Genomic DNA, 57671 nt, shown 5'->3' with positions numbered 1-57671 from the left:
CGTGCGGAGGGTCCGGGCCGAGCCCTCCGGCACGCTCGGCCGGCGTCGAAGCCCGCCCGCGGTCCGCGGGCGGGCGGCGCCGGGCTCCGCCGGGTCAGTCCCTCAGGGCGTAGAAGCGCATCGGGGAGTTCGGCTCGAAGCCGATACGCGGGTACACGGGGGCCCCGGCGGCGGTCGCGTGCAGGGTCGCCCGGGTCGTCCCGGTGGCCCGGGCGCCCTCGTGCAGTGCCTTGCGCGTCACCGCTTCCGCGTAGCCCCGGCGCTGCCACTCGGGGGCGGTGGCGACGAGCACGACGAAGAGGCGGCCCTGCGCCTCCACCGTGGCGGCGCAGGTCACGGGGACGCCGTCCCGTACGCCGAGGTAGGCGTACACCTGGTTCTTCCACAGTGCGGAGCCGGCCAGACCGTCACGGCCGTCCTCCAGCGGGAAGCCGTAGGCACGCGAGTTGAGGTCCGCGAAGGCCCGCAGGTGGTCGTCGGTGGTCACGCGTACGAACGTCAGGTCGGGGTGGGCCGGTTCGGGGACGGGCAACAGGTCCCCTGCCATGCCCGTGCCGGGGAAGGCGTGCGCGAGGCCCGCCTGCCCGGCCGCCGCCTCGAGCGCCGCGCGCGCCTCCTCGTCGAGGAGGTCCTCGAAGAGCCACAGGAAACCCGGGTGCTTCTTCGACCGCATGATCTCCGCCGTCTCGTTCAGGCGCTCCCTCAGGAGCCCGGCGTCCATGCCGACCTCGGTCAGCGTGACGCAGTTCCAGAAGGCGAACCGGCAGTCGGCCCAACGGACGGCGATGCCGGGAAGGTCGCGGACGTCCGCGTCCGGATCCCGGTCGAGGACCATGACCCGCCAGACGGCGGCGAGTTGTTCCATCGATTCGATCGAGTCCGCGAGATCGTGCATGGGAGCCCCTCGAGTCGTCGCCTACGCGGAAGTCGTCCGAGCAGTACACGCTTCCTGCCCGTCGCGGAGCCCGCTCATCCCGTGTCCGCCCCGGCTGGACCCGAATGCGTCAGGTGTCCCGGCCTCACGGCTTCCGCGCGGCCAGGGGGACCGACGCGGTGACGGCCACGAAGCCCTCCCCGGCCCTTCCACCGGGTGGTGGTGCTCCGGCCGAGCACCACCACGCCGGTACCCGCGGCGAGCCGGGAACGGGCGAGCGCGTCACCGAGCGTCCCGTGTCCGGTTCACCCTTCGGGGGTCACCCTTCGAGGGTCTTCCTCAGCGCGGCCAGTCCCTCGGTGTAAATACCGTGGAACAGGGCGACCGCCTCCTCCTCGCTCACCCCGGCCGGGGTGAAGGTGCCGGACCACTCCACACGGCTCTGCCCGCCGGACGCCTCGTGCACGGTGAGGGTGGAGCGGTAGCCGGTGACCGGGAACGGCGCCCGGATGATGGAGTAGCTGTACGTGCGCGCCCGGTCGTCGAACGCTTCGAGGCGTTCGACGATGACGCCGCCCTCCCCGTTGGTGAGGCTGCGGACCCGGCCGCCCTCGCTGAGCGTGCTGGCGGGAATGTAGGGCAGCCAGTCGGGCAGGGAGTCGAAACCGCCGATGAGCTGCCAGACGCGCGCGGCGGGCGCGGGGATGTCGACGGTCGCGGTTGTCGTCGCCATGGTCGTCGTCTCCTGAATGGGGTGGGGCAGATGGTCAGACGGTGGGTACGGGGGCGTCCTGAGCGATCAGCCCCTCCGTGCGCAGGGCCGTCCAGAAGGCCGCCGGGACCGTCTCGCCGAGTGCGGCGACGTCCTCGGCGACGCGGCCCGGCCGCGAGGCCCCCGGGATGGCCGCGGCGACCGCGGGGTGGGCGAGGGAGAACTGCAGCGCTGCCGCCTTGATGCCGATGCCGTGCTGCTCCGCGAGTGCCTTGATGCGCTCCACCCTGGTGACGACCGGTGCGGGGGCCTTCTGGTACTCGAAGTGCTGTCCGCCGGCCAGGACACCGGAGCTGTACGGTCCGCCGACGACGATGTCGACGTGCCGGGCCGTCGCGGCCGGCAGCAGCCGCTGCAGTGCGCGCTCGTGGTCGAGCAGGGTGTAGCGGCCGGCGAGGAGGAACGCGTCCGGCTTCGGCTCGTCGAGGTCCAGCGTCAGTTCCAGGGGCTCGACCCGGTTGACCCCCAGGCCCCAGGCCCTGATGACACCTTCGTCGCGCAGCCGCTGCAGCACCCGGAACGCGCCGGTGCGGGCGCTCTCGTACGCGGCGAGCCACTCGTCGCCGTAGAAGTCCTGCGCGACGTCGTGCACCCACACGATGTCGAGGCGGTCCGTCCTCAGTCGCTCGAGGCTGTCCTCGACGGAGCGCAGCGTGGCGTCGGCCGAGTAGTCGTTGACGATCTTGTTGGGGCGTCCGTGCTCGAAGAGTCCGCCCTTCTCGCCCAGGTCGCGGGCGGAGGGGTCCTCGATCTCGTCGAGGACGACGCGGCCGACCTTCGTGCTCAGGACGAACTCGTCGCGGGGGCGGCCGGCCAGTGCCTCTCCCAGCCGGATCTCGGACAGGCCCGCGCCGTAGAAGGGCGCGGTGTCGAAGTAGCGGATGCCGTTGTCCCAGGCGGCGTCCACGGTGGCCGCGGCCTCCTCGTCGGGTATGGCCCGGAACATGTTGCCCAGCGGTGCGGTGCCGAAGCCCAGGCGGCCGGGCAGGAAGGACGTGATGGACATGCGTGCGGTTCCTTGCTGTGCGAGATGCGACGGACGTGGTTCGTGCGCCTTGTGCGCAGTCCGTCGGTCCGATGTGTTCGAGGCTAGGAAGTAGAGTTGAGACTGTCCAAGACTTACTCGGACACACTTGAGTCCTTCGAGGTCTTACATGCTTGACCTGCGGCAACTCCGCTACTTCGTCGCCGTCGCCGAGACCGAACACGTCGGCCGGGCCGCCGAGCGGCTGCACATCTCCCAGTCGCCGCTCAGCCGGCAGATCGCCCAGCTCGAGCAGAACCTGGGCCTCTCCCTGTTCGAACGCGGCCAGCAGAGGATCCGGCTCACCCGGGACGGCCAGGTCTTCCTGGCCGAAGCCCGCGCGCTGCTGCGGCACGCGGACCGCCTGGAGAACCTGGGCCGCCGGCTGGGCCGCGGGGAGGAGGGCGGCCTGTGCATCGGCTACGTCGCGGACGCCATGCACACCGGCATCCTGCCCGGCGCGCTGCGCGCCGTGCGCGGCGAGCGGCCCGACGTCCACATCGCCCTGTACAGCCTCTCCCCCGCCGAGCAGTTCGAGGGGCTGCGGCAGCGCAGTCTCGACATCGCGCTCGTCCACGAACCTCCGGGCCCGGACGACCCCGACCTCTTGGCCGCCCCCCTGCTCGAGGACCCGCTGCTCCTCGCCCTGCCCGCGGGGCACCCCCTCGCCGGCCGGGAGGAGGTGGCCCCCGGCGACCTCGACGGCCAGCCGTGGATCGCCGTCGAGAACCCCCAGGACCCCGCCTGGCGGGACACGTTCGTCAGCGCCTGCACGGCAGCCGGCTTCACGCCCGACATCCGCCTCGAGGCCGCCGAGCCGCTGACCGCGCTCGGCCTGGTCGCCTCCGGGCTCGGACTCGCCCTCGTGCAGAAGAGCATGACCCGCGCCACCACCGAGGACGTCGCGGTACGCGAGCTCCCCTGGCACGAGACGTGCGTCCAGCTGTGGGCCGCATGGCACCGGGTCGACCTGCGGCCGCTGGTCGCGGAGTTCCGCGCCACCGTCCTGCGCACGGGCAGCGCCTCCTAGGGGGTGTCGTTCGGACCAGGCCGGCTCCGGGCAACGGTGCCTTGCGGACCGACCCGAGCGGGGTCTGGTGCGTGCGGACGCAAGGCGGAGGAGGGCGCCAGGGCGGAGCCCCGGCAACCGACGACAACGCCGCAGATGCGCGTGCCGGGCCCCGCGGCCCCGGCACGATCCAAACGACACCCCCTAAGGGTGCTGCCCGGCGGGGCAACGGGCGTGCGAGACCGCGACCACCACGCCCGGACGCGCCGGGAGTGCCGCCTCCGGGTCCCGGGCCGGGCCGAGCGCGACGTGGTTCGTCGGCTCGTCGAGGACGAGGAGGTCCGGGGAGGTCATCAGGTTGGGGCACCGCGGTGGCCGGTGGTCCGTACGGCCACAAGAATGCCTGAACGGGATCATCCAGGTTCCTCACCACCGAAATGCCCGTTGGGAGGACGGTCGTGCACGACGAGCGCAGCCAGGTGCGGCGGGCGACCGCGTGGCGGCGGCCGACCGCCGGCGGCACGCCCGAGGGGGGCCTCCGGGCCGCCGAGAAGGCCGTCCCGGAGGCGGCCGAGGCGGAGCACGACCTGGTCGGCGAGGGCTGCGGCGCCGATCCCTCCGCGCTGAAGGCCGGGCGGCTGTACCGCAGGGTCAGCGGCAGGGACGACCGGGCACGACCGGTGGGCCCGGAGGAACTCGCCGGCCTGGGCGATCCGATGGCCGCCGAGTTCTTCCACAGGGACAGGTTCCCGATGACGGTGCGGGAGCTGCTGTCCGGGCTGCCGGAGGCGGCCGCCGCCTCCCGGCGGGTGTACCTGGTCGGCGAGGCCGGGCAGATCGCGCCGGACGCCTCCCCCGGACTGCACCGTGACATGCGCTTCGCCATCACCGCGGCCGTGCGGGCCGGCCAGCCGGACCTGCTGATCAGTACCCAGGCCGGCGGCGACCAGGTCACGGCGTTCCTCCAGGTCGCGGCCTGGGATCCCGGGGCGAAGGTCTTCAACTTCTACATGCGCGTCGGCCCGGCCTGGGTGTGGGCGGGCAACTCCTGGGACGCCCTGGAGCCGGACTCCCGCGGCAAGGGCTGTTTCGACAGCCACGTCAACGGCAGCGTCGTGATGAAGGAGCTCAGGATCCCCTGGATCAACTGGCAGTCCGAGAGGGCCACGATCCGGCTGGCCGACGACGACCCGCTGCGCCGCGATCCGCTCTACCAGGAGGTCACGGGCGCCCAGAAGCTGGAGCTGACCGTCAGGTCGCTGGTCACCAGGTGGACCGCCGCGCGACTCGCCGGGGTCACCGCGAACGGCGTCGTCGAACACCCCGACCGCCTGCTCCGCCACCTGTTCACGACCACCACCGTCAACCTCGCCTGCACGGACAGACAGAGCAGCGTCGTCACCCCGGAATCGGCCGACCTGGTGCTCCCGATGGGTTTCTGGCTCAATCAGGACGTCCTCCTGGACGACCTCGGCCTGGTGACGCGGGCCGCACCGCCCACGGCGCCCGCCGCCCGGTACTGCGCGAGCCTGACCCGGTTCGGTTTCCGGATGGAGGAGCGAGCCGAGGACGGAAGCGTCGTCTTCCACCGTCCCGGCGACACCTTCTTCGCCTTCGTGGTGCCCGAGGCCGCTCACGAGGACAACGAAGTGGTGCGGCAGATGATCCGCCACGGGCTGCTCTCGGCGAAGTTCGCCGCCTGCGTGCTGATGGTCGACTTCCCCAACCCGGTCTTCAGCCCGCCCCGCGCGCATCTCATGCGGTACGCGCCCACCGCGGCGACCGAGCCCTCGGCACTGTGCGACCGGACGGCCCTCGCCATCACGGATGCCGCACGCACCCTGCCCGCCGACAGCCCCGAGGGCCTCTTCGCCGCCCACTGGCGGGTGCCCGACGACGCGTGGCAGGCGGTGTTCGGACAGCGCGTGGACGCCTACCTGCGCAAGGCCGCGGCGCGGGCCCGCACCGAAGACGGTTTCGACGACTACGTCCGCCTCGCCGAATCCCGCCGCCGGCGGTTCCGGGCCATGAGGCTGAACGAGTTCCAGCTGACCCTGCCGGTCACCGGCATCCCCGCCGACGCGCCGCCGCTGACGATGCGCGAGGACGCCACCACCGTCCCCCTGCCCTGAGGCCCCCTGCGCTCGGCCACCGCGCCGTCCGCTCCGCACGGAAGGAACGAACCATGACGAAACTCGACGCCTACGGGCCTCCGGGGAACCTCGACGACTTCGACGACTTCGGCCGCAAGGCGTGGAACGCCTTCATCTCGGACACGGTGGACGCGGCCATCAAGGGACCCGACCCCGACGAGGTGCTGCACGACAGCCCAAGACCTCAGTTCTACAACCTGACCAGCACGGACACCGCCGAGGACGCCACCCGGGCCGTCATCAGCTGGACCGCGTTCCCCCGCATCATCAAGATCACTTCAAGTTCCGACGTCCAGCGGTGGGAGCGCGCCGACGCCAGCCGTGACGTCCAGGACGAGTACTGCGAATGGAGCGTCACGCGCGACGACAAGAACAAGATCACGCAGGTCACGTTCACCTGTGAAGGTCCCGAGTACTGGGAAGTGCTCGCGGAGACCAACCCGCAGAAGGTCATCGAGCTCTACCGCCGGCACATCAGCCCCGACGTCCGCCCGGAGGATCTGTTCTCCCCCACCGGCCGCTACCGGCCGCGCAACAAGTGGAACGACTCCACGAGCCACGGCGCCATGCACCTCGTCCAGCGCAACAACACCCTCGGCGCCGAGATCGAACTGGCCGCCGCGGCCACCGTCCGGCGCGTCGTCGACGGCACGGAGCTCACCACCGAGCAGGAGCTCATCGCCTGCGGCAAGTACGGAGCCGCCGAACGCAACAGCGATCCGCACATCGGCGCCGGAGTCAACGCCCTCGCCCGCCGAAGAGCCGACATCACCCTCGCCGACCCCGTCGGCCTGTACTTCGACGACCTGTCCACCGACGGCTGGGAGACGCCCGACGGGTCCGACCCCAAGAGCTACTGGACCTACCTCAGGGGTGACGCGGAACACCGCGTCCGGGCCGTCTACCGGGTGCCGCCGGAGAAGGGCTTCAGCGTCGGAGACATCACCATCGCCGGCAGGCCCATCCGGTTCGGCTCCCAGATCGCGGACTTCATCACCATCAAGCTCACCGGGGTCGCCTGCCGTTTCGGCAGGAGCACGGCCGAGCCGCAGACCTCCTGCGTGGAGTTCCTCCCGGCCGACATGCCCGAGGAGGCGTTCACCGCGGAGGCCTTCTCCGCTTCCGGCGACTTCCTCGACCCGAGGCCCGCCGTCTCCAGCCGGTCCTCCCGCGTCGCCTGAACCACGCCGACGGTGGTACCGCGTCACTGTTCGTACCGGGCCGGTCCTCGTCCTCCGCGCACCGGCACCCGGGGACCGTCGGCGTCGAGCGCCTCCGCCGGGTCGTGCGCCGGCCGGGCGAGCCGGACGGCTCCCCGGCGTCCCGGACGATTCCCGGCCGGAGGCCCGCGACAGCGCATCTTTTACGGCGCCGAACGGGCTCTTACAGGATGAAAGCGCCCGATTTGGAACGTTCCCGAGCCATGCCGGACCATGGGCACCGGCCCGGCGATCCCGGGCATCAGTTCGAAGAGAGGCGCACCACCCCATGCACGTCACCGGAACCGTCCCTCCGTCGGCTCCGGCCCCGCAGGAGATCCCCGCGGCCCCCGCCCACCCCGCCGGCACCACCGGCGACCCGGGACGGCACACCCGTCGCTTCGGGCTGCCCGTCGCCACCGCCCTGGTCATGGGCAACATCATCGGCGGCGGCATCTTCCTGCTTCCGGCCTCCGTCGCCCCCTACGGCACGATCAGCCTGCTCGCCTTCGGTGTCCTGACCGTCGGTGCCATCGCCCTCGCCCTGGTCTTCGGCCGGCTCGCCGAACGGGACCCGCGCACCGGCGGTCCCTACGTCTACGCCCGCGGGGCCTTCGGCGACTTCGCCGGCTTCCTCGCCGCCTGGGCGTACTGGATCACCACCTGGGTGTCCAACGCGGCGCTCGCCGTCGCCGCCGTCGGCTACCTCGACGTGCTGATCCCGGTGAACGACCACCGCTGGACCGCCTGCCTCGCCGCCCTCGTCCTGCAGTGGCTGCCCGCGCTCGCCAACTTCGCCGGCACCCGCTACGTCGGCGCCGTGCAGCTGGTGTCCACCGTTTTGAAGTTCGCGCCGCTGCTGCTCGTCGCCGTCGGCGGGCTGTTCTTCTTCGACCCGGACAACCTCGGCCCCTTCCACGCCGGCGACGGCAGCGCGATCGGCGCGGTCTCCGCCTCGGCCGCGATCCTGCTCTTCTCCTACCTCGGCGTGGAGTCGGCCGCCGTCAGCGCGGGCGAGGTCGAGAATCCCCGGCGGACCGTGGGACGCGCCACCGTCATCGGCACCGCGGGCGCGGCGCTCGTCTACCTGCTGGGGACGCTCTCCGTCTTCGGCACGGTCGCCCACGACGAGCTGGTCGGCTCCACCGCGCCCTTCTCGGACGCCGTCGACGCCATGTTCGGCGGCGCCTGGGGCGGCTGGGCCGTGGCGCTCGCCGCGCTCGTGTCGATGACCGGCTGCCTCAACGGCTGGACGCTGCTCAGCGCCCAGACCCCGTACGCGGCGGCGAAGGACGGGTTGTTCCCCGCCGCCTTCGCGCGCAGGCGGCGCGGGGTGCCCACGGTCGGCGTCGGCGTCACCGTCGTCCTCGCCTCGCTGCTGACCGTCTACAACTACGCCTCGGGCTCGGCGAGGGTGTTCGAGATCCTGGTCCTCGTCACCACGTTCACCGCGACCGTGCCGTACCTGCTGGCCACCGCCGCGCAGCTGTTCCACCTCGTCTCCGGGCGCCGCGACCGGGTCGACCGTGCGCGGCTGGTGCGCGACGCCGTGATCGCGTCGGTCGCGGCCGGGTTCTCGCTGTGGCTGGTCGCGGGCGCCGGATACGCGGCCGTCTACCAGGGCGTGCTGTTCCTGTTCGCGGGCGTGCTGGTCCACGCGGTGATGGCGGCCCGCAGGCAGCGGACGGAGGCCCCGGCCGACGGGCGGTGATCCCGCCGCCGGCCGGGACCGGTGTCCCGGTGGGGCCGCACCGCGTCAGCGGACGGGCTCCAGGCGGACGACGATGCCCTTGTACGTGGGCTGGTTGCTGGTTTCCGCCACGCTGTCGAGCGGCACCAGGACGTTGGTCTCGGGATAGTACGCGGCGGCGGTACCGCGCTTGGCCGGGTACGCGACGACCCGGAAGTCCTCGGCGCGTCGCTCGGTGCCGTCCGTCCACACGCTGACCAGGTCGACGTGGTCGTCCTCGCCGAGGCCCAGTCCGGTCAGGTCCTCCTGGCTGACGAGGACGACCCGGCGGCTGCCGTGGATGCCGCGGTAGCGGTCGTCGGCCGTGTAGGGGACGGTGTTCCACTGGTCGTGCGAGCGCAGGGTCTGCAGCAGCAGGTGCCCCTCGGGAACCCGCGGCATGTCCCAGGCGTTGCGGGTGAACCGTGCCTTGCCGACCGCTGTGGGGAACACGCCCTCGTTGACCGGGTTGGGCAGCCTGATGCCGCCGGGGCGCACCACGCGCTGGTTGAAGTCGTGCAGTCCCGGGACGATGCGGGAGACACGGTCCCGGATCTCCCCGTAGTCGGCCTCGAAGGCGTCCCACGGGATCCTCCCCGTGCCGTCGAGCGTACGGCGGGCGAGCCGGCACAGGATGGCGACCTCGCTGAGCAGGAGGGGGGAGGCCGGCCTCAGCCGTCCGCGCGAGGTGTGCACCTCGCTCATCGAGTTCTCCACGGTCACGAACTGCTCGCCGCCGGCCTGGACGTCCCGCTCGGTGCGGCCCAGCGTCGGCAGGATCAGCGCGGTACGGCCGCACACGGTGTGCGACCGGTTGAGCTTGGTGGAGATGTGGGCGGTCAGGCGGCACGAACGCAGGGCCTCCTCGGTGACCGCGCTGTCGGGTGCGGCCCGGACGAAATTGCCGGCGAGGGAGAGGAAGAACTTGATCCGGCCCTCGCGCATCGCCTTGATCGCGTTCACCGAGTCCAGCCCGTGGGCGCGCGGCGGGTCGAAGCCGAACTCCTGCCGCAGTGCGTCCAGGAAGGAGTCCGGCATCCGCTCCCAGATGCCCATCGTCCGGTCGCCCTGCACATTGCTGTGCCCGCGTACGGGGCAGGCTCCGGCGCCCGCCCTGCCGAGGTTTCCGCGCAGCATCAGGAAGTTCACCATCTCCCGGATGGTGGGGACGGCGTGCCTGTGCTGTGTCACTCCCATGGCCCAGCAGACGATGACGCGCTCGCTGCGCAGCACGTCGTCACGGACCTGCTCGATCTCTTCACGGGTCAGTCCGGTCGCCGCGAGGATGTCGTCCCACTCGACGGTGCGGACGTGCCGCGAGAAGTCCTCGAACCCGTCGGTGCGCGTGCGGATGAAGTCGTGGTCCAGTACGCGGCCGGGCCGGGCGTCCTCGGCCTCCAGCAGCAGCCGGTTCAGGCCCTGGAACAGGGCCATGTCCCCGCCGCCGCGGATGTGCAGGAACCGGTCGGCGATCCGGGTGCCGGGCCCGATCACCCCGCGCGGCTTCTGCGGGTTCTTGAACCGCAGCAGTCCGGCCTCGGGCAGCGGATTCACCGCGATGACGCGGGCGCCGTTCCGTTTGGCCTGTTCCAGCGCGGAGAGCTGCCGCGGGTGGTTCGACCCGGGGTTCTGGCCCACCAGGAAGATCAGGTCGGCGTGGTGGATGTCCTCCAGGCTGACCGTGCCCTTGCCGGTGCCCAGGGTCTCGTGCAGGGCGAAGCCGCTGGACTCGTGACACATGTTGCTGCAGTCGGGCAGGTTGTTGGTGCCGAACGCCCTGGCGAAGAGCTGCAGCACGAAGGCGGCCTCGTTGCTGGCCCTGCCCGAGGTGTAGAAGACCGCCTCGTCGGGTGAGCCGAGGGAGGTGAGCTCCGCGGCGAGCAGTCCGAGGGCGTCGTGCCAGCTGATCGGCTCGTAGGTGTCGGAGCCGGGCCGCTTGACCATCGGTTCCGTGAGCCGTCCCTGCTGGTTCAGCCACATGTCGGACCGTCGGGCGAGGTCGGGGACCGGGTGCTCGCGGAAGAAGTCGCGGGTGATCCGCCGCGTGGTCGCCTCGTCGTTGATGTGCTTGGCGCCGTTCTCGCAGTACTCGTTGCGGTGCCGGTGCCCCGGAGACGGGTCGGCCCAGGCACAGCCGGGACAGTCGATGCCGTCCACCTGGTTCATCGTCAGCAGTGTCTCCCCGGTGCGCAGGGGGAGGTCTGCTCGAGGGAGTACTCCAGCGCGTGCACCACCGCCGGCACTCCCGCCGCCCACTTCTTGGGCGGTGTCGCGGTGAGCGGATCCCTGGCACCGTCGTCGGACCGCTTCGGCATCGGACTTCCTCTCACCGGACGCTCGGTTCTCCCCAGTCTCACGTCCCCGCCCGTGGGCCGCCACACGAACGTCCACCGGCGGCCGTCCCGTCCCCGTCCCCTCGTCTTCCCGGCCGCGGCCCCGAGGCCGCGCGGACAGGTGCCCGGCACGGGCCGTGGTCGCCGGCCCGTGCCGTGAGGGCTGCCCCGGGGGGATCGTGGTGGCGGATCGGCGGGCGGGCGGTGACACTGGGGGCAGCAGTGCCCGACGACAGCAGTGCCCGACGACAGGCGGGGCCATGCGTGCAGCAGCCATGAACTCCTTCGAGGAGTCGATCGAAGTCGCGGTTCCCGTGCACACCGCCTACAACCAGTGGACGCAGTTCAAGACCTTCCCCCGCTTCATGCCCGTGGTGAAGGAGGTCGAGCAGCTCCGGCCCAACCTCACGCGCTGGGTGGTCGGGGCCGGTCCGGTGCGCCATGAGTTCACGGCGGAGATCGTGGAGCAGCGGCCCGACTCGCTGGTGGCGTGGCGCGGCCTCGGCCGGCGGGCCGGTCACCGGGGCGAGGTGTCGTTCCGGAAGCTGGCCCCGGACCGTACCGAGGTCGTCGTGCGCATGCGTTTCGAGCCGCACGGGATCAAGGGCCGCGCCCTGGCCCGGACCGGGGCGACACCCCGTGCGGTCCGGGCGGGGCTCGGCCGCTTCAAGGAGTTCATCGAAGGGCTCGGGCAGGAATGCGGCGCCTGGCGGGGCGTCATCCGCAACGGGCAGGTCCAGCCCTCGGAGCCGGATCCGCCCAGGAGCCGGGTGGCCGGGTGGCCCGTCGGCTGAGCTCGCCCGCCGCGGTGCCGCTCGCCCGGCGCGGCCTCGAGGCGGCGGCCGGCCGACGCGTTCCGCTCGGCCCTCCCTTCAGCTCTGCCCGCTTCCCGCCAGTGCGGTGAGGACGCGCCGGGTCTTGCTCTCGGGGTTCTCGGAGAGCGCCACCCCGCGCTCCCGCACCGCGTCCTCCAGCTTCCGCTGCTTGCGCTCGGCCCGCGCCGTGAGCTTCTCGGCGTCGTCCTCGTCCTTGGGCTTCACCCGGACGGAGACCTCCAGGAAGTCCAGGCCGGCCACCGACCACGCCTCCAGGTCCGCCTCCAGGTCGTCGAGCGGAACGTCGTCGGCCTTCGTGGAGAGGACCGGCCCCAGCGCGACCAGCCCGTCGAGCCGGACGCCGGGCGCGCAGGCGCGCAGGAACCGGTCCTGCACCGCGCCGATCGACGCGGCGGGATCGGCCCCGGGCTTCACCGCGTCCGACAGCGCCCCCGGCGGGTGGCCGTGCACCGAGGAGGCGGCCAGCACACGGCGGTTCCCCGACCAGTCCTCCTCGATCCTGTACGTGAGCGGCTCCGCTTCGAACGGGGCGGAGAACCGGCCGACCAGCTGCTGCCGAGTGCACGGACGCAGCTTGACGGTCAGGTCGTCCTGGCTCCCGCCGATCCTGAACCGCACGATCACACCGCCGTCCAGCAGCGGCACCCGGCCCTCGGCGACGCCGTCCCGGTCCTCGGCGAACCAGATCCGACGCGTCGTCGTCGGGGCGCTCGACCCGCCGAGGGCCGACAGCGCCGCCGCCACGTCGCCCTCGATGTTGGCCTTGATCTCGATCGGCGACAGGTCCATCGCATCTCTCCTGCACGCTCTTGCGGGATTCACCCCGTGGACGCCGCGCTCGTGCGTCCGCACGCACCCGCGGGGACGGCGCCCCTCCCGCCTACCAGTTGGGGGTCACGTTGGACCTGAGGCCGCCGTTGGCCGGACGCTTCTCGAAGTGGAGATGGGGGCCGGTGGACTTCCCGCTGGAACCGACTTCTCCGATCTTCTGGCCGGCCCTGACCGGGCCCCTCGTCACGGTCTGCTCGGAGAGGTGGCAGTACCAGAAGTCGAACCCGCCGACGCGCAGTACGAGGAAATGGCCGAAACTGACGTCATATCCGCTGCGGGCTATGGAACCGTTGCGCACCGCGACACACGGCGTGCCGTGCGCAGCCGCGTAGTCCGCGCCGGTGTGGTAGCCCAGTACCCAGTGGGATCCCTTCTTCCGGTAAGGGGTGGTGACGCGGTGTCCCGGCACGGGGGACGCGACGCGGGCACCGGGAGCCGGGGCCGGGGTCGCCGCCGGGACGCGGAGCCGGTCCCAGGACGTCTTGCCCGGAATGCCGTTGGCATCGGCCCCCTTGAACCCGAGCTTGTGCTGCCAGGCGGCGTACGACTGCCGGTCGGCATCGGTCCACTCGGGACCGGGACCCGTCCGGTACTTCCCGCACCTTTCCGCCACCAGGCGTTTGCCCATCGAGGCGATGGTGGGACTGCGTTGTCCCTCGTGGAAGAAGGCCGCTCCCGGGAACGGCGCCAACGCGGGCATGGTCCTCCTCCTTTCGGTGAGGGTCGGTGAGGGGTCTTTCGGTGAGGGGCCGGATCGCGGTGCGGATTCGTCCGCCGGGCGCGCGGGGCGTCACCGTACCGGCGCCGGATGCAGTTGGTTGCCGCCGCGAGGTCCGCCACCGGGTCGTGGATCCGGTCGGACGCGCCTGCCGGGTGGTTCCCGGCGGACGTGCCGGGGACCGTCCGGACGTGGCGGCGTGAGCGGTTGAGCCCGGCACCGTCCGGCCGAGCCGGGCCGGCCGTGTCCGCGTCGTCCCGGTTCGCCGTGTCCGGACGGGTGGACGACTCGCGGGAGCACGGGGGCCGGCGGTTCGCTCCGTTGCCGGCCCCGCGCTCGCCGAGGGATCCGGCGGAGCCCGCGGGGATGGTCCGTTCCGGCTGCGATGAGCGCCGTCCGGGTGGTCTCGGCCTCATCGTCGCGCTCGCCGAACCCCACGGCGGAGGGAGCAGCCGGCGCGCCTCCTCGGAGCGCGGGAGGCCGGCAAGGAGTGCGCCCGCCGGCCGGCGCGGCGGCGTTCCCGCCCGCGGGCCGCGCACCTTCCCGGACCGTGCACCGCTTGCCCCACGGTCGCCCCTGCTTCCAGCATGCGCCCGTCGGGAGTCGCGCGCAAACCCGGAAACGCGCAGGTGTACGGGCCTTTCGGACGGTCGCTGCGCCGGCCGGGAGACCTCAGACTCCGGGGACGCCCAGCCTGTCCCAGCTGAACCGGCCGGGGATGCCGTCGGCGGCTCCGCCCTCGAGACCCAGCTTCTGCTGCCAGGCGGCGTAGGACCTCACGTCGCCGGGCCCCCACACGTCGATGTCGGTGTCGGAGGTGTAGCGGTCGCAGTCCTCGGCGACGAGCCGGGCGTGCATTCCCGCGATGACGGGCGACTTGCGTCCCGCCTGGAAGAACGACGTACCGGGGAACGGCTCGAACCGGGGCCCGGCGGGGGACGGTCCGGACGGCTGTGACACGAACGCCGGCCAGGAACCGGGATCGACATGGTCGTTCTCCGGCACGTGGGCGTGGGCGTACCACCCGCCCTGCGACTTCCACTTGTCGGCCGGACACGTGTTGCGGGACAGGGAGGCCGGACGGCCCATGGGCCAGACGTCGGGTACGCCCCAGGAGCCGGTCCACGCGTTGAGCTCGCCCCAGCCCTTGCAAGGGGTGTCGACCAGCCTCGCGAACACCCTGCCGTCGACGCGGCAGTGCGGGAAGAACAGGGCCTCGATCTGGATGACGACCTTGCCGGCCCGGTTGGTCCGGGTGCCACCGGCCGCGTCGTACACGGCCTTGCTGCGGGACGTGGCGGGGAAGAACTGGGCGAACGCCCCCGTGAAGGGGTCCCAGAGGACGTGCGGGGCCCGGCCCCGGCCGTCGCCGGTGAAGAACCCCTTGAGGTTGGCGAAGGGGACCAGGTCCAGGGGAGCCCCGGCGGTGGCCTTCCGGTCCCCCGTGATGTGCGCGATCGCCTTCGCGGGAAACGCGGGGTCGCACGGCGCGTGGTCCCCGAGGTCCACCTTGAGGGCTTGGGGCATCCACGGATCGGGCATGGTGGGGTCCTCCCCTCTTCGCACCGCACACGACCGCGGGGTGCGGCGGGGTGAAACGGGAAGCGGGAGCCGGGCGGACGAGGGGCCGTGCGGCAGGTCCTCCCCGCCTTCCACGATGCGTCCGACGGGAGGCCGCGGCAAACGGGGAAGGCCCGCGGGAAGCGGTCCCCGGCCCTTCGGCCGTCGTCGTCAGGGCTGTTGGGCCGCAGCGGGTGCTCAGACCTTCGCCCGGTAGGCCCGCATCGCCAGGGGGGCGAACACCGCCGCCATGCCCACGGCCCACAGCAGCGACCACAGCGCCGGTTCCGCCACCGGGCCGCCGACCAGCAGCCCGCGGTACGCGTCGGACAGATGGGTCACCGGGTTGACGTCGCTCCACGCCTGGAGCCAGCCCGGCATGGTGTCGACGACGACGAACGCGCTGCTGGTGAACGTGATCGGGAAGATCACGGTGAACGAGAACGCCTGCACCTTCTCCGCGTCGCTCGCGAGCATTCCGATGAGCACGGCGCTCCACGACGCCGCCGCCGCGAAGACGACCAGCAGCACCGCGCCCAGGAGAAACCCCCCGAACCCGCCGGTGATCCTGAAGCCCATCAGCAGCCCGATGCCGATCATCAGGAGCATCGCCCACACGTGCTTGGCGAGGTCGGCGGTGATCCGTCCGATGAGCGGCGCGGAACGGGCTATCGGAAGACTGCGCAGCCGGTCGAAGACGCCTTTCGTCAGGTCGGTGTTGAGCGCCATGGCCGTGTACACCGTCATGAACAGGGTGTTCTGGACGATGATGCCGGGCAGCGCGTACATCAGGTACGCGTCCGTCGATCCGGCCATCTGTCCTCCCAGTACGTAGGTGAACAGGAAGACGAACATGATCGGCGTGACGCTGTAGTCGACGAGCTCCAGCGGATTGTGCTTCACCGCCACCAGGCTGCGCCACGCCATCGTCAGGGTCTGGCCCACCCACGCCAGGGGCCGTACCCGGCCCGGCGCCGTGAGCGGGGCGGTGACCGTCGCGCTGGTCATGAGGAACTCACCGCCTTCTCCAGCTCGGGCTCGTGACGGTCGTCGCCGCCGTCCGTCCCGCCGCCCTCGTCCCCGGGCTCCGCCCGGTGACCGGTCAGGGCGAGGAAGACCTCGTCGAGCGAGGAGCGCCGCAGGGCCAGCTCGCCGACCCGGATCCCCGCCCGGTCGAGCCCGCGCACGACCGCGGGCATCAGCCCGGGGTCCTTCACCGGAGCCGTGATCACCTCGCCCTCGATCCGGGTCTCCGGCCCGACCGCCTCCCTGACCAGCCCGTGGGCGGCGGCGACGTCCCCGGGGGCGAGCGGGCGGACCTCCAGCACCTGGCCGCCCACCTCGGACTTCAGCCGGTCGGGCGTGCCCTGGGCGATCACCCGGCCCTTGTCGACGACCACGATGTCGTCGGCGAGCACGTCGGCCTCGTTCAGGTACTGCGTGGTCAGCAGGGCCGTGGCGCCGTCGGCCACCAGGGCGCGCAGCATGTCCCACAGTTCTCCGCGGCTGTGCGGGTCGAGGCCGGTCGTGGGCTCGTCCAGGAAGAGGATGCTGGGCCGCCCGACCAGGCTGGCCGCGAGGTCGAGGCGCCGCCGCATGCCGCCGGAGAAGGTCTTCACCGCGCGTCCCGCCGAGTCGGTGAGGCGGAACCGGTCGAGCAGCTCACGCGCCCGTGCCCGCGCGTCGCGCCTGCTCATGCCGAGCAGGCGGCCGATGAGCAGCAGGTTCTCCGTGCCGGTCAGGTTCTCGTCGACCGCCGCGTACTGGCCGGTGAGGCCGATGAGGGCACGCACGGCCGCGGCCTCCCTGACGACGTCGTACCCGGCCACGGTCGCGCGTCCCCCGTCGGGCGGCAGCAGCGTGGCGAAGATCCGCACGGCTGTCGTCTTGCCGGCCCCGTTCGGACCGAGCAGGCCCAGCACCGAGCCGGTGCGGGCCGCCAGATCCACCCCCGCCAGGGCCTCGGTCTCCTTGAACCGCTTGACCAGGCCCTCCGCCTGAATCGCGTACGTCATGGGATTCCCCTTGTGACTTCGCGGTGTCGCGGACGTCGCGGGTCGGCGCCCACCTGTCCCTCAACTGTGACGCACGCCACTGACATTCCTCCCGGTGCCGGCCGCTCACCGGGAGCCGGCGGGCCGGGACGGCGCGGGCACGTCGCTCGTCCGTCCCCGCGTGCCGGCCCGGTCCGGGGCGGGCGTGCCGGAGCGGCCGCCCGGCTCAGCTCTCCCCGGGCCGCGGCATCAGATCGAGCCGGCCGAAGGCGTCCGCCACCCGGGAGCGCCGGCCCGCGGTGGCCTCCGTGGTGCGGACGGCGCCGTCGTCCAGCGTGCGCAGGCGGGTGACGGCTTCCTCCAGGTGGGGGGCGTCACCGCCGAGGACGACCCACTTGCCGACCTCGGGGTGCAGGACCAGGGCGGCGTCGCGGTTCTCCTCCTCGGTCGTGGGGCGGTCGACCCAGATGCCGCAGCTGCCGGTCACGCCGACCGGAACGCCGCCGGCGGACCAGGCGACCGTGACGGTGACGGTGTGCCGGCCGGGCCGTTCGAGGGGGAAGCCGTCGGAGCTCCAGAAGACCCGGTAGTCGGCCTCCAGCCACTCGCCGGGGGCCAGCGGGGCGAGCTTGGCGGCGTCGCAGGCGATGACGAACGGGCGCACCGCCTTCTCCTCGTCGCTCTCGTCGCTGCTCGACATGGTGGCGAACAGCGCCTCCAGGCGGATGTCGTCGGGGACCAGCAGTGCGACGCCGGAGGTGTTGGTCAGCTTCCAGGAGACGGTGACGGGGGCGCCCAGGGGCGTGCGGTCGGTTTCCGCGGTGACCTCCAGGCGCAGCTCGTCGTCGCGGAAGAGGTTCCGGTCGGCGGCCTGCGGGGCGCCCGCGGGGAGCCAGGAGGCGAAGGGCCAGCCGCCGGGACGCACCACCGGGTCGGGCATGTGCGCCAGGTGGTTGCGCACGGTGGGGTTGAAGCCGAGGCTGATCTGGTCCGGGAAGACACCGGGGGCTCCGGTCAGGGGGCCGGCCAGGACGTCGGCCACGCTGGGGGTCGTGGTCATGATCGAGTTGTCGGCCGCGGTCTCGGTCTCCTGGTGGATCTGGTTGAAGGCGTGGGTCACCTCGTGGGCCGCCGAACGGAGGTAGGCCCGGGGCACGTCGCGTTGCCTCCGGTTCTCGGCGGCGCCGAAGTGCGCGGAGTCGCTGTCCGGATAGCCGTCGTCGCTGAAACTGGCCGATCCCTCGCGGGGCACCTGGATCTGGTCGTACATCACGCCGCGGGAGCAGCCCATGGTGGCCGGGACGACGACGAGGTGGGTGCGCCATTCGGCGTCGAGGTCGGTGCCGGCCTTGCGCACGCTGCTCATGAGCGCGTGGAGACCGGCCGGTGACCAGCAGGCGTCGGGAGTGACGCCGGCGGGCACGGGGACGTCCGCCTGGGCCTCGGCGTGGTCGACGGTCAGCTGCCAGCCGGCGGTGGCGTACACGGTGTCGAAGAACTCGTCCGCCGTTCCGGCGGCGTTGGGAACGGGCTGCGGCGGGACGGCTCCGAGGAGCGTGTCGATTTCCAGCACGGCCCTGCGCAGGAAGCCGGAGACCCATCTGAGGGTCACCGAGCCGCGGTCGATGCCGCCTTCCAGCACACGGCCCTCGAATCCGGGACCGTCGAGGAAGGGCAGGGGGGAGGGAGCGGCGGGGACCTGGGTGAGGACGAACCTGAGGGAGCGGCTGGGCGTGGAGGGGAAGGTCCCCCGGAAGGAACCGGGCGGCGGCCGGGTGTAGTCGAACTCGTCGACGTCGACGATCACCTGGCACGGCGTGCTGAGCGGGGTGCGCCTCGGCACCACCAGGCGGGTGCCCCTGAGGTAGGAGCGGTACCGGTCGCGCGGGAGGACCGGGATGCGCGGCAGGAGCAGGGGGAAGGGCAGGTCCGTCCGGCTGGCGGTGGCGGCCGGGGAGGCACCCCGGGCGGTGCCGCCGCGGCCGTCGCCGGTGGGCGCGCCCGGATCCACCGGGAACGGGGAGCCGGGCGGGAAGGGGAGCGAGAGCGGGAGCGGCGGGACCACGGGATCCGGCCGGTGGTAGAGGTCGCCGCTGACGATGACCCCGTCGGGCCCCGAGGCGGGTGCGGCCCGGTCGACGCGCAGGGTGCCGACCGTGGCCCGGAGGACGCTCAGGTCGGACCGGATGGTCACCTCGTAGCAGCCGTCCCGGAAGTCCGGGGCGCAGGGCCGCGACGGCGGGAGCGCCGGAGGGGCGTCCGGCGGCGGGGGGAACGGCGGCGGCGTGCCGGTGCCCGGGCCGGGCGGGCGCTGCGCTCCCGGCAGTTCCTCCTCGGCCAGGATGAGCGTGGCGACGGGGACCCCGGAGGGAGCCGCGTCGGCCCGGTTGGGCCACAGGTGCGCGCTGGTCTCGAAGGCGGGCGATGCACGGTCACACATGGCGTGTCCTTCCGCGTCCGGCCTGCTCCTCGCGCACCTGTGCCGACGGTGGGAGACGGGTGCGCGTACGTCGAACGCATGACGGTCCGGAGCCTCCGGCTCGGGGTTCCAAGGCGACTCAAGCAAGTGATCCGCCCTGCCGCGAGCGTGGAAGGCCGTTGGAGGGACGGCGCGGTGCGCGGGGCTCCAACCGCGACGCACCGGGACGTGCCGCCGTCGCCGCCCACGTCGCCCCACCGGCCGCACCGTGCCCGAACTCCCGGGAGCCGGGGGGGGGGAGATCGGTTCCCGGGGCCGGTCGCACCGCCACCGGCCGCCACCGGCCCTGGGACCGGAGGCCGCGCCGGTCTGCGGCTTCCGGCTCGTGGCCCTGGGTCGCAGCGGTTCCGCATGAGGCGCACCATGGAGATGAGCGGGCGTGCGACGCGGCCGACCCCGCGGCCGCCGGTCGTCCTGCCCGCCGGCCACGGGCTCCCGTGCGACACGCGGCACGGTCCGGCGGATCGCGCGGCGGCCGCCCCGACGGCCGTACGGAACCGGCACGGCCGTACGGAACCGGCACGGCCGCGCAGGCCCCGGCGGACCTCGTCGGGGGCGTCCGGAAGAACACCGGGACGAGTCCGCGATCGCGAGCCCCCGCGGCGTCCTGCGTCCAGGTGACCGCCGCACGGGCCGGGTTCCTCCCCCACGGGGCCGGTGACCTCGCTTCGTGCCGTTCCGCGCCTTCGAAGGACGGTGAGGGTCATGGAGATCATGGACAGATCCCGCGACGAGCGGGAACAACAGGCGGCGGCCGCCGCCGCCCGCTACGACGAGACCGGTGAGCAGCGCCGGGAGGTCGAGCGTCAGCAGGCGGCCGGCGTCAGCTTCCCCGACTCGCCGGAGGCACTGGCGGTGCGGACGGCCCGCCTGCTCGACCGGCAGGCCGTGCCGGCCGCCATGGTGATGGAGGCGGTCCGCGCCGAACCCCTCGCGCCGTCCGCCGCGTTCGAGCGGATCCTCGGCGTGTCCAAGGAACTGCAGGCATGGAGCTTCCTGCCGCGCGGTGCCCGGGCCGCACGCAGCATCGCCCGGATCTCGACGCGGGAGAACGGTCGCGAGTTGCCGACCGGCACCGGCTTCCTGGTGTCGCCGAGCCTGCTGCTGACCAACCATCACGTCCTCCCCGACGAGGACGCCGCCCGGCACTGCTTCGTGGAGTTCGACGCCCAGGTCACCGTCGACAACACACCGCAGCCGCCGGCACGGCTGGAGTTGGACCCGGACGGGTTCTTCACTGCGGACAGGCGTCTCGACTTCGCCCTGGTCCTGGTGGCCCCCGGCCCCGGCCACGGGCCACCGGGCGAGACCTTCGGCTGGCACCGGCTCAGCGTCCAGCTGGGCAAGCTGGTGATCGGCGAGCCGGTCAACATCATCGGCCACCCGATGGGACGCCTGAAGGAGATCGCCGTACGCGACAACGCCCTGCAGGTGCGCCTGGACGACTTCATCCACTACCGCACGGACACCGAGCCCGGGAACTCGGGCTCCCCGGTCTTCAACGACCAGTGGGAGGTCATCGCCCTCCACCACAGCGGCGTGCCCAGAACCGATGAGCGCGGCCGCCTCCTGCGCCGCGACGGCCGGGTGTGGCACCCCGGTGACGGTGACGACACCATCGACTGGGTGTCCAACGAGGGGGTGCGCATCAGCTCCGTCCTGAAGCACCTCGCGTCGCTGCCGCTCACCCCCGGGCAGCGGGCGCTGCTGGCCGGCATGGGGCCGGAGTCGGGGCTGGGCGGCCCCCTGCCGGCCGCCGGTGCCACCGGTGCCGTCGGCGGGCCGGTCCCCGCGGCCACCGGTGCCGTCGCCGGGCCGGCCGCCCCCTCCGCTCCCGTCGGACAGGCGTCCGCCGAGGCGGCCGCCCCGCGTGCGACGGGCCTGCGGGCCCGGGACGGCGCGTTCGGCGGCAGACGGCACCTGGTCTTCCTGCACGGCCGCGCCCAGCAGGGCAAGGACCCCGGGGCCCTGCGCCGCGAGTGGACCGCCGGGCTCAACCTGGGGCTCGTCCGGGCCGGGCTGCCGACGGTCGATCCGGCGGACGTCTGGTTCCCGTTCTACGGAGACCGTCTGGTGCGGGCCCTCGGCACGCACGAGTCCGTTCCCCCGGCCACCGAGGCGCCGGCGGCCGTCGCGCCCGACTCCCCCACCGCCCGTGCGGTGTACGAGGAGATCATCGGCGAGGCGGCCGCCAAGTGGTACGTGCCGCCGGAGACGCAGCAGGCCGCCGAAGGGCTGAGCCTGGACCCCGCGGTCGGCGCCGTGTGGCGGCGTCTGGGCTGGCTGGCCGCCAGGAGCGACCTCGACACATGGGCCATCTCCCTCGTCTTCCGCGACGTGGCCGCGTACCTCGACGACCGGCGGATCCGCGAGGAGGTCCTGGACTGCGTGCTCGAGAGCGTGCCGGACTCGGGCGAGATGGTCCTCGTCAGCCACAGCCTGGGCACGGTCGTCGGCATGGACCTCATCACCCGGCTGTCTCCCGGTGTGGAGGTCGTCCACCTGACCACGGTGGGCAGTCCTCTCGGGATGGACAGCGTGTACCGCCGGCTCCTGTCCGGTGGGCCGAAGAGCCCGGAGAAGGTGGCGGACTGGCTCAACGCATGGTGCCCGACCGACGCGGTGGCCATCGGCTGTCCGCTGGCCGACGACTGGGCGGACGGCCTGACCGACCTCGCCGTCGTCAATGCCCGCGACCGGGCCCACAGCATCGCGGAGTACCTCGCCCACGCCGACGTCGCCCGGTCGGTCGGCAGTCATCTCGTCACCGGTTGAACGACGGACGACGACGGGCCGGTTCGGCACGAGCGGGCCGGGGACGACCCGTCGGGCACCCGCCGCTGTACCGTTGCGCGGCGCGGCGGGTGCGGGTGGAGCGGGACAGGGCGGTCAGTCCCAGCGGATGTCGGCCAGGGTCTCCAAGGGGGCCCGGTCGGCGACGGCCTCAGGCACCTGGAGGGTGTCCCCCTTGTGCAGGACGGCCGGGAAGCTGAGCCGGGTGCGGTTCTCGAGCTCGCCGAGGGTGACCTGGAAGACGCGGAACTCGTCGAGTTCGAGGGCCTCGAGCTGATCGAGGTTCTGGGTGAGCAGGAACCCCTTGGCCTTCAGCGTGCCGTGCTCGGTGAAGACGATGACTTTCCAGAACTCGCGGGGGATCCTCACCCCGCGGAAGGTACGGTCGTCCTCCCGGAAGACCGGCCCGCCGAACGCGCTGACCTTGAGGTCGTCGACCTCCGTGTCGGCGAAGACGGCGTCTTCCAGTTCGCCCCACAGCCCGTTCTTGGAGCTCTGGTTGAAGTCGTCCATCTGCGGGGTGATGTTGGTGTAGAAGAACGAGTCGGTGTTGGCCTTCTTGGCCTCCGGCAGGCTTCCCCACAGCAGATCGGCGCGGCGGGCCACGTGCCCGCGGTCGAGCCGGTTGTTCTCGTACAGTTCGTTGCCCACCTGTGCGGTGGTGGGCAGCCTCGGGTCCTTGACGAACGGGATGCCGTTGCGGTTGAGCTTCTTCAGGGTGCCGCCGTCGATGTTCCAGCCCACCCAGAAGGGGAAGCGTCGCTTGCTGCTCAGGGCGAGCGAGAAGTGCGTGTAGGGGACGACCTCGGAGCCCTGGAGGCGGACCGCGTCGCGGACGAGCTCCGCGTCCAGCTGCGGGACGTCGATGCGCTCGTCGAGGAAGTCAGGGTCGTATCCGGCGACGGCCCGGACGTCTTCCGGGGCCGGCGGGGTCAGGCTGATCTCGAGCTTCTCGAACACCGAGGTCGGCAGGCACGCCAGCGCGTGCTCGTCCGGTTCGCCCGCGGCCTCACCGCCGAAGTGCAGCCCGGCCATGACCGTGCCCGGACGGCCGCCCTGTTTGAACAGCCACACCGCACCGGAGTCACCACCGCTGCTGATCTCCCCGGTTTCGGGCAGGCGGTCGGGGTCGGGGCCTATCTCGAAGCAGCCGATGACCTTGATCCCGACCTGGCCGCCGTAGTCGAGCTTGGCGATGGTGTCGACGCGGCGGACGATGCCGTGGGTGACGCCGGTGGTCCGTCCGCTCTTGACGACCTTGTCGTCGAGCTCCGGCTCCCCCAGTTCCCCGGGGACCACGCCCAGTTCGAAGATCTCCCGGACGAAGGCGCGGTCCTCCACGGCGGCGATCGCGCAGTCACCGGCCACGCCCAGGTGGGACCTCTTGAGCGTGCCCAGGCGGTTGCGGCGGATGCGGTTGTCGTCGTGCGGGCCGGGCTGGACGACCTCCACGCCCAGTTCGCTGTCGGGGCCCTGCAGCACGTGCCAGTTGCTCAGCACGTAGGGGGTGCCGTCGGCCTTGTCGAACACGATGCAGCCGATCGTGCCCGCCGAGACCGTCACCGACCCGACACTCACCCCGGGCTCGATCGGGTCCAGGCGTGTCTTGCGCACCGGGCTCTCGGCCTCGGCGACCCTCCGGAACTGCGGTTTGTAGCTGCGTTCGATGACGTCGGTGGGCACCTCGACACCGTCCACCGTGATCGTCTCGGGTATCAGGGTGGTGCCCAGCGTCTCCAGCACCTCCGGTTCGGCCTTGCTGTCCACCGTGAACTGCAACGCGACCTGCCTGCCGCGCCGGCCGCCGGTGACCTTGCGGCCGATGCCCACGGAGGTGATGTTCGGATCCTCCAGCAGCTCGGGGCCACGGGTGCGGATGTAACGCCGCAGCGAGGCGAGCAGTTCGTCCTCGGAGGTCGCCGGCTTCCTGGCCGGCGAGGTGGTCTTCTTCTTGGTCTTGGTGGCCATGGCGGCCCGTCCCTTCACCGAAGGGGGCGGCATGTGCGCGGCACGCCCACGGTCCGGACGGTGACCGGCGGCGGCTGCCCGAACAGCCACCGCCCCCTGCGGAAAGTGGTCATGGTGTGCTTCTCGTGCGTGGAGGTGGCGACGTCAGGTGCGCGCCGCCGGCCCGGCGCCGTGGCAGCGGAGGACCGCGGGTTCTCCGTTCACGGCCTCATCCGGTGGGCGAGCGCGACGGCCTGAGCGGCGTTCACCCGGCCGAAGCCGTAGTCGTCGTTGTGGCCGGCCTCGTCGTACCGGACTTCCGGTCCTCCGACCTTGTCGGCCGACCTGTGCATCACCTCGCGCAGCTGGTCGCGGGTGAGGTGGGGGTTCACCGCCAGCGCCAGCGCCGCGCACCCGGCCGCGCAGGGGGCGGCGAAGCTGGTGCCGGTGCTGGTTCCGTAACCGCCGCCGGACGTGGTGCTGAGGACGTCGACACCGGGGGCGATCAGTTCGACCTCCGGGCCGCGTGCCGCGTTGTCCTCCCGGTCCCGGTTGGTCGACCGCACCACGGCGATCACATCCGGGTGGGAGACCACTTCGTCCTGGGCGATGTCGACGTTCCTGCCGTTGCTCGCCGCCCAGAAGACCGGCAGTCCCCTGCCCCGGCGGCCACGGGTGGCGGCGAATTCGAGGGCGAGCTCCAGGGTGCTGGTCAGATCCCAGTCCGCGCCGTTCGGGCCCAGGCTGCTGACCAGGATGTCCACCTCGCTTCCGGGGCCGGCCCCGGGCACCTCCGTCGAGGGGTCGGCCGCGTACGCCACCGCGCGGGCGAGCGTCGTCTGCGGACCGACCTGGTCCGGCAGGCACGCCAGCAGGATCAGGCTGCACTCGGGGGCCGCCCCCGTACCTCCCGTCCCGTTGTTGAGCCGGGCCCCGGCCATGCCGGCGCAGAAGGTGCCGTGGTCGCTGTCGGGCATCCCCGAGATGCCCTGGACGAAGACCGTGCCGTCCACCGCGTCGGTGAAGAATCCCGACGACCGGTCCACCCCGGCGGCGAGGTCCGGGTGTTCCGCGTCGAAGCCGTTGTCGATGACGGCGACCCGGATTCCGCGCCCGAAGGTGCGGTCCCAGGCCGGCTCGATGTGGACGTCGGCGTCCGAGGTGCCGCCGCCGGTACCGGCGTTCCTCCATTGCCACTGCCGCGGGTACTGGGCACCGGTGGGCCTGAACCGGGCGGGGACGTGCTCGATGAACGAGGGTTCGGCGAAGACGAAACGATCGTTGTCGTGGAGCTCGACGGAGGCCGCGAGGGCGTCCCGCGCCGCCGGGGCCCGTACCTCGTACAGGTTCTTCGCGAAGCCGAGCCGGTTGACGACGGTCAGACCGGCGGTCTCGAGCTCGTGCTCGGCCTCCTCCTCCGAGAGCGTCGGCTCCAGCCGGACGGTCAACGCGTCGGTCGCGATGCCGATCCTGCCGTTGGGCCGCCGGATGACCTTGCCGGCCGCCTCCGCACGGGGAATCCCGTCGCCCGTGGTGAGTGCTTCGCGGGTCCGCCGGTTCGGTCTGACGAATATCCAGTTCGCCCGGGCGAAGGCGTCGGTCGTCTCGTCGTCGACACCGGCTTCGCGTATCTCCCCGCGAGCACTGCTTCCCAGGTCCGCCTCCACTTCGGCGACTCTCTCCTGAGGGGCCGCGCCCATCTTGACCGCGATGACATCGTCGAGTTCTTCGGCCTCGACGAGACGGCCACGTTGGTAGTACTGGCGTGACATCGCTCTCGCCTCTTCACATCGGCGCGGAAGCCCCGGCCGGTGACGACACGGCCCCCGGGCCCGCAGCCTGAGGAACAACCCCCCTCCCTGCCAGTCTCCTCGCACCCCCGTCGCACGGCAACCTCGTGCCACGACACCGACGGACCGTCTCGCCCGCCCCGGACGGTGAAGCCTCGCCGCCCGCGCTGCCCGGGGAGGCGTGCGCCCCGTGGGCGGGCCGTTCTCTTCGAGGCCGTTCGCGTCGCCGTGGCGGGGCGGGCGGGCCGGCGGAACCGGCGGCGTGCCGGACGAGGCGCACGTCACACCCCGTTCGCTGTCACACTTCGCCCGGTCTCCCGGTCAGTGGTGCGTAACGGCGATACGCGAGGAGACACACCGTGGACGCCCGTCTCGACCGCTTCGGCAACGCCCTCGCGGGCAAGGTGCTCAAGCACATCGACTCGGCCGGCAAGGTCGTCCACGACTCGACGCTTCCGGTCACGACGCAGGAGCTGGTGAAGACCCGTGCGAGCCAGATCAACGGCTGTGGTTTCTGCACCGGCATGCACACCAAGGACGCCGCCGCGGGCGAGACGCAGCAGCGCCTGAACCTGGTCGCCGCCTGGCGTGGGGCGAAGGTGTTCAGCGACGCCGAGCGCGCCGCGCTGGAACCGGCCGAGCAGGGCACCCGTATCGCCGACGCCGCCGGCGGCGTCACGGACGAGGCGTGGGAGAACGCGGCCAAGCACTACGACGAGGACCAGCTCGCCGCGCTGATCTCGCTGATCGCCGTCATCAACGCCTACAACCGGATCAACGTCGTCAACCAGCAGCCGGCCGGCGACTACCGGCCCGGCATGTTCGGCTGAGACGCCCGGCACCGCAGGACACCAGCCGTCCGTCCCCGTGCCGCCCCGGTCTGCGCCGGGCCGGCACGGGTCCGTCGCAGGCAAGGAGACCAGAGATGTCGTATCCGTACCCGGAGCAGAAGTACTGGGGAGACCACGGCGAGGTCAACGCCGTCTTCCGGCCCGCCGGCACCCCGCCGGACCTCGGCGCGAGCGGCGCCGGGGGGAACGCCACCCACTACCTGGCGACCACTGCCACCACGCGGGGTGAATTCGGTCTGTACCGGGTGGAGATGGGGCCGAGGGCGGGCGGGCCGAAGACGCATTTCCACAAGCGGATCTCGGAGTCCTTCTACATCCTCGACGGCACGGTGCGCCTGTTCGACGGCGAACGGTGGGTCGACGCGCGCAAGGGGGACTTCCTGCACGTGCCGCAGGGCGGGCTGCACGCCTTCCGCAACGACTCCGACGCCCCGGCCGACATGCTGCTGCTGTTCACGCCGGGCGCGCCGCGCGAGGAGTACTTCGAGCAGGTGTCGCGGCTGGCGCACGCCTCGGAGGAGGAGCGCGCCGCGTTCCTCGACAGGCACGACTCGTACTTCGTGGAGTAGGCGCAGGGCCGGGTCCCCGGGGACCCGGCCCTGCCTGCCGGCCGGCCGGCCGTCGCACCCGTACGTCGTCGTGGCACGGCGCCCGTGGCCGGCGGGACGGGCGTTACGGGGCCACGCAGCCGATCGTTCCCACCGGGAAGTCGTTGCCCGATGACGTGGCCGTGAAGCCGAACGTCACGCTCCCGTCGGGGTTGATCACCCGGTTGTGATCGACGTTCCTCACCGTCACCGTGCCGTCGGAACCGGTGGACAGGGAGCCGTTCCACGCACTGCCGATCCGGGTGCCGGAACCGGGCTTCCACTGCACGGCCCAGCCGCTCAGCGGCGAGGTCCCGTGGTTCATCACCTCGACGGAGCCCTGGAAACCGCCGTTCCAGGAGTTCACCACGTTGTAGACCGCCATGCAGGAACCGGTGTGCGTCGGGGTCGGGGTCGGCGTCGGGGTCGGGGTCGGCGTGCCGCCCGGGTTCCGGATGCCGGTCACCTCTCCGTTGCCCCCGTCGAAGACGATGTCGGAGCAGGAGAAGAAGTTCTCCTGGCTGTCCGAACGCACCCACTGCATGAAGATCAGCGCGTCACCGGAGCGGCCCGAGGGCAGCTTCAGGTCCCAGTGGTAGTGGCCGCCGTTGGTGCCCGGGGAGCCCTGCTGGGGCGGGTTGGTGACGGTCTGGATGAGCTCCAGGTCGTTCCAGCCCAGCTGGGACGTGGGCGACCAGCCGGGCTTGGTGAGGTAGACCCGGAAGTCACCGGGGTGGGCGGCCCAGTTGCTGTACTGCACCTTGATCGTCGCTCCGGACGTCAGGTGCGTCCGGGGCCAGTCGGCGCGGGCCGCGTTGTAGGCGGAGAAGTCGTACGGGGACCGGTCACCGGCGCTGCAGAGCGTGCCGTCCGGCACGTAGCCGGAGCCCCGCCCGGCGGCCTTGGAGTCGAGGACGGCGAACCAGTTGTACAGCGCCGACGAGCCGCTCCTGCTGAGCGCGTCCTTGCACGCCGGGTTGGTCGGGTTCAGCCCGCCGGTGCCGGTGATGGCGTCCAGCTGGCAGAGGTACGTGCGGGAGCCGGGCATCATCGCCACGCCGTGCGCCTGCGCGTTGTTCTGCCAGAGGAAACTCAGGCCGAGCCCTCCGAGCAGGGTGGCCAGTACCGCCGCCAAGGAGACGAGTCTGCTGCGTAAGGTCATGGGATCTCCCGGTAGTGAAATCGTGACGGGGAAAGGGAGCCGGAACTCCCGCGGTCGCCCGCCTCAGCCGGTGCACCGCACCGCGGGCGCGCCCGCGGTGCCGTTCGCGGTGAAGCCGAACGAGGTGGTGGCGCCGGGCGTGAGGGCGCCGTTGTGGGGGGTGTTGCGGACGGTGGCCCGGCCCTGGGCGACCGACAGGGTGCCGTTCCAGAGGTGGGTGACGGCCGCCCCGCCCAGGTCCCACTCGACCGACCAGCCGGTCAGCGGTCCGGTCCCGGTGTTCTCGACGGTGACCTCCGCCTGGTGACCGCCCGGCCAGGAGGAGGTGATCCGGGACCGGGCGGTGCACGCCCGGGGCGCGGGGGTCGGCGTGGGGTCCGGCGCCGTGTCGTAGGTCAGGCCGTGGCCGTACGGGAACAGCGGGGTCTTGCCGTCGCCGTCGTTGACGGGCTGCTGGGAGGCGTCGCGCATCCACGTCACGGGCAGCCTGCCGGTCGGGGCGTGGTCGCCGAACAGCACGTCGGACACGCCGTTTCCCTCGGTGCCGGGCAGCCAGGCGGCCAGCAGCGCCTCCCAGTCGGGCAGGTGGGCGGCGATGTCGAGCGGACGCCCGGAGACCAGGACCACGACGACCGGCACGCCGCTCGCCTCCAGCCGGGTCAGGGTCTGCAGGTCCTCCTGGTCCAGCCCCATGCTCCCGGGCCGGTCGCCCCTCCCCTCCGCGTAGGGCGTCTCCCCGACGACGGCCACGGCGGCCGTGTAGCTGCCGTCGATGCCGTTGCCGTAGCGGTCGTACGTCACCCGGGACGGGTCGGTGACGGCGGCGCGGATGCCCTGCAGGACGGTGGTGCCCTCGGTGACGGGGCCGCTGCGGCCCTGCCAGCCCACCGTCCAGCCGCCGCTCTGGTTGCCGATGTCGTCGGCGGACTTGCCGGCGACGAACAGTCTGGCGTTCTTCGCCAGCGGCAGGACGCCGCCGTCGTTCTTCAGCAGCACCTGCGAGGCACGTACGGCCTCCCGGGCCAGCGCCCGGTGTCCGGCGGAGCCGACCTGCGAGGTGAGGGAGCGGTCGGTGAGGGGCCTCTCGAACAGGCCGAGCCGGAACTTCTGCGTGAGGATGCGGCGGTTGGCGTCGTCGACGCGGGCCATGGGGATCCGGCCGGCGCTCACCTCGCCGCGCAGCAGGCTCAGGCACCTCTTGTAGTCGTGCGGCACCATCACCATGTCGACGCCCGCGTTGACGGCGGTGGTGATCTCGGCGGCGGTGAAGCCGCTCCGGCCGTCGAGCTGGTCGACCGCCGCCCAGTCGGAGACGACGAACCCGGTGAAGCCCAGCTCGCCCTTGAGGACGTCCGTCACCAGGTACTTGTGCGCGTGCGACTTCACGCCGTTCCAGCTGCTGTAGGAGAGCATCACCGAGCCCACGCCCCGGCGCACCGCCTCCCGGAACGGCGGCAGGTGGATCGCGCGCAGTTCGGCCTCGGACAGTTCGGTGTCGCCCTGGTCGACACCGCCGGTGGTGCCGCCGTCGCCGAGGTAGTGCTTGGCGGTCGCGAGCACCGAGGCCGGGTCGGCGCCCAGGGTCCCGCCCTGCATGCCGGTGACGAACGTGGTCATGGAGGCGGGCAGTTCGGGTTTCTCGCCGAACGACTCGTAGGTCCGGCCCCACCGGTCGTCGCGGGCCACGCACAGGCAGGGGGCGAAGGACCAGTCGATGCCGGTGCCCGCCACCTCCTCGGCGACCGCGCGGCCGATGCGCTGGACCAGCGCCGGGTCGCGGGTGGCGCCGAGGCCGATGTTGTGCGGGAAGACCGTCGCGCCGCGGACCGCGTTGTGTCCGTGCACGGCGTCGATGCCGTAGATCATCGGGATGCCCAACGGTGTGCCGAGGGCGGTGCGTTGCAGTGAGTCGTAGGTGTCGGCCCAGGTCCGGGCGTTGTTGGGGCTGACCGTGGAGTCGCCCCCGGAGAGCACCGAGCCGATCCGGTACGTGGCCAGGTCGGACCGCGGGACCAGGGCGTCCTTCTCGATCTGCGTCATCTGGCCGATCTTGTCGTCCGGGGACATCCGGGACAGCAGGTCCTCCACGCGGTCCGCCACCGGCAGCGACGGGTCCCGGTAGGGCGCGGCGGCGGCCGGGGACGGCTCCGGGGGCGGGACGGCGCCGGTGAGCCCGGTCAGGGACAGGACCACGGCACACAGCGCGGCGGTGATCGCCGGCCGGCGGGAGAACGGCGTGCGGCTCATGCGGTGGGGCCCTTCCTGGACGGTCCGGCGGTGGGGCCGCTCCGGGGCCCGCCCTGTCGGCACAGGGAGAAGGGGCGGGCCCCGGAGCGGAGGGACGCGGCGGGTGCGCGGCCCGCCGGTCGCGTCACGCGGTCGTGCAGGCGGTGCCGTTCAGGCTGAAGCCGTTCGGCTGCGCGAAGGTGCCGCTGTAGGTTCCCTGGAACCCGAAGCTCTGGCTGGCGCCGGGTGCGATCCGCGCGCTGCCGTCCAGCCCGCTCGCCGTGACCGCGCCCGAGGAGGGGGTGACCGACGCGTTCCAGGCGTGGGTGACGCGCTGCCCGGAGGGCAGGGTGAAGGCGAGCTTCCATCCGTCGACGACGGACGAACCGGTGTTCTTCACGGTGACGTTCGCGGTGAAGCCGCCCGGCCAGACGTTGGTGGCGTACGACACCGTGCACGCCGCCGGGGTGCCGGGGCCGGGCTCGCCCGGGGTGCCGCCGCCGGTGTTGACGGTCGAGGAGAAGGAGTTCACCGCGAGCCCGGCGCCGTTCTGCCAGGGCTCGAATCCTGCCTGGACACTCGTCAGGTACCAGTCGTTCCGCGCCATGCCGCGTGCGACGGTCTCCCGGACGAAGTCCATGACGTCGAAGCTCCAGCTGCTGATCGCCGACGGGGCGACGAAGGACAGCACGTCGTTGGAGCCGTTGCTGCCCGACCACACCTGCCAGGTGCGCCCGCCCACGGTGGCCGTGCCGACCTGGGAGCCGATCGGCTGGATCGGGCCCACCTTGTTGAACCAGATCATGATCTCGGTCCGGTTCACGCCGTCGGTCCGGGGGGTCGGGTCCAGCCAGATGTCGTACGAGGCGTTGTACACGGCGTCGTTGACGTAGCCGTAGGAGATGCTGCTGGGCGCGCCGGAGATGCCGCTGATCCGCGCGGGGAGGTTGGTGCCCGGCGAACAGTTGGTGTAGTGGCAGCCGTTGAAGACCGACGGGTACGACTTCGGGGCGCCGTTGGTCGGCACCGAGCCGTCGGCCTGGGTGAGGCGGAAGCCGGTGTCCGTGGCGGTGACGCACTGGGTGGCGCTGGTGCCCCAGCGGTTGTTCTGGACGACGTAGCGCCCCTGGATGGTGGTCGATCCGTACTGTTCGCAGATCGTGGTGTCGGCCTGGGCCGGCGCCGTCGCGGTCACCAGCGCCGCGACCGTGGCGAGAGCGGTGAGCAGTGCGGCGAACAGGCCGCGCACGGCGCGGGTCTGGTGCGGTAACCGTCGCATGTGGGGGACCTCTCCAGAAGGGTGCGGGGGGCCGACCGGCGGGAGTGCTTCTCACCCCGAGTATGGGAGCGCTCCCATCAACCGGTCCGGACGGGACTGTAGAAGGAGCGCATGTCCCTGACAAGGCTGTGCGCGCGAAAGTGTCGAAATAAATTCGAAGCCCCAGGTCAGGCAATATGATCCACAAGAGCGACTTTCTCGCGAAGCACCTCCGAAACATTCGGCGCGGGACCGTGCGGGAGGGCCCGCTTGCGCGGGAGGGGTGGCGGGGCGTGCGGGTGCCCGTGCGGAGGTCGCCGTCCGGGATCACCCCGTCTCCACACCGCTCCGAGCAGCAGCCAGAGCCGCAGGAGAAGCGGCCGATCCGCTGCGGGCTGCCGAGACCGCCGTTGCACACCGCGCCGTCTGGGAGGATGGAAGCCGTTCTCGGAGCGCCGCGGGATGCGGTGCTCACTGCCCAACAGGAGCACGCACGGTGTCGCCACAGCACGGAGCCGCCTCTTCCTCCGGGGGGCGCCAGCGCCCCTCCGCGGGCGAGGTCCGCAAGCAGCCCCCCTCCGCCGGGGGACGCCGGCGGTCGTCCGCCACCGGCGGGCAGGGGCTCCCGCCCCAGGCGGGTGAGCGCAAGCGTCCGTCCGCGGGCCAGGGCCGTGACGGAGGTACCCCCGGCAAGGACCGGGAGCGCGGCGCCGCGGGCCAGGACCGCACGAGCCGGCAGGCCGGGAACGGCCGGCCCGCCCGCAGGCGCCGGCCGGACTCCGAGAACCAGGACCGCAGGCCGCCGCGGGACGACCGCAAGGCGCCGTCCCGGAACCGCACGGCCTCCCGGGACCGCACGGCGCCCCGGAACGGCAGGGCCCCCGAGGACCGCAAGGACCTGCAGGCCGACTGCGCCGACTGCTTCGGCCTGTGCTGCGTGGCCCTGCCCTTCGCCCGCTCAGCCGACTTCGCCGCCGACAAGCCCGCCGGCCAGCCGTGCTCGAACCTCCGGCAGGACTTCCGCTGCGGCATCCACGCCCAGCTGCGCGACAAGGGCTACCCGGGCTGCACCGTCTTCGACTGCTTCGGCGCCGGGCAGAAGGTCTCCCGGGTCACCTTCGGCGGCACCGACTGGCGTCGGGCGCCGAAGACGGCGCGCTCCATGTTCCAGGTCTTCCCCGTCATGCGGCAGCTGCACGAGCTGCTCTGGTACGTCACCGAGGCCCTCGGCCTCGCACCGGCCCGCCCCGTCCACAAGGAGCTGCGGAAGGCGCTGGCCCACATCGACGGCCTGACCCGCGGCAGCGCCGAGTCGATCACCCGGCTGGACGTGAACGCGCTGCGCGGCGAGGTCAACACACTGCTGCTGCGGGCCAGCGAGCTGGCCCGGGCCCAGGTCCCGGGCCGTAAGAAGAACCACCGCGGAGCCGATCTGATCGGCGCGAAACTGTCCGGCGCCGACCTCAGGGGGCGAGCCTGCGCGGCGCCCTCCTCGTCGCGGCCGACCTCGGCGAGGCCGATCTGCGCGACGCCGACCTGATCGGGGCCGACCTGCGGGACGCCGACCTGAGCGGCGCGGACCTCACCGGCGCGCTGTTCCTCACCCAGGCGCAGCTGAACGCGGCCAGGGGCGACGCGGCGACCGTACTGCCCCCGGCGCTCAGCCGGCCCGCTCACTGGTAGGCGCGGGGATCACCACGGCGGTCACGACCGGCCCGTGCCGGACCCGCCGCCGTCCGGCGGGGCGGTCCGGGCGCACCCCGCCCACCGCGGCCGTCCCGCGGGCCGGCGAGACCGCCCGGCGCCCGCGCGTCCCGTCGGACGACGGGAGCTCCACCGTGATCCGGGTGGTGATCAGCATCGACGCCTTCGGCCGGGTCTCCGTCCTGGGTGAGCACCCGGTGCGCGGTGGGCGCCTGGGGCCGGGATGCTGAACGGGTGTCAGATTCACCGGACGCCTCCTCCCCGCACCGGCTCCGCCCGGTGCTCCGCGGAGTCGTCGGGCCCGCATGCGGGTGCGGCGACTCCGCACTAGCGTGGAAGGGACCACGGCAGTCAGCAGCGCACCGGGAGGGTGACGCCGATGCCGGACAACCCCGGGGCCGTACGGACGGCCTCTGCGGAGCAGACGATGGCGGACGAGCTTCGCTCCTTGCTGCGAGGTGAGGTGATCGACCGCCGGCATCCCGGATACGACGAGGCCCGGGCCGTGTGGAACGGGTTGATCGACCGCCGCCCCGCGCTCATCGCCCGGTGCTCGGACACGGCGGACGTGGTCGAGGCGGTACGGGTCGCGCGCGAGCACCGTCCCCTCGTCAGCATCCGCGGCGGCGGGCACCAGGTGGCGGGCAGCGCGGTGTGCGACGACGGGCTGGTGATCGACCTGTCGCACATGAAGGGCGTGCACGTCGACCCCGCCGCCCGCACCGCGCGGGCCCGGGCGGGCGTGACCTGGGGCGAGTTCGACCGCGAGACCCAGCTGCACCGCCTGGCCGCACCGGGCGGGGAGATCTCGGCCACCGGGATCGCGGGCCTCACGCTCGGCGGCGGCTTCGGCTTCGTGATGCGGACGTTCGGCCTGAGCTGCGACAGCCTCCGCTCGCTCGAGGTCGTCACCGCGGACGGCGCCGTGCGCACGGCGAGCCGGGAGGAGGAACCCGAGCTGTTCTGGGCGGCGCGCGGCGGCGGCCGGGGCCTCGGGGTCGTCACGTCCTTCGAGTTCGACCTTCACCCGCTCGGCCCCGAGGTGGCTGGCGCACTGGTGCTCCACCCGTACGAGCACGCCGGACAAGTGCTGCGGGCCTGGCGGGACGCGGCGTACACCGCGCCGGAGACGGTCACGCCGGAACTCCTGCTCTGGAGCGTCCCCGCGGACCCCGCGATCCCGCCCGAACTGCACCGGTCGAACTGTGTGATGGTCGGAGCCGTGTACGGGGGCCCGCCGGGCGACGCCGCCACCGCCGCGCTGGCACCGCAACGCGAACTGGGTCCGCCCCTGGTCGACTTGAGCGGAACCGTGCCCTACGTCGCGCTGCAGAGCGCCAACACCTGGCGGTTCCCCGACGGGGAACGCTACTTCATGAAGTCGCATTTCCTGGACGAGCTGAGCGACGAGGCCATCGATACCCTGGTGGACTGGTACTCCCGGCGGCCGACCCCGGAGAGCCTGATCGTCGTCCGCACCCTGGGCGGCGCCGTGGCGCGCGTCGGTCCCGACGACAGCGCGTTCGCGCATCGGTCCGCGCACTACAACGTGAGCATCGACGCGGGCTGGCAGGACCCGGCGCTGGACGAGACCGCCATCGAGTGGGCGCGCTCGGCCTGGGACGCGGTGAAACCGTTCTCGAGCGGCGGGACGTACGTCAACTTCGCCGGGCTCGGTGAGGACGCGAGCGCGTTGCGGGGCGCGGTCTTCGGCTCGCACGAGGAGCGGCTCGAGCGCGTCCGCGCCGCGTACGACCCGGACGGCCTCTTCGCACCGGCCGCGCGCAGGCCGTGAGCCTGTGAACAGCCCCCGGCCCGGACGGCCGCCCTCGCTTCCGTCCGGGGCGGCTTCCCCCGATCGCTTCTTCCTCCCGGCCTCGCGGTGAGGCCTTCGGCTCGCGCCGGCCTCGCCGTGCGGGGAACCGTGCGGAGCAGCGTCGTGGTTCTTCTTCTCCGCATCAGCCGTCCAGGGGGCCGGAGAGGGGCGGATGTCCGACGCCCGCGTCGGCGCCTTCCGGCGTGAGGTCGCGGCACGGGGCCGAGGGGCACCCGGCCGGCCTCCTGCGTGACCGGGCGGTCGCCGGTCCCGGGTCCGGGTCCGGACGACGACCGGGGCACGCCCCTGCGCATCACCCGGACGAGCGGACCGCTCGTACGGGGAGACGAACCACCCCGCCGGGACGACAAGCGCGCCGCCAGGCCGCATAGGACAGTAAGAACCATGAACCGTCACCGACGCCCACCCCGGCGGGCCCCGTGGATCGCAGGCTGCGCCGCTGTGCTCGTCCTCGGCGGCATCGCCGTGTGGGCGTTGGTCGCACAGGACGGCGGCACGCCCCGCCCCACGCCGTCGGCCTCGGCCGACCTGTCCCTGCCGACACTGGACCCCCTGCCGTCCTGGACGCCCGAGCCACAGACGTCGAGCACGGCACGACCGACACCGACAGTGCCACCGCCCGGGCCGGCGACGACACGCCCCCGTCAACCGGCACCACCCGAACCGACGACGACACGCCCCCGCCAGCCGGCACCACCCGAACCGACGACGACACGCCCCCGCCAGCCGGCACCACCCGAACCGACGACGACACGCCCCCGCCAGCCGGCACCACCCGAACCGACGACGACACGTCCTCTTCGACCAGTACCGCCGAGCCAGCGGCCGGCGCCTCGCCCGCCGACGGCCGACGCGTCGGCCGGACGCACTCCGAAGGCGACTCCGAGGGCGACGCCGACACGGTCCGCAGTGACCAAGCCCTCGGCACCGCCCCGGCCGACCGTGACTCCGCGGACACCGACGCCGCGGCCGAGGCCGTCGACGCCCGCACCGCCGTTGCTCACGCCACCGGCACCCGTGCCGTCATCACCCGTCCAGGAAGCGAGACCGACCCCCGCACCGACGTCACCCACCCGGAAACCGGCACCGACCCCCACACCGGCTGCACCCGCTCAGAAGCCGACACCGACCCCCGCACCGATTTCGCCCACCCGGAAACCGGCACCGACCCCCGCACCGGCTTCCCCCACCCGGAAACCGGCGCCGACGCCGAAAGCCGAGGGCCGCACAACGGTGACCACCACGTGGTACACCTCTGCGGTCGCGGTAGCCGCCGCCCGGCGCATGGCCACCGCCGACAGGGTCGGCGACCCCGCCTGCTCGATGGCGGCCGTGGGCCGGCCGGACCCTGACCTCGTCCCGCGGAACAGCCGGATCGGTATCGGCCACCACGGCAACTACTGGTGCCTGATCTGGTGAGACGCCGCACGGCGACCACACGGGACACCGTCCTCCCGCCCGGCCGGTCAGCGGGCTCCGGTGCTCCCTCGACCCCGGCGGGTCAGGCCCGGCAACCGTAGGCCGGCCGGCGGCCGCGCCCGCGAACAACCTGGTCGTCCAGAACACCTTCCACCACGCCTGGAACGTCCTCACGAACAAGGACGACAACGGCGACCACATCCTCCTCGCCGACAGACTGCCGCTGATCCACCGGGCCGTGCACGACACCTGCGACGCGCTGGACGGCCTGACGGACGGTCTGCTCGACGATCCGCGGCGCTGCGACTTCGACCCGTCGACCTTGGTGTGCGCATCCGGCCAGGACCGGTCGACGTGCCTGACGCGGGCGGAGGGCGCGGTGGTCCAACGCCTCCACGACGGCGCCACCGACGCCAGGGGCCGCAGGCTGGAGGTCGCGGTCTCCCACGAGTGGGGCTCGGAGCTGGAGTGGACGCTCTTCGTCCCGCGCACCCGGGGGCAGACGGTGGCCGGCGAGAACTTCGTGACGTCCTTCGCGCGCCACCTCGCCCACACCAACGCCCCGAACCCGGACTTCCAGCTCTCCGACCTCGAGTTCACCGCCGAGTCCTTCTGGAAGACGGTCCAGTCCTCCGGCTACCTCTCCGCGATGGATCCGGACCTCGGCGCCTTCCGCGACAGCGGCGGCAAACTGCTGCTGTGGCACGGCTGGAACGACCAGCACATCTCGCCGCGGGGCACGCTGGCCTACTACGACGCGCTGCGCGGGACGGTGGGAGCCGGCGCCGTCGACCGGTTCGCCAAGCTGTACCTGTTCCCGGGAGTGGCGCACTGCAGCGGCGGGGAGGGCCCCAGCACCTTCGACGTCCTGACCCCGGTCATGGCCTGGACGGAGAGCGCCACCGAGCCGGGCGGGATCGTCGCCGCCGAGGTCACGGACGGCACCGTGACCCGCACCCGTCCGGTGTACCCGTACCCCCGGGTCGCCCGGTACGACGGCACGGGGAGCACCGACGACGCCTCGAACTTCGTCGCCCGCACTCCCGCACCCCGTCAGCACGCCGACGGCCACCACTGGCTCGGCGAGCGCCTCCACTCCCACGGCTACCAGACCTGGTGCCGCGTCGTGGACGGCCGGCTGGACTGCCGCCCGGCCCGGACGTGGCTGACCGCGCGGGCGAAGGCGTCCTGACCGGCCCACGACGGCGGGGCGGGAGGGGTCGGCGCCCCGGGCGGGCGCCGGCCCCGTCGGGTTCGTGACGGGCGCCGGTCGAGGAGGCCGTTCCGGTACGGGGGCGTGCTCGGCGGGCGGCGCGGCGGCGTTCCCCTCAGTCGCGGTCCGGGCGGAGCCTGCGGTTCGTGCCGGAGCGGCCGATGTCCAGGTCCAGGAACGAGGTCAGGGGGGTGCCGCTGTTCCAGAAGCCGAGCAGGTCGACGTCGATCAGGCACAGCCGGTGGCGGGCCGCGAAGTCGCGGGCCGGCTTGGTGAAGACGCAGGACGCGACGAAGACCGGCGTGTCGGCGCCGTGCTCGGCACGGGCGGTGCCGTTGAACGTCTGGAGGTCACGGCTGCCGACGGTGCGGTGCTTGGCGTAGCGCTTGCACTGGATGACGAAGCGACGGCCGTCGGGCAGGCGGCCGGTCACATCGGCCCCGAGGTCGCCGGCGCCGCCGACGCGCCGCACGTCGGTGCAGCCGTCCCGGCGGCACAGCTCGGCGACGTACTCCTCGAACCGGCGGTCGTCCATCTCCCAGACCGCGTCCAGCGACCGGCGTGCCTCCCTCCCGGCTTCCCGGGCGAGCCGTGCCCGTTCGGCCCGGGCCTCGATCCGCCCGGCGCGCACCAGGCGGGTGACCACGACCGCGGCCACCCCCGCCGCCAGCACCACCAGCAGGACCGTCCCCATGGGTCTCCCCCTCCGTCGTCCGGCCGTACCGACTGCTCACTCCCCCTCCCGGGGCCGGTCCATCCGCCGGGGGCCGGCACCGAGCGGACCGGGCGCTCCGAGCCGCGGCGGGCGGAAGCTCCTACCGTGGGAGTATGACCAGCGGCGACGTGGTCACGCTGTTCCTGTGCGGCGATGTGATGCTCGGGCGCGGTGTCGATCAGATCCTTGCCCGGCCCGGCGATCCCGCGCTGCGGGAGGGCTACGTCACGGACGCCCGGTCCTATGTGCGCATGGCCGAGTCGGCCAACGGCCCGATCCCGGCCCCCGTGCCCCCGTCCTGGCCGTGGGGTGAGGCGCTCCGGCTGCTGGAGGCGGCCGGCCCGGACGTCCGGATCATCAATCTCGAGACGTCCGTCACGCGCAGTGACGCGTTCGCGCCCGGCAAGGCGGTCCACTACCGCATGCATCCGGCCAACGTGTCCGCCCTCACGGTGGCCCGGCCCCACGTCTGCGTCCTGGCCAACAACCACGTGCTGGACTTCGGCCGGGCGGGTCTGGAGGAGACGCTGGACACCCTCGACCGCGCGGGCCTGCGGGTGGCGGGCGCCGGCCGGAGCGCCGACGAGGCGTACGCGCCGGTGGCCGTCCCCGTCAGGACCGGCGGCCGTGTCCTCGTCCTCGCCCTCGGGACGAGCTCCAGCGGCATCCCGCCCGACTGGGCGGCGGCGACCGCCCTCCCCGGCGTCGCCCGTCTTCCCGACCTGTCGGCCACCACGGCCGACGCGGTGGTGCGGCGCGTACGGCGGGTGAAACGTGCGGGCGACATCGTGGTCGTGTCCGTGCACTGGGGTTCCAACTGGGGGTACCGCGTCCCCCGGGAGCAGACCCGTTTCGCGCACGCCCTGGTGGGCGGCGGCGTCGACCTCGTCCACGGGCACTCCTCGCACCACCCCCGCCCCGTCGAGGTGCACCGGCAGAGGCTGGTCCTGTACGGCTGCGGCGACTTCGTCGACGACTACGAGGGCATCGGCGGTCACGAGGAGTACCGCGACGACCTCCGTCTCGCCTACTTCGTCACGGTGGCGGCGGACACCGGCCGGCTGCTCGGTCTGCGCATGGTGCCCCTGCGTTCCCGGCGCATGCGGCTGGAGCCCGCCCCGTACCGGGACGCCGCCTGGATGCACGCGACCCTCGACCGCGTCAGCGCCGGGGTGCATCCGGTCCTCGGGTCCGACGGCACGCTCTCGCTGGGGCCGTCCGCCGCGGGGGCCGGATCGTGAACCGTCGGTTCCGTGGCCGGACGCCCGGCCCTGCGCCTCTGCTGCCCGCCGCCCCGCTGTCCGCCGTCAGCGCGCCGGTGGTGCCGCGGGGGCCGTGAGGGCGGCGAGCAGCCGGTCCGCCGGGAGCGCCGGCACGGTCCGGCCGCCGAAGCCGGTGGTCGTCGTCGCGGCGAGCAGGGAGTTGAGCACCGCCTCCTCCACCCCGTCGAGGACCGCTTCGAACAGCGGCCCCAGTTCGGCGTCCGCCACGGGCGCGCCGGCGCCCGGTCGCGTGCCGAACGCCACGGCGTAGTCGCCGCTGCCGTGGCTGTAGGCCGCGCCCGTGCGGGCCAGGGCGAACACCGCACGCCGCGCGACGCGGGTGAGCTGCCGGGCGTCGAGGGGGGCGTCCGTGGCCACCACGATCATGCAGGAACCGGTCTCCGCGACCGGTGCCGGAGCGCCGGTGTCCAGGCCCACGGACCGCGGTGTGACGGTGCGGCCGAGCACCCGCAGTGTGCCGCCGAAGTTCGCCTGCACCAGGACGCCCGCCGTGAAGCGCCGGCCTCCCAGGTCCGGGGTGCGCGAGGCGGTCCCGATGCCGGCCTTGAAGCCCAGGGCGACCGTGCCTGTTCCCGCGCCGACGCAGCCCTCGGCCACCGGTCCGCCGGACGCCGTGTCGAGGGCGGCCCGGACGTGCTCCTCGTGGACGGGCCGTGCGCGGATGTCGGACAGGAAGCCGTCGTTGCACTCCCCCACCACGGGGTTGAGGCTCCGCACCTCCTCGCAGCCGGGCCGCCGGAGCATCCAGCCGACCAGGGCGTCGGCGACGCGGAAGGCCGACAGGGTGGAGGTGAGCAGGACCGGGGTCTCCAGCGTGCCGAGTTCGGTGAGCTGGGTCGTGCCGACGAGTTTGCCGTAGCCGTTGCCGGTGAACACCCCGGCGGGCAGTGGTGTGCGGGGGCCGACGGCATCGGGCACGACGGCGGTGACCCCGCTGTGCACGTCGGGCCGGCGACGGACGGTGGTGTGCCCGACGCGGACGCCCGGCACGTCGGTGATCGCGTCGAGGGGCCCGGTGGCGGCGTGCCCGATGACGATGCCGAGGTCACGGGCCCGGCGCCGGGGGCCGGGGGCGGGCTGCGGGTGAGCCAGTGGTTCCATACGGCCGGACGCTACGCGTCCCGCCCGTCGGGGAGTGTGCGGGCAGGCCCGGTCCCGGGGAGGCGGGGCGCCTGCCGGAATACCCCCGCGCGGCTCCGCCGTGCCGTCCGCACACGCACTCCCCCCGGGAAGGCGCCCCGTCATGACGCGACCGGCACGACCGCTCCCCGAACGGCGCCCGCGTCTTCCGCACGGCCGTTCCCGGTGGGCCTTCGCCGTGCCCTCTTCGAGACGCACCTGTGACGCTCCGTGTCGCACGCTCCGGCCCGCTCCGGCGTCACAGTCGCAGAAACCGACGCCGACGGACCGAGGGGGACGGGCGATGAGGACGACGAGGCGGCACGGGACACGGCGGCTGGGCGGAGCACTGCTGGCGCTCACCGCGGCGAGCGGCCTGCTGCTCACCGGATGCGGCGGGGCGGACGACAGCAGCGGCAAGGCGAGTGACGGTTCGTACGACCGCGGGGGGAACGGCCCGGTCCCGCCGCCCGCCCCCCACCGGGGCGAACCGGACGGCGGTGAACGGCGCGAGGGCGAGCAGGACTTCCGCGAGGCCGCTCCCGGCCCCGACGACCACCTGTCCGCCTTCGCCCTCGACGTCGACACCGCCTCCTACGGCTACGCGCGCCGCACGCTCGCCGAGGGGCGGCTGCCCGACCCGGCGACCGTCCGTCCCGAGGAGTTCGTCAACAGCTTCCGGCAGGACTACGAACGTCCCGGCGGGGACGGCTTCACCGTCACCGTGGACGGCGCCCGCACCGACGAGGACGACTGGAGCCTGGTCCGCGTGGGCCTGGCCACCCGGTCCGCGGAGCCGGGCGGCGAACGCCCGCCCGCCGCCCTCACGTTCGTCGTCGACGTCTCGGGCTCGATGGCCGAGCCGGGGCGCCTCGACCTCGCCCGGGAATCCCTCGCCGTGATGACGGACCGGCTGCGCGACGACGACTCGGTCGCCCTCGTCACCTTCAGCGACGAGGCGGAGACCGTCCTGCCGATGACCCGGCTCGGCGGCAACCGCGACGAGATCCACGACGCCGTCGCCGGCCTGGAGCCGGAACAGTCCACCAACCTGGGCGCCGGGGTCGAGACCGGGTACGAGACCGCCGTCGAGGGGCTGCGCGAGGGCGCCACCAACCGGGTCGTCCTCGTCTCCGACGCCCTCGCCAACACCGGGGAGACCGACGCCGGCGCGATCCTCGAACGCATCTCCGGCTCCCGTCGCGAGCACGGCGTCACCCTCTTCGGTGTCGGTGTCGGCAGCGACTACGGCGACGCCCTCATGGAGCGCCTCGCCGACAGGGGCGACGGCCACACGGTGTACGTGTCCGACGAGGAGGACGCCCGCGAGGTCTTCTGCGAACAGCTGCCCCGTGCCGTCGAACTGACCGCCCGTGACGCCAAGGCGCAGGTCGCCTTCGACCCGGCCACGGTCGCCGAGTTCCGCCTCGTCGGCTACGACAACCGCCGCGTCGCCGACGACGACTTCCGCGACGACCGCGTCGACGGCGGCGAAGTCGGCCCCGGCCACACCGTCACCGCCCTGTACGCGGTGCGCACCCTCCCCCACTCCCGGCTTCGCCCGGGCGGGGGACCGCCCCCGGCGCCGGCGGTCACCTGGCCACGGTCACCGTCCGCTGGCTCGACCCCGACACCCGCGCACCCCACGAGGAGACCGGGGACCTGGAGACCGGCGACCTCGGCGACTCCGTGTGGACCGCGGACCGCGGCCTGGCCCTCACCGCGACCGCCGCCTACTTCGCCGACGCCCTGCGCTCCTCCGGCGCGTCGGCCCACCGCCACAGCGCCCTGCCCGGCGCCCCCGGGCTCGGCGAGCTCTCCGGGCGCGCCGCCGCACTGGCGGACGGGACCGGGGACGAGGACGTCCGCGGTCTGGCCGAGGCGATCCGCACGGCGGACGGCCTGAACCGGACCGGCCCATTGACTGATCCTTACGCGCGGGTAAGTTGACTCCTGAGTAAGTAAGTGGGCGGGCAGCACCAGCACGACAGCATCAGCCGCGACCGGGAGCCGTCATGGGCGTACGCAAGGACCTGAAACGAGCGAAACGACGCACCGGCCTGGCGCGCCGCACCCGGGTCGAGATCACCGGGGACGAGCACGGCGTCGTCCGCGAGGCCCGGGCGGCGGCCCTCGTCCCACGGCCCACCAGCGGCAGCACGGCCGACATCCCCTTCACCAACGCCGCCGAGGCGCCGGACGCGGTCGTCCTGCGCCGGGAGCGGCAGGGCCGTTGGCAGCCGGTCACGGCGGCGGCCTTCGCCCGGGAGGTCACCGCCGTGGCCAAGGGGCTGATCGCCGCCGGTCTCGCGCCGGGCGAGCGGGTGGCCGTGATGTCCCGCACCCGTTACGAGTGGACCGTCCTGGACTTCGCGATCTGGTCCGCCGGCGGCCAGAGCGTCCCGGTGTACCCCACCTCCTCCGCGGACCAGGTGGAGTGGATCGTCCGTGACTCCGGCGCCCGGTACGTCGTCACCGAGACCCCGGACAACACCGCCACCGTCACCGCCGCCACCGCCGCCCACTCCGCTCCCCCGCGCGTCTGGGAACTGGACGCGGACGCCCTCGCCGACCTCACCGCGCTCGGCCGGGACGTCCCCGACGAGGAGGTCGCCCGGCGCCGCGGCGCCCTGACCCCCGACACGACCGCCACCCTCTGCTACACCTCCGGCACCACCGGACGCCCCAAGGGCTGCGTCCTCACCCACGGCAACCTGCACGCCGAGGCGGCCAACACCGTCGAACTGCTGCACCCCGTCTTCAAGGAGGTCACCGGCCAGGCCGCCTCCACGCTGCTCTTCCTCCCGCTCGCCCACATCCTCGGCCGCACCCTGCAGATCTCCTGCCTGATGGCGCGCATCGAGACCGGCCACTGCCCGAGCATCAAGCCCGACGAGCTCCGCCCCGCGCTGAAGGCGTTCCGTCCGACCTTCGTCGTGGGCGTCCCGTACCTCTTCGAGAAGATCCACGACACCGGCCGCGCCACCGCCGAGAAGATCGGCCGCGGCTCCTCCTTCGAGCGCGCCCACCGCGTCGCCGTCCGCTTCGGCGAGGCCCACCTGAACCGGTTCCTGGGCCGCGGCAAGGGCCCCGGCCCCGGCCTGTACGCCGCCTGGGCCCTCTACGACCTGCTGGTCTACCGCCGCGTGCGCAAGGAACTCGGCGGGCGCCTGCGCTACGCCATCAGCGGCGGCTCGCCCCTGGAGCGCGACCTCAACCTCTTCTTCTACGCGGCCGGGGTCATGGTCTACGAGGGCTACGGCCTGACCGAGACCACCGCCGCCGCCACCATCGTCCCGCCGCTGGGCCCGCGCCCCGGCACGGTCGGCCTTCCGGTCCCGGGCACCGCGGTCCGCATCGCCGCCGACGGCGAGGTCCGGATCAGGGGCGGCATCGTCTTCGGGGGCTACTGGAACGACCCGGCCGCCACGGACGAGGTGCTCGGCGACGGCTGGTTCTCCACCGGAGACCTCGGCTCCCTCGACCAGGACGGCTACCTCACCATCACCGGCCGCAAGAAGGACATCCTCGTCACGACCGGCGGCAAGAACGTCTCCCCGGCCGTCCTGGAGGACCGCCTGCGCAGCCGCCCGCCCGTCGGCCAGTGCCTCGTCGTCGGTGACAACCGCCCCTTCGTCGCCGCGCTGATCACCCTGGACCCCGAGACGGTCGCCCACTGGCTGGCGGTCCGCGGGATGCCCGCCGACACCCCGATGTCCGACATCGTGCGCGACCCGCGGATGCGCGCCGACGTCCAGAAGGCCGTCGACTACGCCAACCAGGCCGTCTCCCGCGCCGAGTCCATCCGCGCCTTCAGCCTCCTCGAAGGCGAGTTCACCGAGGACAACGGACTGCTGACCCCCTCGCTCAAGGTCAAGCGGCGCGCGGCGCAGGAGGCGTACGCCAAGGAGATCGAGGCGCTCTACTCCTGATCCCCGCCCCGGCGCGCCGAAAGGGGCGGGGCTCGCCGACCGGATCGGCGGCCCCGCCCGGCGCGTCCTCCTCGCCGGGCCGTCCTCAGCGGTCCAGTTCCTCCTCGATCGGCGGCTTCGGCACGTCGCGCAGGTGCTGCGACTGCCCCTGCTTGCCACCCGCACGCGCCTGCTCGGCGCGCTGCGCGGGAGACGTCCCGAGGTCGGAGGCGGGGTCCACGCGCACCGACCGGGCCACCTCCTCACGGTTGGCGTAGCTCTCGGGCGGAATGCCGCGGAGCGCCGCGACGGCCTCGTCCGAGGCGCCGGCCTCGCGGGCCGCGCGGATCAGTTCGTCCTTGCCCGCGGGGAAGTGGGCGTCCTTGACGGCGTCCACCACTTCGCGTGCGCTCGTGGTGCGGGACATGAGTACTTCTCCCGGTCCTGGCTCGACGGTTTCGGGTCGGACACCGGGTAACCTCCCGGGCCCGGGTTATCACATGCCGGACTTCCGTCCCTCCCGTCCGCCCGGGTCGCCGCCGGCCCGGTGATCGCCTCCGGTGGCCGGGAGCGCGACCGGGGCCGCCGGGAAGCGGGGCCGCCGCACGTCCCCGGCGGACCGGCCGCCACGGCACCGGGGGGCGCGCGGGGAGTCGCCGCGGTCAATTCCGGTCGGTAGGTTGCCGGTTGGCAACCCACTGTCCGAACGGGAGCGCATCGCATGTCCGACACCCCTGGTACCACCGGACCGGCCGACAGGATCAGGACCGACCAGCCGCACACGGCGCGCATCTGGAACTACTGGCTGGGCGGCAAGGACAACTACGAGGTCGACCGGAGGGTGGGGGAGCAGATCCGCGCCCTGCACCCCGGCATCGGTGAGTACGCCCGCGCGGACCGGGGGTTCCTCGGCCGTGCGGTCGGGCACCTGGCGGCCGAGTGCGGCATACGGCAGTTCCTCGACATCGGCACCGGCCTGCCCAGCGCCGACAACACCCACGAGGTCGCCCAGCGGTTCGCCCCCGAGTCCCGCGTCGTCTACGTCGACAACGACCCGACCGTCCTCGCCCACGCCGCGGACCTGCTCTCCGGCTCGCCCGAGGGCCACACGGCCTACCTGGACGAGGACCTGCGCGATGTCGACACCGTCCTGGAGCGGGCCGGGCAGTCCCTGGACCTCCGCCGGCCCGTGGCCCTGATCCTGCTCGGCGTGGTGATCTTCATCGAGGACGACGAAGAGGCGTACGGGATCGTGCGGCGCCTGATGGACGCCCTGCCGGCGGGCAGTCACCTGGTGCTGTCCCACACCGTCACGCGGCCCGGCATGCCCGACGTCGACGCCGCGGTGGCCTTCTGGAACGAACACGGCACCCCGCGGCTGACCCAGCGCAGTCCCGAGGCCGTGGCCGCGTTCTTCGACGGGCTCGAACTCCTCGAGCCCGGTGTGGTCTCCTGCAACCGCTGGCGCCCCGGTCCCGGTGGTGCCGGGCCGGTCGAGGACGTCGCCATGTTCGGCGGGGTGGCGCGCAAGCGGTGACCTCCGGCCGGGCGGCGGCCGACGGGGCCGTGCACGCCGTCGGCACGACGAGGCACCCCGGGCCTGCCGGCGCGGTCGCCGGGCCGGAGCGACCCGCACAGGGCCGCGCTACGGCCCCGGGGAGCCGTCCGGTGTTCCCCCGGGACCGATCCGGTGGGCCGGGCCCGGTCCCCGGGTGGCGCCGAAGCCCGTCTCGTGCGACCAGACGTGGGTGCACGACGGGCACTGCAGGTGGAGCAGGCTGCCCGTGTGGGAGAGCAGGTAGCGCCAGTGCCCGGAGCAGGTGCGCCCCTGCTCGCACGTGGCACACCCGCGGCGGTCGTCGCAGTTCGGGCACGCCACCCAGGCCCGGCCCCCGGTCCCGGCGTGCGGGTCAAGGGGCAGCACGGCCGTCCCCGTCTCCCGGAAGCACACCGGCCGAGACCAGCTCGTCGTAGATGCGCTGCTGCTCCGCGTCGAGGCCCGAGTACAGCAGCCGGTGGGCCTCCTCCTCGCCGCGCAGCGCCGCCACGGGATCCCAGTCGGGGCCGAGTGCGGCCAGGACGTGGGTCCGGCGGAGCATCTCATGGGCGCTCAGGTCGACGGAGAAAACGGTCGGTGACGGGTCACGGGGGGACATGCCGTCGAACTTGGGTACGCCTTCTCCGCTTCGACAAGGGCAGGTGGGAGAGGTCACACGGCGGACGGCGGGGAGAGCGGGCCGCCGTTCGCGAAGGCCAGGGCGGCGAAGCGCTCGCCGATGCGCCGGTGGGTGGCCGCGTCGGGGTGGATGCCGTCGGGCAGGGGCAGCTCGGCGAAGTCCGCCTCGCCGTAGAGGGCCCGGCCGTCGAGGTGGTGCAGGTTCGGGTCGTCGGCGGCCCGCTGTGTCACGATCCGGCGCAGCTCGTCCCGGACGGTGGTGAGCGTCAGCTTGCCGTCGGCCCGCCCGGCCGGATCGCCCGCGGCCCGGAACCGGAGCCTGCCCTCGGCGAGGCTGCCGGGGTCGGGGAGGCTCGGACCGGGCGTGTCCTCGTGGATGGGGCACAGCAGGGGCGAGACGACCAGCAGCGGGGTGGTGGGGTGGCCCTCGCGGAGGGTGTCGAGGAAGCCGTGGACGGCCGGGGTGAAGGCGCGCAGCCGCATCAGGTCGGTGTTGACGAGGTTGATGCCGATCTTGACGCTGATCAGGTCGGCGGGCGTGTCGCGCATGGCCCGCGCCGTGAACGGGTCGAGCAGGGCGCTGCCGCCCAGTCCCAGGTTGACCGGTTCCACGCCGCCCAGGGCCGCGGCGAGCGCGGGCCAGGTGGTGGTGGGGCTCTCCGCGCCGGACCCGTGGCTGATGGAACTGCCGTGGTGCAGCCACACGGCGCGCTCCGGCTCGGGTGCGGGCTCGACGGGCGCGTCGGTGCGCAGCGCGACGAGTTCGGTGGTCTCGTCGTGCGGCAGCCAGATCTCGACGGTCTTGTCGTGCCCGGGCAGGCGGGTGAAGCGGAGGGTGCCCACGGGGCCGGGCCGGGCGTCGAACGTTCCGCTGCTCATGTCGATGAACAGTGTGTTGCCGCCGGCCACGGTCCCCCGGCCCGCGGGGCGGCCGTCGACGAGCAGGTCGTACACGCCGTCCGGGCGTGGCGGGGCCCCCGCGTAGACCCGCTTGGTGGGCAGCGTGTCCAGTTCGACGGCGGTCGCCCGGGTGCGGAAGACGAGCCTCACGCCGGAGGGCTGGGACTCGGCCATCGCGAGCTGCCCGTCGGCACACTGGGCGCGGGCCCGGGCGGGCAGCCGGTGCGGCAGGACCCCGTGCGCGGTGTGCTCCAGCTCGAGGGCGCCGCGCAGGATGCCGGGGGTGACGGGGGTGGTGATCCAGGTGTGCTCGTGGTCGCGCATGGGCCGGCCTGTCTGTGGTTCGGAGCGGGGTGCCCGGTCGGGCCCCGGAGGTGTCCGGGGCGGGTCTGCCGTCAGGGGGCGGGCCAGTTGCGCAACAGGGCGTCGAGGGCGTCGAGGACGCGCGACCAGGTCTCCTGCGAGTCGGGGGCGCTGTGACTGAACCCGCCTCCCGCCTCGAGACTGATGTAGCCGTGGAAGACGCTGCCCAGCAGCCGTACCGCGTGCGTCCGGTCCGGCTCGCCCAGGTCGTAGCCGCGCAGGACCGCCCGCGTCATCTGGGCGTGCCGCACGCCCGCGCTGGCCGCGGCCGCCTCCGGGGCGAGCCGGAACCGGGTTGCGGCGTAGCGGCCGGGGTGCTCCCTGGCGTAGTCCCGGTACACGTTGGCGAGGGCGGCCAGCGCGTCCTTGCCGGCCCGCCCGGCCAGCGCGTCGGCGGCCCGGTCCGCGAGTTCCTCCAGGGCGAGCAGCGCGATCCTGGTCCTGAGGTCCTGCGAGTTCTTCACGTGGGAGTACAGGCTGGCCACCTTGACGTCGAAGCGTCTGGCGAGCTCCGAGACGGTCACCTGCTCGAACCCCACCTCGTCGGCGAGATCGGCCCCCGCCCGGGTCAGGCGTTCCGCGGTCAGTCCTGCGCGTGCCACAACCGTCCTCCCTGTAGACGAAGACGATTATGCATCCACCTAATACCTTTAGGCAAATGGTCATCGCTTTTCGGAACCGTCGACCGGGCGGGGGATCAGGCGGATCGGGGGGGTCAGCTGAAGGGGTCGAGCGTGAGGTGGGCCTGGCGCGGGTTTCCGTCGTGGACGAGCGACTCGTGGTGGCCCACGTCGTCGAAGGCGAAGGCGTAGGCCTTCCCGTCGGCCATCTGCGCGTGGACCGCCCGGGCGTAGTGGTTGGTGACGGCGTCCCGGTAGAAGTCGGCCGCGCCGGAGTCGGGTTGATTCGGGTTGACCAGGAGCGTGGAGCGGTTGAATCCGGCGCACAGGGTGCGTGAGATGGGGCCGCGCACCTGGTCGTTCGGCGCGTCCAGCCTCCTGTGACAGCCGAAGACGGAGGAGGCGTCCGGCTTCTGGAAGCTGGTGACGACGGCGCCCGCGCCGTTGGTGAAGTTCATGACGTCACCGGAGACCCGGCCGTAGTACTTGACGCCCGGCTGGTCGGCGAAGGGCGTGACCGTCAGGGTCGTGGTGGCGTACTTCCGCCAGACGCGGTTGACGTAGTCGTCCATGACCGACGCGGGCAGGGCGCCGGTCTCCACTCCGTACAGCGGCGACAGCGCGCGCAGCACGGTGCCGTCGGAGCGGGTCTGGATCAGGCCGGCCCAGCCTCCGGGCTGCCCCCGGAGCGCGTTGAAGAACCCGTTGTAGCCGCCGGGCCTGAGCCGGCCGGTGCTCGCCGTGCTGCCGTCGGCGCGCTGCACTCCCACCGAGTAGGGCGCCGAGAACATGTCGACCTGTGTGCTGTTGAGCCACAGGCCGGAGTCGTTCAGCGTGTACTCCGACCAGTTGAACAGGATGTTGCGGTTGGGGTCCGCCGGGTTCTGCACGGCGGGCTGCACCAGGCCGCCGGTGGTCAGCCTGAACACCAGCTTCTGGCCGTAGGAGAAGTAGATGCGGCCGGAGAACTTCGGGATGCGGATGGCCGCGGACTGCCCCGGCGCCGGACCGGGTATCGCCGCGTCGGGCGCGGGGGTCGGCGGATTACCGCCCGCGGGCCAGGGATGGAACGTGCCGTTCGCGTCGGCCCAGCCCTGCCGGCCGGTCGACAGCTGGGTGCCGAGGTTGTACACGTACACCTGCTCGCCGCGGCCCGAGTTGTTGGTGATCCTCAGGGGGACGGTGTCGGGGACCGCGGCCTGGGCGGGGGACGACACACCGGTGGCGAGCAGCGAGCCGCCGAGCACCGTGGCGATGCTCAACCCCGCAGCCGCGAACCGGTGTTTGAGTGTGCGCAGCATGCTCCTTCTCCGTTCGACGTTGGCCGGGAACCGTTCTGAGAGCGCTCTCAGAGCGTCCTGCTTTGATATGAACCTGTCAACGGTTTGAGAGCCTGTTGTTCCGGATTCACGTACCGCGGCGGCCGGTCAGCCTCCGTTCCGCTGCACCACACCCCGGGTCGAGAGGGCGACGGGGGCGCCGGAGGCGAAGTCGCCCGGCGGAATGCCCGGATGGTGCCCCTCCGCGGGCCTCGGGCGCACGGCTGCCGGACCCAGCGTGAGCCGCGAGACGATCCGGTAGCGGTCGCCCCGGTAGAGGGAGTGCACGTACTCGACCGGGCGGTCGTCGGCGTCGGTGGTGAGGCGCTCGAACAGCAGGGCGGGCGAGAGCTCGGGCACGTCGAGGAGATCCGCCTCCGCGCGGGTCACCACGGTGGGTTCGATGGACTGCACCGCCTCACCGACCTGCACGCCGTGCCGGTCCCGGAAGTGCTCGTACAGATCGCCCTGCTCCAGCTCCTCGCCGGTCAGGTCCGGTACGAGGTCCGCCGGGACGTGAAGGTGCTCGATGGCCATCGGCGAGCCGTCGACCAGCCGGAGGCGGGCCACGTAACGGATCCGCGCCGCGGGCGACATGCGGAGCCTGCGGCCGATCCGGGCACCGGCCGGCAGGGTACGGGACTCCAGGACCCTGCTGGTCCACACGCCGCCGGCCGGAGGCAGCGTGAAGGAGTTCCGCTCCGAGACCAGTTCCTGGGTGATCTTCTCGGCCGCCACGAACATGCCGCGGCCGTGTTCGCGCACCAGCAGTCCCGCGACGACGAGTTCGTCCACCGCGGCGCGCAGCGTGGGGCGCGAGACGCCGAGCCGGGCGCACAGGCTGCGTTCCGAGGGAATGGCGTCACCGGGGCGCCGGGCCTCGATGAGCTCGAGGATCGCGTCGCGGACGCGTTCCCGCTTGAGCACGGCGCCCGAAGCGGCGGGATCGATCTCCATGCGGGTCTCTCGTTCGTCATCGGTCAGGGGCGGACCGTCGGACCACTGGTACGGCTTCGACCCTAGCTGGTCCGCTCACCGGGGGAAGCCGTCACCGGTCGTCAAACCCCGGTGGTGCGGGGAGGGTTGACGACCACATTGGTCTATGCCACCTTCTCTCGACACCGACTGGTAAAGCCACGGTGGGCAACTGGTCAGTTCCCGGGACCGGGCGGGCCCGCCGTGAGCTCCTGGCGTGCGACAGCCCTCACGCACGCCGTACCGACGGTCCACCGTGCGCCACCCCCACAGCGAAAGGCAACACGGATGAGCACTCGTCCCACCGGCCGCCGCACCCGCGCGGCACTCGCACTCACCGCTCTGCTCGGCGGCGCGGCCCTGACCGGCCTCCCCGCCACCACCGCCGCCGCCGCGGACGGCGCCGTCAGCGTGCAGTACCGCACCAGCGCGGGCGGAGCCACGGCCGACCAGAGCGAGCCCTGGTTCAAGGTCCGCAACTCCGGTTCCGTCCCCGTGCAGTTGAGCCAGGTGAAGATCCGGTACTACTTCAAGGCCGACTCCCCGGACGCCACGTACCGCTTCGCCTGTTCCTGGGCGGTCAAGGGCTGCTCCGTCATCACCGGCACGTTCGGGACGCTCGCCCGTCCCACCGCGACGGCCGACCGCTACCTGGAGATCGGGTTCACCCCCTCCGCCGGCTCACTGGCCCCGGGCGCCGACACCGGGGACATGCAACTGCGCTTCCACCGGTCCACCTGGCAGACGCTCAGGCAGAGCGACGACTACTCCTTCGGCGGCAGCCAGACCGCGTACGCCGACTGGAACAAGGTCACCGCCCAGCTCGCCGGCGCCACGGTGTGGGGCACCGCACCCGAGGGCAACGATCCCACCGATCCGACCGACCCCACCGACCCGCCGGGCGGCGGCCAGACCTTGTTCGACGACTTCGACTACACCTCGCACACGGACCCCGCGATCGCCGCGCACGGCTGGAGCGTGCGCTCCGACTCCGGTGGCCCGGGCGTGCCCGGCGCGACCTGGGATCCGTCCAAGGTCACCTTCAGCGCCTCGGGCGGCAACTCGGTGATGGACCTGGAGACCTCGACCGCCGGCACCGGCGCCTCCACCACGCACACCGAGGTCCTCACCCGGAGCATGAAGTTCAAGAACGGCACCTACGCCGCCCGCGTCAGGTTCTCCGACGCCCCCGCGTACGGCCCCGACGGCGACCGCGTCGTCCAGACCTTCTTCACCATCAACGACCTCAAGGCCCCGATGGCCGACGACTACGCCGAGTACGACTTCGAGTACCTGCCCAACGGAGGCTGGGGCGAGCCGTCCAACATCCTGTACACGACCTCCTGGGAGACCTACAATCCCGACCCCTGGCAGGCCGTCAACCAGCACAGCGAGAGCCGGCGCAGCTTCGCCGGCTGGCACGACCTCGTCGTCACCATCGACGACAACGCCATCACCTACTACGTCGACGGGCAGCACTTCGGCACGCACGACGCCGCGTACCTGCCCGAGCGCCCGATGTCGATCAACTTCAACCAGTGGCTGATCGACCTCGACGGCCAGACGTCGGCCACGCCCCGCGCCTACCACCAGCAGGTCGACTACGTGCTGCACGTCAAGGACCAGGTCCTCACCCCGGCCGAGGTCGGCGCGAGGATCGCCGCGTACCGCGACGCCGGCACGTCCTTCGTGGACGAGGTTCCCGTCCCGTGACGGGCTGATCCCCGCCCCTTTCCCCGGCTCGCCGGCCGGGGCCCTCGCCGCGGGCCCCGGCCTCGGCCGGACGGGTGACGCCGTCACCGCCCCCGGGGACCCCGTTCGGGGAGGACACGCGGTGGGAGCGCCCTCACGGGGTAAGAGGAGCTGCGATCAGCGACCGCTTCTTCGTGAGGAAGGGACATCCGAACATGACCGACGACGCCTACCTGGTCCTGCTCGACCACGCGGACGGGCCGCTCGGCGTCCCCCCGGCGGCCGTGGGAGAACTCGCCTGCATGGACACCCCGGCGGTGCGGGCCTGGCTCGACGCGCAGGGTGTCACCGCCGCCTCCCCCCGCCTGCGTCTGCTCCCGCCCGAGGAGACGGCGGCCGTCCCCGAGGGCGCCGAACGTCTCCCCGTCCCGCTCGGCGCCGAGGAGCTGAGCCGTCTGCGCGGCGAGCTCGCTCCCCCGGCCCTGGCGCGGGTGGAGGAGGAACTGCTGGCCTACCGGTCCTGCACGCACGGCCGGGACGAGCTGCTGACGCGGGCGCTGGCCGCCGGGGTGCCGGCCCACCGGATCGCGGAACTGACCGGTGAGGACCTCGTGACCGTGAAGGCGGCGGCCCGCTGAACACCGGGGGCGTCCGGCCGCGCGGCGGGGGCCTCCTGCCCTTGCCTGCGGGGGACGCCTGGCGCAGGCTGGTCACATGGGTGCGGGTCCGACCCTCATCACCTCCGTGCAGCGCGCCTTCCGCCTGCTGGAGGCGGTGAGCGCGCACGAGAACGGCGCGCCGGCCAAGCAGCTGGCGCGTGAGACGGAGCTTCCCCTGGCCACGGCCTACCACCTGTTGCGCACCCTGGTGCACGACGGGTACCTGCGCAAACTGGACGACGGCGGGTTCGTGCTGGGCGACAGGCTGCGGACGCTGCACACGGCGGGGCGCGGGCAGGCGCTGCTCAGCCGGGTCCGGCCGGCGCTCGCCGCGCTGCGGGACGAGCTCTCGACCGCCGCCTACCTCACCTTCTACGAGGACGGCGAGATCCGGGTCTGCGAGATCGTCGACGGCCCCCGCACGCCCCGGGCCGATCTCTGGGTGGGTTTCGAGGACGCCGGGCACGCCACCGCGCTGGGCAAGTCCGTGCTGCGGGAGCTGGACGACGAGGCGCGCAAGGAGTACCTCTCCCGGCACCCCCTCAACGACCTCACCCCCCGGACGATCACCACGGCCACGGAGCTGATCCGCCGGCTGGAGTCCGCCCCGCTGGCCCCGGCGGTCACGGACCTGGAGGAGTACTCCCTCGGGACCGTCTGCGTCGCGGTGCCCGTCTACAGCGGGCGGACCCTGGGCTCGCTCGGGGTGTCCATGCAGGTGGACCGGCTGTCCCAGCTCGAGGAGATCCGCGAACGGCTGCTTCCGGCCGCGGGCCGTGTGACCCGGGGCCTCTCGCTCACTATCTGAAAAGCACACCCTTGTGACGTTCGCGACGATCCTTTTTCCTGAAAAGGCAGACATTTCAGGAGCGCATGCCGCGCAAAGGTGAGGACAGCGGACGACACATGAGTCACGCCCCACGGCAAGGACGCGACCATTGGCGGATACGGCGGTACAGGCGGAGGACGGAACACGCGGCATCGCCCCGGACGCGGGCCCTCGCGCACCTGGCCGCCGGCACGCCCGCACTGTCCCTGCTGATCATCTGCGTCATCGTGCTCGTCGACCTCGCCGGCGGGACGGGGAAGGTCTGGCTGCCGCTGCTCGCCACCGCGCCCGCGCTGGCGGCGGCCACCAGCGGGCCGCGCGGGGTCCTCGGGGTCGGTTTCTTCGCCGCGCTCCTGGGCGCGGCGATCGGCGTCCGTCACGGTGTGCCGGCGTCGGCGCTGACCGTCGTGCTCGCCGCCCTGGTGGCCGTCGCCCTGGCGGGCACGCTCGCCAGTGCCCTGCGCGCACGCCGCGAGCGGGTGCTGGCGGCCGTCCGCTCCGTCGCGGAGACCGCGCAGCACGCCCTGCTCGCGCCGCTCCCCGGGACCGTCGGCCCGTTCCAGGTGGCCGTCCACTACAGCGCCGCCGCGGCGGAGGCCAGGATCGGCGGTGACCTCTACGCGCTGATCCCGACCCCCCACGGGGTCCGGCTGATCGTCGGCGACGTGCGCGGCAAGGGCCTTCCGGCCGTGGGGACCGCCGCCCTCGTGCTCGGGGTCTTCCGGGAGGCCGCCCACGACGAGCCCGATCTGCTGGACGTCGTCTGCCGGATCGAACGGAGCCTGGCGCGCAACCTGGGGGCCGACGACTTCGTCACCGCCGTGGTCGCCGGATATCCGGAGCCCGGGCGCCTGGAGGTGGTCAACTGCGGGCACGCGCCTCCCCTGCTGGTCCGCGGCTGCGACGTGACGGCCGTGGATCCCGTCCGCCCGGCGCCGCCCCTGGGACTGCGGGCGCTGTCGGGCGAGACCCCGAGCCTCCAGGTGCTGGCGTTCGACGAGGGGGACCAGCTGCTGCTCTACACCGACGGCGTCACGGAGGCCCGCGACGAGGACCGTGAGTTCTACCCGCTCGCCGAAGGCCTGGCCCGGCATCTGTGCGACGAGCCGGCCCGCACCCTCGCGGCGCTGCACGAGGAGCTGCTGACGCACGTGGGCGGCCGGCTCCACGACGACGCGGCGCTGCTCCTGCTCCGCAAGCCCGCCGCCGTTCCCGGGGCGGCCGACGCGCGGTCGGTGCGGTCCGCCGCGCGGTGAGCCGGACGGCGCGGCCCGGCGGGCACGGGTGACCGGCGGCGCCTTCGACGACCGGGAAGGCGCCGCGCGCCCCGGGGAGCCCCGGGGCGCGTCAGGTCCGCTGGGCGGCGATCATGCGCCGGTACCAGTGGTAGCTGTCCTTCGGGATGCGCCGCTGGGTGGCGTAGTCGACCCGGACGATCCCGAAGCGCTTGTCGTAGCCGAAGGCCCACTCGAAGTTGTCGAGCAGCGACCACACGTAGTAGCCGCGCACGTCCACACCCGCCTCGATCGCGGCCCGCAGCGCGGTGAGGTGGTCGCGCAGGTACCGCACGCGGTCCGTGTCGTGCACGGCGCCGTCCGCGCTCACCTCGTCGTCCTCGGCGGAGCCGTTCTCGGTGATGTGGATCGGCGGCAGGGCGTCGCCGTACTGCTCCTTCAGGTCCACCAGGAGGTCGGTGAAGGTGTCCGGGGCCACCGGCCAGCCCATCGCGGTGTGGCGGACGCCGGGCATCCCCGCTTCGGCGTACCGGTTGTCGGTCGCCACGCGCAGGGCCGGGTCGCTCCCGCGGTACGGGGCGTCGGCGACGACGATCGGGCGGTAGTAGTTGATGCCGAGGAAGTCCAGCGGCTGGTGGATCAGTTCCAGGTCGCCGTCGCGGCGGAAGTCCTGTCCGGTGATCAGCTCGCCCCAGGTGTCCTCCTCGGTGTCCGGGTAGCGCCCGGCGAGGATCGGCTCCGTCCACACCAGGTTGTGCAGGGTGTCGGCGCGCACGACGGCCGCCCGGTCGGCGGCGGAGTCGGTCGCGGGCAGGTGGTGGTCGAGGTTGAGGGTGATGCCGGCCTCGCGGACCCCGGCGGCCCGCAGCGCCTGGACGGCCAGTCCGTGGCCGACGAGCAGGTGGTGGGCCGCGGCCAGGGCGCCGCGGCCCTCCCGCGCTCCCGGGGCGTGCCGTCCGACGGAGTAGCCGAGGAAGGCGCTGCACCACGGCTCGTTGAGGGTGATCCAGCGGGGCACGCGGTCGGCGAGGCGGTCGGCGACGACGGCCGTGTACTCGGCGAACCGCTCCGCGGTCTCCCGCACCCGCCAGCCGCCGCGGTCCTCCAGGGCCTGCGGGAGGTCCCAGTGGTAGAGGGTGACGGCCGGTTCGATCCCGGCGGCGAGGAGTTCGTCGACCAGGCGGGAGTAGAAGTCCAGGCCCTTGGGGTTCACCGGTCCGGTGCCGTCGGGCACGACGCGCGGCCAGGCGACGGAGAAGCGGTACGAGCCGACGCCGAGGTCGCGCAGCAGGGCCACGTCCTCGGGGTAGCGGTGGTAGTGGTCGCAGGCGACGTCACCGGTGTCGCCGCCCGCGACCAGGCCGGGGGTGTGGCTGTAGGTGTCCCAGATCGACGGGCCGCGGCCGTCCTCGCGCGCCGCGCCCTCGATCTGGTACGAGGCGGTCGCGGCGCCGAAGACGAAGCCGGGCGGGAAATCGGGAAAGTCACTCATGCTGGTGCCTCCTCGAGGCGTCGTGCGGTGATCACTTGACGGACCCCCCGGTGATGCCGGCGGCGATGTACTTCTGGGCGAGGAC

43 protein-coding genes and 6 pseudogenes (1 of these 49 running past the window's edge) are annotated in these 57671 nt (G+C 73.0%); 20 read left to right on the top strand and 29 right to left on the bottom strand.

Annotated elements, in window-relative coordinates:
- Positions 1 to 94: 94 nt before the first annotated feature.
- The 3 genes from GL259_RS36080 to GL259_RS36070 form a co-directional block, all read right to left on the bottom strand.
- A complete protein-coding gene (locus tag GL259_RS36080; RefSeq protein WP_159537847.1) occupies positions 95 to 895 on the bottom strand; it encodes a GNAT family N-acetyltransferase in 801 nt (266 codons plus the stop codon).
- Positions 896 to 1193: 298 nt separating this feature from the next.
- The gene (locus GL259_RS36075) at positions 1194 to 1607 is read right to left on the bottom strand and encodes an SRPBCC family protein (RefSeq protein ID WP_159537845.1); all 414 of its coding nucleotides are present in this window, start codon (positions 1605 to 1607) and stop codon (positions 1194 to 1196) included.
- A 34-nt stretch (positions 1608 to 1641) separates the two neighbouring features.
- Positions 1642 to 2652: an aldo/keto reductase gene (locus GL259_RS36070; RefSeq protein WP_159537842.1), complete on the bottom strand. Its 1011-nt coding sequence runs from the start codon at positions 2650 to 2652 to the stop codon at positions 1642 to 1644.
- Between the two features lie 148 nt (positions 2653 to 2800).
- Between GL259_RS36070 and GL259_RS36065 the strand changes: the two genes are divergently transcribed.
- A complete protein-coding gene (locus GL259_RS36065; RefSeq protein ID WP_159537840.1) occupies positions 2801 to 3700 on the top strand; it encodes a LysR substrate-binding domain-containing protein in 900 nt (299 codons plus the stop codon).
- 183 nt (positions 3701 to 3883) lie between these two features.
- Here GL259_RS36065 and GL259_RS36060 read toward each other — a convergent pair whose 3' ends face one another.
- On the bottom strand, positions 3884 to 4033 hold the full coding sequence (locus GL259_RS36060; protein WP_166461414.1) for a hypothetical protein: 150 nt from the start codon (positions 4031 to 4033) through the stop codon (positions 3884 to 3886).
- 104 nt (positions 4034 to 4137) lie between these two features.
- Here GL259_RS36060 and GL259_RS36055 point away from each other — a divergent pair, with 104 nt between their 5' ends.
- The 3 genes from GL259_RS36055 (at position 4138) to GL259_RS36045 (ending at position 8742) form a co-directional block, all read left to right on the top strand.
- A complete protein-coding gene (locus GL259_RS36055) occupies positions 4138 to 5811 on the top strand; it encodes a hypothetical protein (RefSeq protein WP_159537836.1) in 1674 nt (557 codons plus the stop codon).
- Between the two features lie 53 nt (positions 5812 to 5864).
- Positions 5865 to 7013, top strand: coding sequence for a hypothetical protein (locus GL259_RS36050; RefSeq protein ID WP_159537834.1), 1149 nt, complete (start codon positions 5865 to 5867; stop codon positions 7011 to 7013).
- A gap of 307 nt (positions 7014 to 7320) precedes the next feature.
- Entirely contained in the window at positions 7321 to 8742 is a 1422-nt protein-coding gene (locus GL259_RS36045; RefSeq protein ID WP_159537832.1) for an amino acid permease, read from the top strand.
- Between the two features lie 45 nt (positions 8743 to 8787).
- On the opposite strand, the pseudogene GL259_RS36040 reads toward GL259_RS36045, so the two are convergent.
- Positions 8788 to 11075 (bottom strand): annotated as a pseudogene (locus tag GL259_RS36040) (FdhF/YdeP family oxidoreductase).
- A 293-nt stretch (positions 11076 to 11368) separates the two neighbouring features.
- Here GL259_RS36040 and GL259_RS36035 point away from each other — a divergent pair.
- A complete protein-coding gene (locus tag GL259_RS36035; RefSeq protein ID WP_159539229.1) occupies positions 11369 to 11887 on the top strand; it encodes an SRPBCC family protein in 519 nt (172 codons plus the stop codon).
- Positions 11888 to 11965: 78 nt separating this feature from the next.
- On the opposite strand, the gene GL259_RS36030 is transcribed toward GL259_RS36035, so the two are convergent.
- From GL259_RS36030 to GL259_RS36005, 7 genes and pseudogenes are all read right to left on the bottom strand, one after another.
- Positions 11966 to 12718: a hypothetical protein gene (locus GL259_RS36030; protein ID WP_159537830.1), complete on the bottom strand. Its 753-nt coding sequence runs from the start codon at positions 12716 to 12718 to the stop codon at positions 11966 to 11968.
- Positions 12719 to 12809: 91 nt separating this feature from the next.
- A pseudogene (locus tag GL259_RS39165) lies at positions 12810 to 13097 on the bottom strand (M23 family metallopeptidase); the annotation flags it as partial.
- A 117-nt stretch (positions 13098 to 13214) separates the two neighbouring features.
- Positions 13215 to 13445 (bottom strand): annotated as a pseudogene (locus GL259_RS39160) (peptidoglycan-binding protein); the annotation flags it as partial.
- Positions 13446 to 14150: 705 nt separating this feature from the next.
- Positions 14151 to 15020 (bottom strand): peptidoglycan-binding protein, encoded by an 870-nt coding sequence (locus GL259_RS38030; RefSeq protein WP_208026563.1) that lies wholly within the window; start codon positions 15018 to 15020, stop codon positions 14151 to 14153.
- A 216-nt stretch (positions 15021 to 15236) separates the two neighbouring features.
- Positions 15237 to 16046, bottom strand: a complete 810-nt coding sequence (locus GL259_RS36015) for an ABC transporter permease (RefSeq protein ID WP_159537826.1) — start codon at positions 16044 to 16046, stop codon at positions 15237 to 15239.
- A complete protein-coding gene (locus tag GL259_RS36010; RefSeq protein WP_159537824.1) occupies positions 16043 to 17053 on the bottom strand; it encodes an ATP-binding cassette domain-containing protein in 1011 nt (336 codons plus the stop codon). Before GL259_RS36010 ends, GL259_RS36015 begins: the two co-directional genes overlap by 4 nt.
- A gap of 205 nt (positions 17054 to 17258) precedes the next feature.
- On the bottom strand, positions 17259 to 19472 hold the full coding sequence (locus tag GL259_RS36005) for a hypothetical protein (protein WP_159537822.1): 2214 nt from the start codon (positions 19470 to 19472) through the stop codon (positions 17259 to 17261).
- Between the two features lie 753 nt (positions 19473 to 20225).
- On the opposite strand from GL259_RS36005, the gene GL259_RS36000 reads away from it, so the two are divergent.
- A complete protein-coding gene (locus tag GL259_RS36000) occupies positions 20226 to 22286 on the top strand; it encodes a serine protease (protein WP_347814638.1) in 2061 nt (686 codons plus the stop codon).
- Positions 22287 to 22400: 114 nt separating this feature from the next.
- Here GL259_RS36000 and GL259_RS35995 read toward each other — a convergent pair whose 3' ends face one another.
- Together GL259_RS35995 and GL259_RS35990 are read right to left on the bottom strand one after the other, a co-directional pair.
- Positions 22401 to 24272, bottom strand: coding sequence for a DNA/RNA non-specific endonuclease (locus GL259_RS35995; RefSeq protein ID WP_159537818.1), 1872 nt, complete (start codon positions 24270 to 24272; stop codon positions 22401 to 22403).
- A gap of 200 nt (positions 24273 to 24472) precedes the next feature.
- Positions 24473 to 26023 carry a S8 family serine peptidase gene (locus GL259_RS35990; protein ID WP_159537816.1) on the bottom strand — a complete coding sequence of 517 codons (1551 nt, stop codon included), beginning with the start codon at positions 26021 to 26023 and terminating at the stop codon, positions 24473 to 24475.
- A 377-nt stretch (positions 26024 to 26400) separates the two neighbouring features.
- Between GL259_RS35990 and GL259_RS35985 the strand changes: the two genes are divergently transcribed.
- Both GL259_RS35985 and GL259_RS35980 read left to right on the top strand, forming a co-directional pair.
- A complete protein-coding gene (locus GL259_RS35985) occupies positions 26401 to 26871 on the top strand; it encodes a carboxymuconolactone decarboxylase family protein (RefSeq protein ID WP_159537814.1) in 471 nt (156 codons plus the stop codon).
- Between the two features lie 95 nt (positions 26872 to 26966).
- A complete protein-coding gene (locus GL259_RS35980) occupies positions 26967 to 27461 on the top strand; it encodes a cupin domain-containing protein (RefSeq protein WP_159537812.1) in 495 nt (164 codons plus the stop codon).
- Positions 27462 to 27564: 103 nt separating this feature from the next.
- Here the strand turns inward: GL259_RS35980 and GL259_RS35975 are convergent, their stop codons facing one another.
- The 3 genes from GL259_RS35975 to GL259_RS35965 form a co-directional block, all read right to left on the bottom strand.
- Complete coding sequence (locus GL259_RS35975) at positions 27565 to 28641, bottom strand: lytic polysaccharide monooxygenase (RefSeq protein WP_159537810.1); 1077 nt, start codon at positions 28639 to 28641, stop codon at positions 27565 to 27567.
- Between the two features lie 63 nt (positions 28642 to 28704).
- Positions 28705 to 30888 carry a glycoside hydrolase family 3 N-terminal domain-containing protein gene (locus tag GL259_RS35970; RefSeq protein ID WP_159537808.1) on the bottom strand — a complete coding sequence of 728 codons (2184 nt, stop codon included), beginning with the start codon at positions 30886 to 30888 and terminating at the stop codon, positions 28705 to 28707.
- A gap of 124 nt (positions 30889 to 31012) precedes the next feature.
- Positions 31013 to 32146 (bottom strand): cellulose binding domain-containing protein, encoded by a 1134-nt coding sequence (locus GL259_RS35965; protein ID WP_159537806.1) that lies wholly within the window; start codon positions 32144 to 32146, stop codon positions 31013 to 31015.
- 877 nt (positions 32147 to 33023) lie between these two features.
- On the opposite strand from GL259_RS35965, the pseudogene GL259_RS35960 reads away from it, so the two are divergent.
- Positions 33024 to 33808: pseudogene (locus GL259_RS35960) on the top strand (pentapeptide repeat-containing protein).
- Here the strand turns inward: GL259_RS35960 and GL259_RS35955 are convergent.
- Positions 33786 to 33986 (bottom strand): hypothetical protein, encoded by a 201-nt coding sequence (locus GL259_RS35955; RefSeq protein WP_159537804.1) that lies wholly within the window; start codon positions 33984 to 33986, stop codon positions 33786 to 33788. The pseudogene GL259_RS35960 and the gene GL259_RS35955 overlap by 23 nt on opposite strands.
- A gap of 270 nt (positions 33987 to 34256) precedes the next feature.
- Here GL259_RS35955 and GL259_RS35950 point away from each other — a divergent pair, with 270 nt between their 5' ends.
- The 3 genes and pseudogenes from GL259_RS35950 to GL259_RS35940 form a co-directional block, all read left to right on the top strand.
- Complete coding sequence (locus GL259_RS35950) at positions 34257 to 35624, top strand: FAD-binding oxidoreductase (protein WP_159537802.1); 1368 nt, start codon at positions 34257 to 34259, stop codon at positions 35622 to 35624.
- 1275 nt (positions 35625 to 36899) lie between these two features.
- Complete coding sequence (locus GL259_RS35945; RefSeq protein WP_159537800.1) at positions 36900 to 37085, top strand: hypothetical protein; 186 nt, start codon at positions 36900 to 36902, stop codon at positions 37083 to 37085.
- 121 nt (positions 37086 to 37206) lie between these two features.
- Positions 37207 to 38277, top strand: a pseudogene (locus GL259_RS35940) (tannase/feruloyl esterase family alpha/beta hydrolase); the annotation flags it as partial.
- 136 nt (positions 38278 to 38413) lie between these two features.
- Here GL259_RS35940 and GL259_RS35935 read toward each other — a convergent pair.
- Positions 38414 to 38992 carry a restriction endonuclease gene (locus tag GL259_RS35935; RefSeq protein ID WP_159537798.1) on the bottom strand — a complete coding sequence of 193 codons (579 nt, stop codon included), beginning with the start codon at positions 38990 to 38992 and terminating at the stop codon, positions 38414 to 38416.
- Between the two features lie 134 nt (positions 38993 to 39126).
- On the opposite strand from GL259_RS35935, the gene GL259_RS35930 reads away from it, so the two are divergent.
- Positions 39127 to 40254 (top strand): CapA family protein, encoded by a 1128-nt coding sequence (locus GL259_RS35930; RefSeq protein WP_159537796.1) that lies wholly within the window; start codon positions 39127 to 39129, stop codon positions 40252 to 40254.
- Positions 40255 to 40320: 66 nt separating this feature from the next.
- Here GL259_RS35930 and GL259_RS35925 read toward each other — a convergent pair whose 3' ends face one another.
- Positions 40321 to 41397 carry a P1 family peptidase gene (locus tag GL259_RS35925; RefSeq protein WP_159537794.1) on the bottom strand — a complete coding sequence of 359 codons (1077 nt, stop codon included), beginning with the start codon at positions 41395 to 41397 and terminating at the stop codon, positions 40321 to 40323.
- 322 nt (positions 41398 to 41719) lie between these two features.
- On the opposite strand from GL259_RS35925, the pseudogene GL259_RS35920 reads away from it, so the two are divergent.
- Positions 41720 to 43365: pseudogene (locus GL259_RS35920) on the top strand (von Willebrand factor type A domain-containing protein).
- A 65-nt stretch (positions 43366 to 43430) separates the two neighbouring features.
- Entirely contained in the window at positions 43431 to 45347 is a 1917-nt protein-coding gene (locus GL259_RS35915) for an AMP-dependent synthetase/ligase (RefSeq protein WP_159537792.1), read from the top strand.
- Between the two features lie 85 nt (positions 45348 to 45432).
- Here GL259_RS35915 and GL259_RS35910 read toward each other — a convergent pair whose 3' ends face one another.
- Positions 45433 to 45753, bottom strand: coding sequence for a DUF2795 domain-containing protein (locus tag GL259_RS35910; RefSeq protein WP_159537790.1), 321 nt, complete (start codon positions 45751 to 45753; stop codon positions 45433 to 45435).
- Between the two features lie 294 nt (positions 45754 to 46047).
- Between GL259_RS35910 and GL259_RS35905 the strand changes: the two genes are divergently transcribed.
- On the top strand, positions 46048 to 46863 hold the full coding sequence (locus GL259_RS35905; protein WP_159537788.1) for an SAM-dependent methyltransferase: 816 nt from the start codon (positions 46048 to 46050) through the stop codon (positions 46861 to 46863).
- Between the two features lie 108 nt (positions 46864 to 46971).
- On the opposite strand, the gene GL259_RS39155 is transcribed toward GL259_RS35905, so the two are convergent.
- From GL259_RS39155 to GL259_RS35880, 6 genes are all read right to left on the bottom strand, one after another.
- A complete protein-coding gene (locus tag GL259_RS39155; protein WP_243762490.1) occupies positions 46972 to 47250 on the bottom strand; it encodes a hypothetical protein in 279 nt (92 codons plus the stop codon).
- Positions 47237 to 47482, bottom strand: a complete 246-nt coding sequence (locus GL259_RS35900; protein ID WP_159537786.1) for a DUF6400 family protein — start codon at positions 47480 to 47482, stop codon at positions 47237 to 47239. The genes GL259_RS39155 and GL259_RS35900 overlap by 14 nt, the downstream gene beginning before the upstream one ends.
- A 53-nt stretch (positions 47483 to 47535) precedes the next feature.
- Entirely contained in the window at positions 47536 to 48726 is a 1191-nt protein-coding gene (locus GL259_RS35895; protein WP_159537785.1) for a GDSL-type esterase/lipase family protein, read from the bottom strand.
- Positions 48727 to 48797: 71 nt separating this feature from the next.
- Positions 48798 to 49367, bottom strand: a complete 570-nt coding sequence (locus tag GL259_RS35890) for a TetR/AcrR family transcriptional regulator (RefSeq protein WP_159537783.1) — start codon at positions 49365 to 49367, stop codon at positions 48798 to 48800.
- A 113-nt stretch (positions 49368 to 49480) separates the two neighbouring features.
- Complete coding sequence (locus GL259_RS35885) at positions 49481 to 50686, bottom strand: glycoside hydrolase family 64 protein (RefSeq protein ID WP_159537781.1); 1206 nt, start codon at positions 50684 to 50686, stop codon at positions 49481 to 49483.
- Between the two features lie 126 nt (positions 50687 to 50812).
- On the bottom strand, positions 50813 to 51661 hold the full coding sequence (locus GL259_RS35880; protein ID WP_159537779.1) for a GntR family transcriptional regulator: 849 nt from the start codon (positions 51659 to 51661) through the stop codon (positions 50813 to 50815).
- Between the two features lie 306 nt (positions 51662 to 51967).
- Between GL259_RS35880 and GL259_RS35875 the strand changes: the two genes are divergently transcribed.
- From GL259_RS35875 to GL259_RS35860, 4 genes are all read left to right on the top strand, one after another.
- Entirely contained in the window at positions 51968 to 53392 is a 1425-nt protein-coding gene (locus GL259_RS35875) for a cellulose binding domain-containing protein (RefSeq protein ID WP_159537777.1), read from the top strand.
- 194 nt (positions 53393 to 53586) lie between these two features.
- Entirely contained in the window at positions 53587 to 54009 is a 423-nt protein-coding gene (locus GL259_RS35870; protein ID WP_159537775.1) for a DUF6003 family protein, read from the top strand.
- A gap of 76 nt (positions 54010 to 54085) precedes the next feature.
- Positions 54086 to 54838: an IclR family transcriptional regulator C-terminal domain-containing protein gene (locus GL259_RS35865; protein ID WP_159537773.1), complete on the top strand. Its 753-nt coding sequence runs from the start codon at positions 54086 to 54088 to the stop codon at positions 54836 to 54838.
- 98 nt (positions 54839 to 54936) lie between these two features.
- Positions 54937 to 56115 (top strand): PP2C family protein-serine/threonine phosphatase, encoded by a 1179-nt coding sequence (locus tag GL259_RS35860; RefSeq protein ID WP_208026562.1) that lies wholly within the window; start codon positions 54937 to 54939, stop codon positions 56113 to 56115.
- Positions 56116 to 56206: 91 nt separating this feature from the next.
- On the opposite strand, the gene GL259_RS35855 is transcribed toward GL259_RS35860, so the two are convergent.
- A complete protein-coding gene (locus tag GL259_RS35855; RefSeq protein ID WP_159537771.1) occupies positions 56207 to 57586 on the bottom strand; it encodes a GH1 family beta-glucosidase in 1380 nt (459 codons plus the stop codon).
- A gap of 31 nt (positions 57587 to 57617) precedes the next feature.
- Positions 57618 to 57671, bottom strand: the final stretch of a protein-coding gene (locus GL259_RS35850) for a carbohydrate ABC transporter permease (RefSeq protein WP_159537769.1). The gene runs 774 nt beyond the window's last position; the window shows 54 of its 828 coding nt (coding positions 775-828); its start codon lies beyond the right edge, outside the window; the stop codon is at positions 57618 to 57620.

It is taken from the genome of Streptomyces sp. Tu 3180 (genome assembly GCF_009852415.1).
Lineage (GTDB): Bacteria > Actinomycetota > Actinomycetes > Streptomycetales > Streptomycetaceae > Streptomyces.
The sequence above is the reverse complement of the archived record's forward strand: the minus strand, read 5'-3'. Positions and strand labels throughout refer to the sequence as shown.

Coding starts and splice junctions, on each gene's coding strand:
- GL259_RS36080 (WP_159537847.1), bottom strand. CDS start 895: ATGCACGATCTCGCGGACTCGATCGAATCGATGGAACAACTCGCCGCC.
- GL259_RS36075 (WP_159537845.1), bottom strand. CDS start 1,607: ATGGCGACGACAACCGCGACCGTCGACATCCCCGCGCCCGCCGCGCGC.
- GL259_RS36070 (WP_159537842.1), bottom strand. CDS start 2,652: ATGTCCATCACGTCCTTCCTGCCCGGCCGCCTGGGCTTCGGCACCGCA.
- GL259_RS36065 (WP_159537840.1), top strand. CDS start 2,801: ATGCTTGACCTGCGGCAACTCCGCTACTTCGTCGCCGTCGCCGAGACC.
- GL259_RS36060 (WP_166461414.1), bottom strand. CDS start 4,033: ATGACCTCCCCGGACCTCCTCGTCCTCGACGAGCCGACGAACCACGTC.
- GL259_RS36050 (WP_159537834.1), top strand. CDS start 5,865: ATGACGAAACTCGACGCCTACGGGCCTCCGGGGAACCTCGACGACTTC.
- GL259_RS36045 (WP_159537832.1), top strand. CDS start 7,321: ATGCACGTCACCGGAACCGTCCCTCCGTCGGCTCCGGCCCCGCAGGAG.
- GL259_RS36035 (WP_159539229.1), top strand. CDS start 11,369: ATGAACTCCTTCGAGGAGTCGATCGAAGTCGCGGTTCCCGTGCACACC.
- GL259_RS36030 (WP_159537830.1), bottom strand. CDS start 12,718: ATGGACCTGTCGCCGATCGAGATCAAGGCCAACATCGAGGGCGACGTG.
- GL259_RS38030 (WP_208026563.1), bottom strand. CDS start 15,020: ATGCCCGATCCGTGGATGCCCCAAGCCCTCAAGGTGGACCTCGGGGAC.
- GL259_RS36015 (WP_159537826.1), bottom strand. CDS start 16,046: ATGACCAGCGCGACGGTCACCGCCCCGCTCACGGCGCCGGGCCGGGTA.
- GL259_RS36010 (WP_159537824.1), bottom strand. CDS start 17,053: ATGACGTACGCGATTCAGGCGGAGGGCCTGGTCAAGCGGTTCAAGGAG.
- GL259_RS36005 (WP_159537822.1), bottom strand. CDS start 19,472: ATGTGTGACCGTGCATCGCCCGCCTTCGAGACCAGCGCGCACCTGTGG.
- GL259_RS36000 (WP_347814638.1), top strand. CDS start 20,226: ATGGACAGATCCCGCGACGAGCGGGAACAACAGGCGGCGGCCGCCGCC.
- GL259_RS35995 (WP_159537818.1), bottom strand. CDS start 24,272: ATGGCCACCAAGACCAAGAAGAAGACCACCTCGCCGGCCAGGAAGCCG.
- GL259_RS35990 (WP_159537816.1), bottom strand. CDS start 26,023: ATGTCACGCCAGTACTACCAACGTGGCCGTCTCGTCGAGGCCGAAGAA.
- GL259_RS35980 (WP_159537812.1), top strand. CDS start 26,967: ATGTCGTATCCGTACCCGGAGCAGAAGTACTGGGGAGACCACGGCGAG.
- GL259_RS35975 (WP_159537810.1), bottom strand. CDS start 28,641: ATGACCTTACGCAGCAGACTCGTCTCCTTGGCGGCGGTACTGGCCACC.
- GL259_RS35970 (WP_159537808.1), bottom strand. CDS start 30,888: ATGAGCCGCACGCCGTTCTCCCGCCGGCCGGCGATCACCGCCGCGCTG.
- GL259_RS35965 (WP_159537806.1), bottom strand. CDS start 32,146: ATGCGACGGTTACCGCACCAGACCCGCGCCGTGCGCGGCCTGTTCGCC.
- GL259_RS35955 (WP_159537804.1), bottom strand. CDS start 33,986: ATGCTGATCACCACCCGGATCACGGTGGAGCTCCCGTCGTCCGACGGG.
- GL259_RS35950 (WP_159537802.1), top strand. CDS start 34,257: ATGGCGGACGAGCTTCGCTCCTTGCTGCGAGGTGAGGTGATCGACCGC.
- GL259_RS35935 (WP_159537798.1), bottom strand. CDS start 38,992: ATGGGGACGGTCCTGCTGGTGGTGCTGGCGGCGGGGGTGGCCGCGGTC.
- GL259_RS35930 (WP_159537796.1), top strand. CDS start 39,127: ATGACCAGCGGCGACGTGGTCACGCTGTTCCTGTGCGGCGATGTGATG.
- GL259_RS35925 (WP_159537794.1), bottom strand. CDS start 41,397: ATGGAACCACTGGCTCACCCGCAGCCCGCCCCCGGCCCCCGGCGCCGG.
- GL259_RS35915 (WP_159537792.1), top strand. CDS start 43,431: ATGGGCGTACGCAAGGACCTGAAACGAGCGAAACGACGCACCGGCCTG.
- GL259_RS35910 (WP_159537790.1), bottom strand. CDS start 45,753: ATGTCCCGCACCACGAGCGCACGCGAAGTGGTGGACGCCGTCAAGGAC.
- GL259_RS35905 (WP_159537788.1), top strand. CDS start 46,048: ATGTCCGACACCCCTGGTACCACCGGACCGGCCGACAGGATCAGGACC.
- GL259_RS35900 (WP_159537786.1), bottom strand. CDS start 47,482: ATGTCCCCCCGTGACCCGTCACCGACCGTTTTCTCCGTCGACCTGAGC.
- GL259_RS35895 (WP_159537785.1), bottom strand. CDS start 48,726: ATGCGCGACCACGAGCACACCTGGATCACCACCCCCGTCACCCCCGGC.
- GL259_RS35885 (WP_159537781.1), bottom strand. CDS start 50,686: ATGCTGCGCACACTCAAACACCGGTTCGCGGCTGCGGGGTTGAGCATC.
- GL259_RS35880 (WP_159537779.1), bottom strand. CDS start 51,661: ATGGAGATCGATCCCGCCGCTTCGGGCGCCGTGCTCAAGCGGGAACGC.
- GL259_RS35875 (WP_159537777.1), top strand. CDS start 51,968: ATGAGCACTCGTCCCACCGGCCGCCGCACCCGCGCGGCACTCGCACTC.
- GL259_RS35870 (WP_159537775.1), top strand. CDS start 53,587: ATGACCGACGACGCCTACCTGGTCCTGCTCGACCACGCGGACGGGCCG.
- GL259_RS35865 (WP_159537773.1), top strand. CDS start 54,086: ATGGGTGCGGGTCCGACCCTCATCACCTCCGTGCAGCGCGCCTTCCGC.
- GL259_RS35860 (WP_208026562.1), top strand. CDS start 54,937: ATGAGTCACGCCCCACGGCAAGGACGCGACCATTGGCGGATACGGCGG.
- GL259_RS35855 (WP_159537771.1), bottom strand. CDS start 57,586: ATGAGTGACTTTCCCGATTTCCCGCCCGGCTTCGTCTTCGGCGCCGCG.